56 protein-coding genes and 1 pseudogene (2 of these 57 cut by a window edge) are annotated in these 57404 nt (G+C 51.6%); 24 read left to right on the top strand and 33 right to left on the bottom strand.

The window, feature by feature from the left end; translation table 11 throughout:
- From MUU46_RS22125 to MUU46_RS22135, 3 genes are all read right to left on the bottom strand, one after another.
- On the bottom strand, positions 1-428 hold the 5' portion of the coding sequence (locus MUU46_RS22125; RefSeq protein ID WP_258966729.1) for a fimbria/pilus periplasmic chaperone. It extends 286 nt beyond the left edge of the window; only the first 428 of its 714 coding nucleotides appear in the window; its start codon is at positions 426-428; its stop codon lies beyond the left edge, outside the window.
- Positions 429-524: 96 nt separating this feature from the next.
- A complete protein-coding gene (locus MUU46_RS22130) occupies positions 525-1064 on the bottom strand; it encodes a fimbrial protein (RefSeq protein WP_258966730.1) in 540 nt (179 codons plus the stop codon).
- 462 nt (positions 1065-1526) lie between these two features.
- Positions 1527-2558 carry a fimbrial protein gene (locus MUU46_RS22135; RefSeq protein WP_258966731.1) on the bottom strand — a complete coding sequence of 344 codons (1032 nt, stop codon included), beginning with the start codon at positions 2556-2558 and terminating at the stop codon, positions 1527-1529.
- Between the two features lie 964 nt (positions 2559-3522).
- On the opposite strand from MUU46_RS22135, the gene MUU46_RS22140 reads away from it, so the two are divergent.
- Positions 3523-4926: an ISNCY family transposase gene (locus MUU46_RS22140; RefSeq protein ID WP_258966732.1), complete on the top strand. Its 1404-nt coding sequence runs from the start codon at positions 3523-3525 to the stop codon at positions 4924-4926.
- A gap of 32 nt (positions 4927-4958) precedes the next feature.
- Here MUU46_RS22140 and arsH read toward each other — a convergent pair whose 3' ends face one another.
- Positions 4959-5663 (bottom strand): arsenical resistance protein ArsH, encoded by a 705-nt coding sequence (gene arsH, locus MUU46_RS22145; RefSeq protein WP_258966733.1) that lies wholly within the window; start codon positions 5661-5663, stop codon positions 4959-4961.
- An 85-nt stretch (positions 5664-5748) separates the two neighbouring features.
- On the opposite strand from arsH, the gene MUU46_RS22150 reads away from it, so the two are divergent.
- The 3 genes from MUU46_RS22150 to arsC are packed head-to-tail and all read left to right on the top strand — an operon-like array spanning position 5749 to position 7845.
- Complete coding sequence (locus tag MUU46_RS22150) at positions 5749-6069, top strand: transcriptional regulator (RefSeq protein ID WP_032898385.1); 321 nt, start codon at positions 5749-5751, stop codon at positions 6067-6069.
- Between the two features lie 45 nt (positions 6070-6114).
- Positions 6115-7404 (top strand): arsenic transporter, encoded by a 1290-nt coding sequence (locus MUU46_RS22155; protein ID WP_258966734.1) that lies wholly within the window; start codon positions 6115-6117, stop codon positions 7402-7404.
- 12 nt (positions 7405-7416) lie between these two features.
- Entirely contained in the window at positions 7417-7845 is a 429-nt protein-coding gene (gene arsC / locus MUU46_RS22160) for a glutaredoxin-dependent arsenate reductase (protein ID WP_258966735.1), read from the top strand.
- A gap of 336 nt (positions 7846-8181) precedes the next feature.
- Here arsC and MUU46_RS22165 read toward each other — a convergent pair whose 3' ends face one another.
- The gene (locus tag MUU46_RS22165) at positions 8182-9078 is read right to left on the bottom strand and encodes a LysR substrate-binding domain-containing protein (RefSeq protein WP_159756669.1); all 897 of its coding nucleotides are present in this window, start codon (positions 9076-9078) and stop codon (positions 8182-8184) included.
- A gap of 121 nt (positions 9079-9199) precedes the next feature.
- On the opposite strand from MUU46_RS22165, the gene MUU46_RS22170 reads away from it, so the two are divergent.
- Positions 9200-9781: a nuclear transport factor 2 family protein gene (locus tag MUU46_RS22170; protein WP_258966736.1), complete on the top strand. Its 582-nt coding sequence runs from the start codon at positions 9200-9202 to the stop codon at positions 9779-9781.
- A gap of 66 nt (positions 9782-9847) precedes the next feature.
- On the opposite strand, the pseudogene MUU46_RS22175 reads toward MUU46_RS22170, so the two are convergent.
- From MUU46_RS22175 to MUU46_RS22200, 6 genes and pseudogenes are all read right to left on the bottom strand, one after another.
- Positions 9848-9919: pseudogene (locus tag MUU46_RS22175) on the bottom strand (hypothetical protein); the annotation flags it as partial.
- 6 nt (positions 9920-9925) lie between these two features.
- Positions 9926-10279, bottom strand: coding sequence for a hypothetical protein (locus MUU46_RS22180; RefSeq protein WP_258966737.1), 354 nt, complete (start codon positions 10277-10279; stop codon positions 9926-9928).
- A 28-nt stretch (positions 10280-10307) separates the two neighbouring features.
- The gene (locus MUU46_RS22185) at positions 10308-11849 is read right to left on the bottom strand and encodes an MltF family protein (protein WP_258966738.1); all 1542 of its coding nucleotides are present in this window, start codon (positions 11847-11849) and stop codon (positions 10308-10310) included.
- A gap of 123 nt (positions 11850-11972) precedes the next feature.
- A complete protein-coding gene (msrA, locus tag MUU46_RS22190) occupies positions 11973-12659 on the bottom strand; it encodes a peptide-methionine (S)-S-oxide reductase MsrA (protein ID WP_374685026.1) in 687 nt (228 codons plus the stop codon).
- A gap of 10 nt (positions 12660-12669) precedes the next feature.
- On the bottom strand, positions 12670-14424 hold the full coding sequence (locus MUU46_RS22195) for a cytochrome c biogenesis protein DipZ (protein WP_258966739.1): 1755 nt from the start codon (positions 14422-14424) through the stop codon (positions 12670-12672).
- A gap of 139 nt (positions 14425-14563) precedes the next feature.
- Positions 14564-15310, bottom strand: coding sequence for an SDR family oxidoreductase (locus MUU46_RS22200; RefSeq protein ID WP_159756654.1), 747 nt, complete (start codon positions 15308-15310; stop codon positions 14564-14566).
- Positions 15311-15431: 121 nt separating this feature from the next.
- Between MUU46_RS22200 and MUU46_RS22205 the strand changes: the two genes are divergently transcribed.
- Entirely contained in the window at positions 15432-15779 is a 348-nt protein-coding gene (locus MUU46_RS22205) for a winged helix-turn-helix transcriptional regulator (RefSeq protein WP_258966740.1), read from the top strand.
- A gap of 45 nt (positions 15780-15824) precedes the next feature.
- On the opposite strand, the gene MUU46_RS22210 is transcribed toward MUU46_RS22205, so the two are convergent.
- Positions 15825-17009 carry an aminotransferase-like domain-containing protein gene (locus MUU46_RS22210; protein ID WP_258966741.1) on the bottom strand — a complete coding sequence of 395 codons (1185 nt, stop codon included), beginning with the start codon at positions 17007-17009 and terminating at the stop codon, positions 15825-15827.
- A gap of 117 nt (positions 17010-17126) precedes the next feature.
- Positions 17127-18182 (bottom strand): YncE family protein, encoded by a 1056-nt coding sequence (locus MUU46_RS22215; RefSeq protein WP_258966742.1) that lies wholly within the window; start codon positions 18180-18182, stop codon positions 17127-17129.
- 308 nt (positions 18183-18490) lie between these two features.
- Here MUU46_RS22215 and fhuE point away from each other — a divergent pair, with 308 nt between their 5' ends.
- From fhuE to MUU46_RS22230, 3 genes are all read left to right on the top strand, one after another.
- Positions 18491-20662 carry a ferric-rhodotorulic acid/ferric-coprogen receptor FhuE gene (gene fhuE, locus MUU46_RS22220; protein WP_258966743.1) on the top strand — a complete coding sequence of 724 codons (2172 nt, stop codon included), beginning with the start codon at positions 18491-18493 and terminating at the stop codon, positions 20660-20662.
- Positions 20663-20839: 177 nt separating this feature from the next.
- On the top strand, positions 20840-22039 hold the full coding sequence (locus MUU46_RS22225; protein WP_374685027.1) for a TCR/Tet family MFS transporter: 1200 nt from the start codon (positions 20840-20842) through the stop codon (positions 22037-22039).
- Positions 22040-22053: 14 nt separating this feature from the next.
- Complete coding sequence (locus tag MUU46_RS22230) at positions 22054-22692, top strand: TetR/AcrR family transcriptional regulator (RefSeq protein WP_258966745.1); 639 nt, start codon at positions 22054-22056, stop codon at positions 22690-22692.
- Here the strand turns inward: MUU46_RS22230 and MUU46_RS22235 are convergent, their stop codons facing one another.
- Positions 22693-23130 carry an RrF2 family transcriptional regulator gene (locus MUU46_RS22235; RefSeq protein WP_159756639.1) on the bottom strand — a complete coding sequence of 146 codons (438 nt, stop codon included), beginning with the start codon at positions 23128-23130 and terminating at the stop codon, positions 22693-22695. It lies immediately after the preceding gene.
- A 118-nt stretch (positions 23131-23248) separates the two neighbouring features.
- Between MUU46_RS22235 and MUU46_RS22240 the strand changes: the two genes are divergently transcribed.
- From MUU46_RS22240 to tkt, 5 genes are all read left to right on the top strand, one after another.
- Positions 23249-23869, top strand: a complete 621-nt coding sequence (locus MUU46_RS22240) for a class I SAM-dependent methyltransferase (RefSeq protein ID WP_258966746.1) — start codon at positions 23249-23251, stop codon at positions 23867-23869.
- A 327-nt stretch (positions 23870-24196) separates the two neighbouring features.
- The gene (locus tag MUU46_RS22245) at positions 24197-25471 is read left to right on the top strand and encodes a Glu/Leu/Phe/Val family dehydrogenase (protein WP_159756633.1); all 1275 of its coding nucleotides are present in this window, start codon (positions 24197-24199) and stop codon (positions 25469-25471) included.
- Positions 25472-26109: 638 nt separating this feature from the next.
- Positions 26110-26667 (top strand): 6-phospho-3-hexuloisomerase, encoded by a 558-nt coding sequence (hxlB, locus tag MUU46_RS22250; protein ID WP_258966747.1) that lies wholly within the window; start codon positions 26110-26112, stop codon positions 26665-26667.
- Between the two features lie 44 nt (positions 26668-26711).
- The gene (gene ptsG / locus MUU46_RS22255; RefSeq protein ID WP_159756627.1) at positions 26712-28229 is read left to right on the top strand and encodes a glucose-specific PTS transporter subunit IIBC; all 1518 of its coding nucleotides are present in this window, start codon (positions 26712-26714) and stop codon (positions 28227-28229) included.
- A gap of 50 nt (positions 28230-28279) precedes the next feature.
- Positions 28280-30277 carry a transketolase gene (tkt, locus tag MUU46_RS22260; RefSeq protein ID WP_159756624.1) on the top strand — a complete coding sequence of 666 codons (1998 nt, stop codon included), beginning with the start codon at positions 28280-28282 and terminating at the stop codon, positions 30275-30277.
- Between the two features lie 47 nt (positions 30278-30324).
- Here the strand turns inward: tkt and MUU46_RS22265 are convergent, their stop codons facing one another.
- The 5 genes from MUU46_RS22265 to MUU46_RS22285 form a co-directional block, all read right to left on the bottom strand.
- A complete protein-coding gene (locus MUU46_RS22265; RefSeq protein ID WP_159756621.1) occupies positions 30325-31173 on the bottom strand; it encodes a MurR/RpiR family transcriptional regulator in 849 nt (282 codons plus the stop codon).
- Between the two features lie 313 nt (positions 31174-31486).
- The gene (locus MUU46_RS22270; protein WP_258966748.1) at positions 31487-32755 is read right to left on the bottom strand and encodes a glycerate kinase type-2 family protein; all 1269 of its coding nucleotides are present in this window, start codon (positions 32753-32755) and stop codon (positions 31487-31489) included.
- 36 nt (positions 32756-32791) lie between these two features.
- Positions 32792-33583: an alpha/beta fold hydrolase gene (locus MUU46_RS22275; protein WP_159756617.1), complete on the bottom strand. Its 792-nt coding sequence runs from the start codon at positions 33581-33583 to the stop codon at positions 32792-32794.
- A 9-nt stretch (positions 33584-33592) separates the two neighbouring features.
- The gene (locus tag MUU46_RS22280) at positions 33593-34420 is read right to left on the bottom strand and encodes a sugar phosphate isomerase/epimerase family protein (protein WP_159756615.1); all 828 of its coding nucleotides are present in this window, start codon (positions 34418-34420) and stop codon (positions 33593-33595) included.
- A complete protein-coding gene (locus MUU46_RS22285) occupies positions 34420-35496 on the bottom strand; it encodes a Gfo/Idh/MocA family protein (protein ID WP_258966749.1) in 1077 nt (358 codons plus the stop codon). Before MUU46_RS22285 ends, MUU46_RS22280 begins: the two co-directional genes overlap by 1 nt.
- Positions 35497-35695: 199 nt before the next feature.
- Between MUU46_RS22285 and MUU46_RS22290 the strand changes: the two genes are divergently transcribed.
- Both MUU46_RS22290 and tam read left to right on the top strand, forming a co-directional pair.
- Positions 35696-37384, top strand: a complete 1689-nt coding sequence (locus tag MUU46_RS22290) for an SgrR family transcriptional regulator (RefSeq protein WP_258966750.1) — start codon at positions 35696-35698, stop codon at positions 37382-37384.
- A gap of 196 nt (positions 37385-37580) precedes the next feature.
- Positions 37581-38342, top strand: coding sequence for a trans-aconitate 2-methyltransferase (gene tam / locus MUU46_RS22295; protein WP_258966751.1), 762 nt, complete (start codon positions 37581-37583; stop codon positions 38340-38342).
- Positions 38343-38498: 156 nt separating this feature from the next.
- On the opposite strand, the gene MUU46_RS22300 is transcribed toward tam, so the two are convergent.
- Both MUU46_RS22300 and MUU46_RS22305 read right to left on the bottom strand, forming a co-directional pair.
- Positions 38499-38939 carry a GNAT family N-acetyltransferase gene (locus MUU46_RS22300; protein ID WP_258966752.1) on the bottom strand — a complete coding sequence of 147 codons (441 nt, stop codon included), beginning with the start codon at positions 38937-38939 and terminating at the stop codon, positions 38499-38501.
- 11 nt (positions 38940-38950) lie between these two features.
- Positions 38951-39865, bottom strand: a complete 915-nt coding sequence (locus tag MUU46_RS22305; RefSeq protein ID WP_159756605.1) for a bestrophin family protein — start codon at positions 39863-39865, stop codon at positions 38951-38953.
- A 169-nt stretch (positions 39866-40034) separates the two neighbouring features.
- Here MUU46_RS22305 and MUU46_RS22310 point away from each other — a divergent pair, with 169 nt between their 5' ends.
- Entirely contained in the window at positions 40035-41159 is a 1125-nt protein-coding gene (locus MUU46_RS22310) for a Fic family protein (RefSeq protein WP_258966837.1), read from the top strand.
- Between the two features lie 189 nt (positions 41160-41348).
- On the opposite strand, the gene MUU46_RS22315 is transcribed toward MUU46_RS22310, so the two are convergent.
- The 6 genes from MUU46_RS22315 to sad all read right to left on the bottom strand — a co-directional run bounded on the left by MUU46_RS22315 (position 41349) and on the right by sad (position 48884).
- Entirely contained in the window at positions 41349-42800 is a 1452-nt protein-coding gene (locus MUU46_RS22315; RefSeq protein WP_258966753.1) for a tagaturonate reductase, read from the bottom strand.
- Between the two features lie 116 nt (positions 42801-42916).
- Complete coding sequence (locus tag MUU46_RS22320; RefSeq protein WP_258966754.1) at positions 42917-43444, bottom strand: GNAT family N-acetyltransferase; 528 nt, start codon at positions 43442-43444, stop codon at positions 42917-42919.
- A 160-nt stretch (positions 43445-43604) separates the two neighbouring features.
- Positions 43605-44597, bottom strand: a complete 993-nt coding sequence (locus tag MUU46_RS22325) for a sensor domain-containing diguanylate cyclase (RefSeq protein WP_258966755.1) — start codon at positions 44595-44597, stop codon at positions 43605-43607.
- A 194-nt stretch (positions 44598-44791) separates the two neighbouring features.
- Positions 44792-46228, bottom strand: coding sequence for a GGDEF domain-containing protein (locus tag MUU46_RS22330; protein ID WP_258966756.1), 1437 nt, complete (start codon positions 46226-46228; stop codon positions 44792-44794).
- A gap of 153 nt (positions 46229-46381) precedes the next feature.
- On the bottom strand, positions 46382-47308 hold the full coding sequence (gene glsB, locus MUU46_RS22335) for a glutaminase B (protein WP_258966757.1): 927 nt from the start codon (positions 47306-47308) through the stop codon (positions 46382-46384).
- Positions 47309-47495: 187 nt separating this feature from the next.
- Positions 47496-48884 (bottom strand): succinate-semialdehyde dehydrogenase, encoded by a 1389-nt coding sequence (gene sad, locus MUU46_RS22340; protein WP_258966838.1) that lies wholly within the window; start codon positions 48882-48884, stop codon positions 47496-47498.
- A gap of 103 nt (positions 48885-48987) precedes the next feature.
- Between sad and ptrR the strand changes: the two genes are divergently transcribed.
- The gene (gene ptrR / locus MUU46_RS22345) at positions 48988-49866 is read left to right on the top strand and encodes a putrescine utilization regulator PtrR (RefSeq protein WP_159756563.1); all 879 of its coding nucleotides are present in this window, start codon (positions 48988-48990) and stop codon (positions 49864-49866) included.
- On the opposite strand, the gene MUU46_RS22350 is transcribed toward ptrR, so the two are convergent.
- The 3 genes from MUU46_RS22350 to MUU46_RS22360 form a co-directional block, all read right to left on the bottom strand.
- Positions 49823-50302 (bottom strand): GNAT family N-acetyltransferase, encoded by a 480-nt coding sequence (locus tag MUU46_RS22350; protein ID WP_159756560.1) that lies wholly within the window; start codon positions 50300-50302, stop codon positions 49823-49825. The two genes, ptrR and MUU46_RS22350, sit on opposite strands and share 44 nt — an antisense overlap.
- A gap of 84 nt (positions 50303-50386) precedes the next feature.
- On the bottom strand, positions 50387-51175 hold the full coding sequence (locus MUU46_RS22355) for a PhzF family phenazine biosynthesis protein (RefSeq protein ID WP_258966758.1): 789 nt from the start codon (positions 51173-51175) through the stop codon (positions 50387-50389).
- On the bottom strand, positions 51175-51975 hold the full coding sequence (locus MUU46_RS22360; RefSeq protein ID WP_258966759.1) for a PhzF family phenazine biosynthesis protein: 801 nt from the start codon (positions 51973-51975) through the stop codon (positions 51175-51177). The genes MUU46_RS22355 and MUU46_RS22360 overlap by 1 nt, the downstream gene beginning before the upstream one ends.
- Before the next feature lie 193 nt (positions 51976-52168).
- On the opposite strand from MUU46_RS22360, the gene MUU46_RS22365 reads away from it, so the two are divergent.
- The 3 genes from MUU46_RS22365 (at position 52169) to MUU46_RS22375 (ending at position 54100) form a co-directional block, all read left to right on the top strand.
- A complete protein-coding gene (locus tag MUU46_RS22365) occupies positions 52169-52354 on the top strand; it encodes a type II toxin-antitoxin system HicA family toxin (RefSeq protein ID WP_159756551.1) in 186 nt (61 codons plus the stop codon).
- A gap of 19 nt (positions 52355-52373) precedes the next feature.
- Complete coding sequence (locus MUU46_RS22370) at positions 52374-52823, top strand: type II toxin-antitoxin system HicB family antitoxin (protein ID WP_159756548.1); 450 nt, start codon at positions 52374-52376, stop codon at positions 52821-52823.
- 80 nt (positions 52824-52903) lie between these two features.
- The gene (locus MUU46_RS22375; protein WP_258966760.1) at positions 52904-54100 is read left to right on the top strand and encodes a sugar transporter; all 1197 of its coding nucleotides are present in this window, start codon (positions 52904-52906) and stop codon (positions 54098-54100) included.
- A gap of 16 nt (positions 54101-54116) precedes the next feature.
- Here the strand turns inward: MUU46_RS22375 and MUU46_RS22380 are convergent, their stop codons facing one another.
- A complete protein-coding gene (locus MUU46_RS22380; protein ID WP_159756542.1) occupies positions 54117-54494 on the bottom strand; it encodes a tautomerase family protein in 378 nt (125 codons plus the stop codon).
- Positions 54485-54802 carry a carboxymuconolactone decarboxylase family protein gene (locus tag MUU46_RS22385; RefSeq protein ID WP_258966761.1) on the bottom strand — a complete coding sequence of 106 codons (318 nt, stop codon included), beginning with the start codon at positions 54800-54802 and terminating at the stop codon, positions 54485-54487. The genes MUU46_RS22380 and MUU46_RS22385 overlap by 10 nt, the downstream gene beginning before the upstream one ends.
- A 134-nt stretch (positions 54803-54936) precedes the next feature.
- On the opposite strand from MUU46_RS22385, the gene MUU46_RS22390 reads away from it, so the two are divergent.
- Positions 54937-55788 carry a LysR substrate-binding domain-containing protein gene (locus MUU46_RS22390; RefSeq protein ID WP_258966839.1) on the top strand — a complete coding sequence of 284 codons (852 nt, stop codon included), beginning with the start codon at positions 54937-54939 and terminating at the stop codon, positions 55786-55788.
- A 44-nt stretch (positions 55789-55832) separates the two neighbouring features.
- Here MUU46_RS22390 and MUU46_RS22395 read toward each other — a convergent pair whose 3' ends face one another.
- Entirely contained in the window at positions 55833-56501 is a 669-nt protein-coding gene (locus MUU46_RS22395) for a MarC family NAAT transporter (RefSeq protein WP_258966762.1), read from the bottom strand.
- A gap of 259 nt (positions 56502-56760) precedes the next feature.
- On the opposite strand from MUU46_RS22395, the gene marR reads away from it, so the two are divergent.
- Positions 56761-57195, top strand: a complete 435-nt coding sequence (gene marR, locus MUU46_RS22400) for a multiple antibiotic resistance transcriptional regulator MarR (protein ID WP_159756533.1) — start codon at positions 56761-56763, stop codon at positions 57193-57195.
- A gap of 23 nt (positions 57196-57218) precedes the next feature.
- Positions 57219-57404, top strand: the beginning of a protein-coding gene (marA, locus tag MUU46_RS22405) for an MDR efflux pump AcrAB transcriptional activator MarA (RefSeq protein WP_159756530.1). It continues 198 nt past the right edge of the window; only the first 186 of its 384 coding nucleotides appear in the window; it begins with the start codon at positions 57219-57221; the stop codon falls past the right edge of the window.

Below are 57404 nucleotides of genomic sequence, written 5' to 3' on the forward strand. Positions count from 1 at the left end.
ACGCTTTGGGTGGCAATCTGCAAGGTATTGCCTTTAATACTATTTTTATCGACTGAAGGAATCGCTTTGCTGTTCAGGTAGAACACGCTTTCCCGATCGCTGGGCAGTGCTGGACCGTTGTACATAATCCGCAACGTATTCTCTTTTTTCGGTTTCATGGTGAACAGCGGGGGGGTCAGTACAAAATCTGCTGATTTGCTGCCGTCAACATTGGTTATCCACGACTGAATCAGATAGACATTCCCGGTGGAGGTGTTGCTCAGTGACAGCGAGGCTTCTTTTGCTCCCTGTGGATAAATAATCCGTGTTGCACCCAGTGCAATACCGCCTGTGCTGGCACTGGCTGAGCCAACAATCGCCAATGACAACAGCCCGGCGCTAAAAAGTGCGGTTATCGCATTGCGGTGATTTATCGTGTTTTTTTTCATAAGTCGGTTCCCTTTTATACCTGTTGACCTGACTCCACGCCTTCCGTTAGCAGAGCCAAAAGCAGCCTCCGTGCACGCACGGAGGTATGCAATCAATCAGGAGTAATTGATGTTAAATGTCGCCGTCGCAGCCACACTACCGGCCGTTGCGGCATCATCAGTCGCGATATAGTCAACTTTGAACGGAATGGTCGTGTCGGCACCGTCCTGTACGGCAACAACTGAGGAGTCGCTGCCTAGCGCCAAAGTCTGGTCATCCGGGCCGTACAGCTGCAATGCAACGTGTTCTGCTGCTCCTGCGCCGGCGGTGTTCTTCAGCGCGTCAGGCAAGGTGCCGTCCGCGGTACCATTAAAAGTAATACCGACATTTTTGAGCACGGTGGCGCTGCAATTCTGCAGAGTGATGCTGAAGTCTTTTTGCTGGCCAGCCGGTTGACCTGGGTCTGTGAGCAGCGTGGTTGACACGGGATCCAGCGTGACAGTAGGGGTGCTGGCGACGGCGGAACATGCCGGGTCAACAACCTCGCCAGTAAAATCGACTGTCCCACCTTGTACGGTTATCGCGCCAGCATGGGCTGCACCCGCAGCGAATAACGCAGCAGTTAAAGTGGTGTAGGCAATGTTTTTAAACTTCATAATGCGTCCTTAAATATCAGTAGATTTAACATCCGGGTTATTATGTTAGCTGCATAAAAAATGCATCTAATAGCGGCGCGGTAACGTAGAGGGTAACAACATAAATGGCTAACTCGGCTGGAACCCACAAACGAGATACTACGAAATACGACTTAATCGATGCAAACATCAAAAAGAGCGATACAATTCAGTACGCCTAAAAACATCGTTAACCTTATGATATTAATGCAAATTCAAACTCTTTGGTTATGCAATTCAATGTTCTAAAAACAAATAACGGATAGGATTAAACTTATGGCGAAAATTCAGAGGGCCGAGCTGTAAAACCCGCGCCATGCTTCATCGGTTACATCACAAATAAATTATCCATCGTTAAGTATTTAAAATAAGTCAGTGACAATCGCATTAACTGATAACTATTTTCATTTATCACCAGGTGACGTCTATTCTGCGGCAACGTCATTAAGCAAAATCGATCCGTAAATAAGCCAGTGTGGTAAATGTCCCTACTGCAGGAGTATTGCCAGTGGTGCCCACTGGATAAGCATGTAACGTGATATTAGAACTGTTATTAGCATCCAACTGAAAAGAGATCTTGCTGGTCATATCGTTAGGTACCAATGAATGACCACTTTCATCTGTTACAATCACGCCTACATCACTGTTGTCTGATTGCAGGGCATCAGGGACAGCAACTGAAGCATTACCTTCAATACGCAACGTCAGATTTGCCGTGGCACTCATGTCATTGCAGGTGATCGGCACAGTAAAGGCTTTTGGGGTGTAGTTATCGGGTTTTTGCCCAACCGTTTTAAAATCACTACTGTAAAAATCACCTAATGAAACACTCAGCTGTGTTCCTGCGTGAATCACACAGTTTTGCGGCACAGTGACCGTGCCGGTGAAATAATATTCAGCCGTTGGTGGCGTAGAGGCATCACAGAGACCATCATTGGCTAAACAGGCATATATGGCCGCAACTTTCATCTGTGGTAAATTGATGACTCCGACCATTGATTTCTTTATTCTTAGCGAAAGGTAGCCATTGGTGCCTGATGCATTAGGCCATGTTTTGGCACCTGAGTAACATTTCATAGATGAGGCTACCAGATTTTCGAAAGGAACATCCCGACTACCAATCCCACCAATATTGGTGATAGTCAGTTTCATATCCAGGTAATCATTATAGGTATACCAGCCATCTCCGGCATCAGGGAGTAGCATAAAGGAGGTTAGTACCCAGTTGCCGTTAGCCGAACAAGCACACGAGAAGGTGGTACTGTAACCATTCCAGCTATATGCCTGGTCCATGACATAACCCGCTGTATTATTAGCAGGGTCAGTAAGTTGCCGATTGCCCGTGTCTATCGTGATTTGATTCGGCCCATTGGTATTAGTACAGTTGCCATTGGCCATTGCAGGCACTGAGACAAACATAACCCCGAGCATGGCAATTATCTTAGCTAAGGAAAATAGGATTTTTGATTTCTTCACTTTAATTTCTCATTATCTTTAGTAAGATATAAAACATTGCCATTCTGAAATTTAATGTTTTCTCTACATGTTCAGGTAACACACCTATAAATGGCTTTTTATCTGGTTCCTTCAAGTGAAGATACTATGAAATTAAACCCTGTCGATGCAAATTTGAATATGCTGATTCGCCGTTCAGTCTTTTTACGTAATTACATAATTCGATGAATTTAAAGAACTATATTTGAAGTTTTAATTTCCTGGTTATTAAATTAAACGAAATGGAAAAATGTATTAATGTGATCACGACGTGGTTTTGCGGTGTGCCCCACAGCACCTTCCGACGTGGCGGTAGGGCGAGATGTCCATGGTGAGGGAGTAGGGCGTATTGATGGAAACTGGCTGGTACTGGATAACCCGAGTTATCCCTACACATCTATGAGTGATTCGCCGTGATGACAAACCGATCTGTCATGAAACACCAATTACTACGGCATGGGTCGATGACTGTAATTCAACTCAATGATAATTTTGGGGATTAGTTGCTGACTGTTTCCCAGAATTTAAACGTGAACGGTAATGATGTTGATTGAATTGGTTCGAGTCCATCTATTCAATATTCTCTGCGTGATGCTTTTCGCGAGTTTAGTTTTGCCCCCATTTACCACATAACTGAAGAGAAGAGAGGCAAGACAAACTACGGGGTCAACTCATTCCGGTTCATCCAGATTGATTTGTCACGGAGCAGACGGATAGCATCTGAATGCAAGAAGAGTATCCGTAGGGTTGGTCGTGGTGGGTAAAGGGAGATGAACAAAAGGCATGATGTGTGGCGGTAGGCAGCGAAGACATAACGAGCAAGAGCGTCTTAAATGCCATTTAACATAATATACATTATGCGCACCAATATTGTAGTAGCAAAGTTGTAATGTCCGGTCTAGGCTAAGTTAAGATGTCCGGCGTGTATAATCAAGTAAGGATTACCATGACGGCTCTCGCAGCGGAGTTTTTCACTTTGGATGAAGTTAACAGACTCAAGATCATTCAGGACGTCATCGACCGGCGTCTGACAACACAGATGGCAGCTCAGCGGCTTGGTATCTCCGACCGTCAGTGCCGCCGTCTGCTTGCGCGTTATCGTGAAGATGGTCCGCTTGGCATGACCAGTCGCCGTCGTGGTAAATCCAGTAACAACCAGTTGCCTCAGGGACTGGCCGCATACGCGCTGAATATTATTCGCGAGCGCTATAACGATTTCGGGCCGACGCTGGCATGTGAAAAATTGTCTGAGGTTCACGGAGTTCATCTTTCTAAAGAAACCGTCCGTAAGCTGATGACGCAGGCCAGTCTTTGGGTGCCACGTAAGCAACGTGCGCCAAAAATTCAGCAGCCACGTTACCGCCGTGCCTGTGCCGGTGAACTCATACAAATCGACGGCTGCGACCACCACTGGTTTGAAAACCGGGGACCTAAGTGTACGGCACTGGTTTACGTCGATGACGCAACCAGTCGTTTAATGCAGCTTCGTTTCGTGAAATCTGAGTCTACTTTCACCTATTTTGAAGCAACCCGGGGCTATATTGAAAAACATGGCAAACCGCTGGCGCTGTACAGCGACAAAGCCAGCGTATTCAGGATCAACAATAAAAATGCAACCGGCGGCGACGGCGAAACCCAGTTTGGCCGTGCGATGCATGAACTGAACATTCAGACCATTTGTGCAGAAACCAGTGCTGCCAAAGGCCGCGTTGAACGGGCACACCTGACGCTTCAGGACCGGCTGGTCAAGGAGCTCAGGCTCCAGGGCATCAGTACAAGGGAAGCTGCGAACGCATTTGCCGAAGAATTCATGAACGATTACAACCGTCGTTTCGCAAAAGCGCCTCGCCAGGCGTTTGATGTTCATCGGGAACTGGATGTCGATGATGATCTTGATATGGTATTTAACTGGCGTGAAGCTCGTAAAGTGTCGAAATCACTCACAGTGCAATACGACAAAGTCCTTTATCTGATTGAAGACAGCGAATTCAGTCGTCGGGCGATTGGTAAATACATCGATGTCTGGCATTACCCGGATGGACATAAAGAGCTCCGGCTTAATGGCGTGTCACTTCCCTACTCCATCTATGACAAGCTTTCTGAAATCGATCAGGGGGCCATTGTGGACAACAAACGTCTGGGGCGGGCCCTGGAAATGGCGCAGCTGGTCCAGGCCGAGCGGGATAATAACCGGTCGCAGTCCGTTCCATCCGGCGACGGTCCTTCACGCAGGCGTAAAGCCCCCACGACGAAGAAATCTCAGCGCTCCCTTGATCAGGACGATATGTTCAATGCCTTGGTGAAACTTCAGTCACGCTCTGAAGAGATATTTGGAAAGAAACCGATTTAAAGCCCGGTAATCCATCCGGGCGTGTCTGGTTATCAGATTTTGGCCTGATTGACCCGTGCAGAGAGCTCCTGATGACTTTCTTTCCTTTCGCTGTAGCGGTCGGACAGGTAGGCTGTGTGCCCCTTCAGGAGTAACGTCATTTTGAACAACTCTTCGGTAACGTCGACAATCCTGTCATACCAGGGTGAGGGTTTCATGCGCCCTTCATCATCGAATTCCTGCCATGCCTTTGGCACTGACGACTGATTGGGGATGGTGAACATCCGCATCCAGCGGCCAAGTATCCGCATCTGGTTCACCGTATTAAACGACTGCGAGCCGCCGCAAACCTGCATCACGGCCAGTGTTTTTCCCTGGGACGGACGAACAGCACCTTCACTGAGGGGTATCCAGTCAATCTGGGCCTTCATCACCGAGCTCATGGCGCCATGTCTTTCCGGAGAACTCCAGACCATTCCGTCACACCACCTGACCAGCTCGCGGAGTTCAAGCACTTTGGGGTGACTTTCGGGCGCATCATCGGGTAACGGTAGACCGGATGGGTTAAAGATTTTCACCTCAGCGCCCATCTTTGCCAGCAACCGCCCGGCCTCTTCCGCTGCAAAACGACTGTAGGACCGCTCTCGTACTGAGCCATAGAGGATGAGAATACGTGGCATGGTTTCGTTGTTGCCAGTAAGTTTGCTGGCAAGCGCATCATCAAAATAAGCCGGTTCGATTGCTGGTAAGTCGGTCATAAAAATCTCCATTTCATAAGCTATGCTTTAAAAATTATCACATATGAAATATCATATGTATTGTTATTTTTTAACGAGGTTAAGCATGCTACAGCCTGTTCAGCTTTTTAAACTGCTCGCCGACGAAACCCGTTCGACCATCGTGATGCTACTCAGGGAGTCCGGTGAGATGTGCGTCTGTGACATCTGTGCGGCAACCGCAGAATCTCAGCCCAAAATATCCCGACATATGGCGCTGTTACGCGAAGCAGAACTGGTCATCGACCGCCGCGAAGGAAAATGGGTGCATTACCGACTGTCGCCACACATGCCAGCATGGGCTGCGGGTATTATTGATACTGCCTGGAACTGTGAACGAGAAAACATACGCAACAAGCTTAGTAGCGTGGCATCTGCCTCCTGCTAATGGCGATATATATATCCGAATAAACAAATGTGAATGGAGTTTCTGATGTTACTGGCAGGTGCTATCTTTTTATTCACGCTCGTCCTGGTTATCTGGCAACCCAGAGGGTTGGGAATTGGCTGGAGTGCCTCACTGGGCGCAGGTCTGGCATTGCTGACTGGCGTCGTTCATCTGGGGGATATTCCGGTGGTCTGGCAGATAGTGTGGAATGCGACCGCCACCTTTATTGCCGTGATTATCATCAGTCTTCTGCTCGATGAATCCGGCTTCTTTGAATGGGCCGCACTGCACGTTGCCCGTTGGGGGAATGGCCGAGGGCGGCTGCTCTTCACCTGGATCGTCCTGCTTGGCGCGATGGTCGCGGCACTGTTTGCCAACGACGGTGCGGCACTGATCCTGACGCCTATCGTTATCGCGATGCTGCTGGCGCTGGGGTTCAGCCGGGGAGCAACCTTAGCGTTTATCATGGCCGCAGGGTTTATCGCTGACACGGCAAGCCTGCCGCTGATTGTCTCAAATCTGGTAAACATCGTCTCGGCGGATTTCTTTAAGCTTGGTTTCTCCGAATATGCCGCCGTGATGGTCCCGGTTAACCTGGCCGCGATTGCGGCTACGCTGGTGATGCTGCATTTGTTTTTCCGTAAGGACATTCCCGCCGTTTACGACGTTTCTCTGTTGAAAGAACCGAAAGACGCTATACGTGATGTGAATACCTTTAAAACCGGCTGGCTGGTACTGGTGTTGCTTCTGGTGGGATTCTTTGGACTGGAGCCGCTGGGCGTACCAGTCAGTCTGGTCGCAGCCGCTGGTGCATTGCTTCTGTTTGCTGTTGCGAAAAAAGGGCATGCCATTAACACCGGTAAGGTGCTGCGTGGTGCGCCCTGGCAAATCGTTATCTTCTCGCTGGGGATGTACCTGGTGGTCTACGGCTTACGAAATGCCGGTCTGACCCACTATCTATCTTCCTTGCTGAATCAGCTGGCAGAGCAAGGATTGTGGGCGGCAACGCTGGGTACGGGCTTCCTGACGGCCTTCCTGTCATCGGTGATGAATAATATGCCGACCGTGCTGGTTGGAGCGCTGTCGATTGATGGCAGCACAGCAACCGGTGTTATCAAAGATGCGATGATTTACGCCAACGTCATCGGCAGTGACCTGGGGCCAAAAATTACCCCTATCGGCAGTCTGGCAACGTTACTGTGGCTGCACGTTCTGTCGCAGAAAAACATCAAAATCACCTGGGGATATTACTTCCGGGTGGGCATTGTCATGACAATCCCCGTGCTGTTTGTCACGCTTGCAGCACTGGCGCTTCGTCTGTCTTTCACTTTGTAATGAGATACTGATATGAGCAACATTACCATTTATCACAATCCGGCCTGCGGCACGTCACGCAATACCCTTGAAATGATCCGCAACAGCGGTACAGAGCCCACCGTTATTCATTATCTTGAGACCCCACCATCACGAGATGAACTGGTAAAACTCATTGCGGATATGGGGATCACAGTACGAGCGCTGCTGCGTAAGAATGTCGAACCTTATGAGCAATTAGGGTTGGCAGAAAAAGCCTTTAGTGACGACCAGTTAATTGATTTCATGTTGCAGCACCCTATTCTCATCAACCGACCAATTGTTGTGACTCCGTTAGGTACACGTTTATGCCGACCTTCTGAGGTGGTACTGGATATTTTGACTGATGAGCAACGCGGTGCATTCACTAAAGAAGATGGTGAATGCGTTGTTGATGCGCAGGGTAAACAGATCAAGAAATAAGTACTACTCAAGGGAGCACTAAGTACTCCCTTGAGTTTTCCCCTTTCTTTGTGCCGATAGTATGAATAATGTTTAGGTATTGAGTTCATATTCCTTTGGCTGCTTTGAGGACATTTGAGCTTTGCCCCACCCCGGACATTTCTACTTAGCCTTGACAAATATAGAATCAGACAGAATCCGAGGTTTTGTGGTCATCCTTGGCCTGGTTGCTGATGGCTTTTAAAAGCGCGTTCTCCAGTACTGACACCATCACTCTGGCCATCTCATGGCTTACCACCACGAATTAACGTTTCGCGTTCACTAAGTCATGTTCACCCAAGTTTGCTAAGGCTGCCATTAATCTGCTGCCAACATAGATTTTTTCCGGGTGTGGTTAATATAAGCTCGTACCGCAGCACTGGATTCATCGTTACGACTGACCATCATCAGATTCGCTGACAGCTCTTTCGAATCAAGCACTCGATAAACCACGCCCGGGATCGCCACCTGCGCTAACGGAGCGGGAACCAACGCGATCCCCAGTCCAGCGCCGGCCATGGCCAGTACGCTCAATGAACTGGAGATTCGCAAGGCTATATTTAATGAATCACCAAGCAGCGTTTGTAACTGCGAATCAAGTTCAGAATCCGCGTCATTGATGGAGTACATGATCAACGGTTCATTGGCCAGCATATCCACGGTCAGACTCTCTTTATCGGCAAGAGGATGCTCGCTGGACATCACCACTACCCTTCCCCATTTCCCTACAGACTCATAAATCAAAGCTGAGTCATGCTCCGGATAGTAATCAGGCATATAGCCGACATCCAGCGTGCCGTTCTGGATTGCATCGTTTTGTAGCTGCGGGGCCAGTTCCTGGCAAATAATCTCAGCATCCGGATATGCCTGATGAAATGAGCGCACGTCCTGCATCAGCCTGCCACTAAAGACGGCATTGCCGGCAAACCCGACCCGTACGCGACCGGTTTCACCGCGAATTGAACGTTCGACCGCAAGACGAGTATGCGCCATATGCTCCAGCGTGCGCACGGCTTCCTCCTGCAAAAGCTTACCGGCGTCGGTCAGTTCGACCCGGCGGCTGGTGCGGATCAGCAAGGGGCCGCCCAACTCAGCTTCAAGCGCTTTTATCTGCATGCTCAATGCCGGCTGAACGATGTTGAGCCGCTCTGCCGCCCGGCCAAAATGGCGTTCTTCTGCAACAGCCAGAAAGTACTTCAGGTGTCGTAAGTCCATAACGCCTCATGAATCAATATAAATGATGAATCAGTAAAATCTATATATTTGAGTTTAACTGCTTTCGGGGCCAAACTGAATCCAGTCACGTAAATACCCCTCACTAACAGGAACCTTCACCATGCAAAACCAACTTCAAGACCGCCAGCAACTCAATGACCTGATGAATGGCTGGATGCACCGCGACCTTGGCGAATGGGAGCAGTTGCGCAACATGTTTCATCCGGATGGCACCATTGAAATCACTTGGTTCGAAGGGCTGGGAAGCGACTTTGTTGATGGTTCAATGCGTATGGGGGCGTCTGACCTGCGAACTAAACATCTTATCGCTTCACCTGCGATAATCTTTAACGATGCCGGTGATAAAGCCATTCTGGAAACCAACGCGATCATCATCGCTGAGAACGTGAAACTGAATATTGGCTGCGAATGCCACAATCGTTTTTACGATCTGGCAGAAAAACGAGACGGCGAGTGGAAGTTGTTCCATCGTCAGAGTGTTTACGACATGGGTACCTTCACTTTTCCGCTGGGTCCGGTAGCCATTGATCAGGCAATTGTGACTAAGTATCCACGTGAATATGCCGCGCTGGCCTATTTACTCGAGCAAAGTGGATTCCCTCTCGGACGTATCTTTGCGACGCGCGGCAGTGAACTTGAAGCTAAAATGAAAGCTGACGGAAAACGCTGGTTAGCGGCATGATTTGTTAACGAAAGAGTCAATGTCAAAAGCTGGGTTTTCGTCACACCGATGATTGCCGCCGTGACGCTGCATCTTGGCCAAGCGCCAGGCCTCCATGGAGGACGCACCGGTGTAACGAAACTTCCCTGCTTTTACCAGACCGTTTTAGCGAGTAAACGTCAGCTCCGGCACTAAAGCATCGTCGTCTTGCATGCATTTCTTCCAGGCACTCCCTTCTGAACCATTATCCAGAATAGTTGAGGTTCGGTACTCAACGGAACGACGATGTTCTTTTCCTGTGGCATCTTTGGTCACGTAGTCTGCCGTCGTCCAGCGCGTGCGTGTTGGCGCCCCATTGGCGACCAGCGCGATGGTTTTCTCTCTGACCTCATCTGCACAGGTGTGAGCTGCCGCCAGTACGCGCTGATATTGCGCTTCCTCCGGCGTGGTGGATTTTTGGGAAGAGCAACCGGACACCATAAATCCTGCAACCGCGATGGCACAGACCATTTTTATCATTATTAATGCCTCAATTAATGCTGGCAGGTTATTCAGGTTTTTTCAGTGGGACAGGTACCGCTTTTTCCAGTGTAGCCTCACTTGTAGATTGCTCCACCGCTTTCTGTTTCCGGGCCAGTTCATCGATAACCAGTCGATAGGCAATATAGTATTTATAAATATTGCTAACGTAGGTAACGGTTTCAGCGCCAATTTTCTCGGCAGCCAGATTCTCAACGTTACCAAACCAGACATTAGGGTCGAAGCCGCGCTTTTTCGTTTCTATGCGTAAGCGCGCGATCCGAGCGGGGCCAGCGTTATACGAAGCAAACGAGAACAGCACTTTATCAAGCGGGGTCATTGGCTCATCACCGTAGTACTTGTCTATCATCCAGCGCATATATTTGACCCCGGCATTAATGTTGGGATCCAGATTGCGAATATCGCCGACGTTCAGTTCTTTCCCGGTCTTCGGCATTACCTGCATCACACCAATCGCTCCGACCGGGCTGCGTACCTTCTGATTCAGCCGGGATTCCTGATACCCTTGGGCAATCATTAGCAGCCAGTCCACATTGTAATGCTCACCGTACTTTCGAAAGATATCTATCAAGGTTAAAAACTTACGCCGTTCCTCTTTGGATGTCGCACTCTTCACGTATTTTGCATTCTTTAAGTATCGTATTAACAGTATATTTCCGAGCGTACTTCCCACTTTATTTTCTTGCACAAAGCCATTTAATACCGCCAGCAGCTGAGGATTACTCTTCCGCACGCCCCACGCAATATTACCGTGATCGCGAAGAACAATATTTTCATGTATCTCAATGTTGGGGAAAATCTTTTTCCAGAAAACTGCTTTATGCCTGTCGACTACGATCAGCGGGATCAACCCGGCATTGAGCATTTCAATCAGGTCTTCATCCTCAAGGGCTTCGGGAGCAGGTTGCAGCGTGACCGGGGGTAATAATTGTTTTGCGAAGTGTGCATTCAGCGTCTTCAGGCTTTCGTAATAACTTGATGAATAACGGACAAAAACGGTTTTTCCTGACAGCTGTTCCAGGTTGTCCACCCTCGGTGAATCCGGCCCTGACAGCAGCAGTTCTTGCACATTGGCATAAACCGGGTCAGTGAAGGAGGCAAGCTTCATGCGATCAGGGGTGATGGTCAGATTCGCGGCGACGATATCCCCTTTCCCCTCATTCAGGGCGCTAAAGAGCTGCTCGCGGGTCACCGGCACAAAGATAATGCGCACCTTCAGGTGGCGATGTTTGAGCTGTTTATCCTTCATCAACTTGTCGTTCAGATAGCGCTCGAACGCCATAAACGCATCGTGGGTCACGCCGCGTTGGGTGCCTTTGTCGATGAAGTAAAAGGTTTTGCTGTAGGTAGTCAGCACGCGGACTACCCGACGATCGTACATGCCCTGCAAATCACCGACCCAGGGCTGCTGTATGTCTTCCATACTGACGCTCAGGGCTTTATCGTGGCCATCTTTTACAGGTGTCGAAAACGCAGCGGTAACGAACAATAAAGCAGCAAGGCCAACCAGATTGGCGATGGTGAAGGGATGTGAGAATGATGCAGTCATGGAGCGGCACTCCGCGCGGTGCATCACTCTATTTTAGTCAATTCCTCGGCGACAGGCGTAAGAATAAAGGGTGAAAGCCCTGAATTACGCCTTCCGTGGCGAGAGTATTCAGTCGCCTGCACTCTACTCTTTGACCAGCACTGGCGTGGTTTGCCATAGCGTCGGGAAGTCTGCTTTCAACTGCTGGACTTTGGGAATGTCGTTAATCGCGATGTAAGGATAATCAGGGTTGTCGTTGAGAAAGTTCTGGTGATATTTTTCCGCCGGATAGAACTGGGCTTTATCTTCGACGGTGGTCACCACTGGGTCACTGAAAGTATGCGCGGCATTCATCTGGGCAATGTACGCCTTCGCCACTTTTTCCTGACTGGCATTCTGCACAAACAATGCACTGCGGTATTGCGTGCCGTAATCCGGGCCCTGTTTGTTGAGCTCAGTTGGGTCATGCGCTACTGAGAAGAAAACCTGTAACAACTGGCCGTAAGTGATTTTTTGCGGATCGAAGGTCACACTGACCGATTCTGCATGGCCGGTCATTCCGCTGCTGACCGTCGGGTAATTTGCGGTTCTGGCCTTGCCGCCCGCATACCCGGAAACGGCGCTGGTTACGCCTTTGATATGCTGGAAAACGCCCTGTACGCCCCAAAAACAGCCGCCTGCAAAAACAGCCGTTTCAAGTCCCTGACTTGATGGCGCTTCATCCTGAGCAGGTGGCGGTACGTTTATGTTTTGTGCCCAGCCTGTGCCTGACAAAAACAGCGTGGCGGTCATGGCTGCGGCGATCCGGAGATACGTAAATTTACTCATCATCTTTCCCCTCTTAGCCAAACGTAAAGGCGTATGCGGTCGCACCCGGTTGTTCAAATTCAATGCTGACCGTATGCTCACCGGTGCCATCTTTCTGCCGAATCAGCTGATACAAACGCTGATCGGTCACAGTCCCTGAGCCATCTGCAGCAATATCGCTGCCGTGCATTGCACCGGGAGGCTGCCCGTCGAGAGAGACGCTAAACCGTACGGGCTTGCCGTTTTCTGCGGGGCCAAGCACCAGATGCACGTCCCGGGCGCGGAATTTGTACACAATCCGGCCTTTCTCACCCGCCAGCGTGACGTGCTCGCCGCCGACATTCCAGCGCCCCACCAAACCCCAGGCATTAAGCGGCAGTGCCAACGGTTGACGATAATCAGCCACTTCATCGTTATTCAGACGGCCGGATGCAAAGTTCTCGGCGCGCTGATAACCCAGATAGGTTTCCGGTGAAATATCGTTCATGCCGCTGGCCGATTGCTCAACGCCCTTGCCTGCCACGTTCGCCAGCTTGTCGTTGACGTTTTGCGCGCCCGCCTGGCGTAACAGTTCCTGAATCACGCGTTCGGATTCGGCGTAATTCCCCTCACCAAAATGCATGTAGCGGATGTGACCTTTGGCATCGATGAAATAGTGCGCGGGCCAGTACTGGTTATTGAACGCCTGCCAGATACCAAAATTGTTATCGATAGCGATGGGATACGTGATGCCGAGTTTTTTGGATTCTTTAGTGACGTTATTGATGTCTCTTTCGAAAGCAAACTCTGGGGAATGCACGCCAATCACCACCAGGCCCTGGTCGCGGTATTTTTCCGCCCAGGCTTTAACGTACGGCAGCGTGCGCAGACAATTGATGCAGGAGTACGTCCAGAAATCGACCAGCACCACTTTTCCGCGTAGCGATTCAGCGGTGAGCGGCGGCGAATTCAGCCATTGCACCGCGCCGTTCAATGAAGGCATCACACCCGCATCAACCAGCGCAGGCACATCGCTGTTGGTGGCCGATGCCAGCATCGCAGAGGGTTTCACCGGGGAGAGCGCGTTTTCAGGCTTCAGCTTTTGCACTAACGTCTGCTCGATGCCACCGGTAGAAACCGTCGACAAACGCGCCAATACGCTGGTATCGAGGCCCAATGAAATCGCTGCGACGCCCAAAAGCATTGCCGCGCCAAGTCCACGGCGGATCCATTCCCCCACGCCGAGCGAACGCTTCATGGCGCTAAAAACTTTGCCGCCAATTAATAATGCCAGCGCCAGCGAGGTCACCGCCCCGGCAGCGTAGGCCAACAGAAGTAGCGTTGAACCTGCGTTCGCACCCTGCAATGCCGCACCGGTTAATACCAGTCCGAGAATTGGCCCGGCACATGGCGCCCATAACAGCCCGGTCGCCACGCCTAATAGCAATGAACTGCCCGGCCCAGCCGCGCGGCCGGAGGTGATTTTTTCAGAAAGTGTATTCCCCGCATTAACCAGCGGGTGCATCAACCGTTCACCGACCTGCGGGAACAACAAGGTGATGCCAAATACCGCCATCAGTACTAACGCTGCAATACGCCCGTACTGATTCGCCGCCACCACCCACCCGCCGCCGACCGCTGCCAGGGTGGCAAACAGCGTAAATGTCAGCGCCATGCCGAGCAGTAACGGAAGCCCCGAGCGGGTAAACGGTTGGTCTGAGCGTGCGAAAACAAACGGCAGCACCGGGAGAATACAAGGACTGGCGATGGTCAGCAGACCGCCAAGAAAAGCAAGAATAATGACCAGCATAGTTGAAGCCTCAGCAAGGACAACGTGGAGGTGATGTCCTGACTGTAGCGGGGAAAGGGTTACGAGATCCTCGCGGAATATTCACATTTTTGTGATAATTGCGGGAAGCGCCCTCCGCGAAGGAGAGCGCTGGCAGGTGTTATAGATTCCCTACGCCGCCATCGACCAGTAAATCGGTCCCAACAATATACGCAGATTCATCGGAGGCCAGAAATACCGCGGCTTTCGCCAATTCATACGAGGTGCCTAAACGCCCAATCGGCACCAGTTGACGGATACCCTCGCGCAATTTTTCCTGTGCCACGCCATTGCCCAGTTTACCCAGCGCCGGAGTTTCTGTTGGGCCAGGGCTTAAGCCGTTAACGCGGATCCCTCGGGGATGAAGCTCGCCCGACAACGTGCGTGCCAGTGATAGAATCGCCGCTTTACTGGCGGCGTAAACGCTGCTCTGCGGTAAGCCAATCCGGGCGCTCACTGACCCGCAGACAATCACCGATGACGGATTCGCCAGCATCGGTAACAGCGCCTGGATGAGGAAGAACGGCCCTTTGAGATTGACGCTCATCAGACGGTCATATGCGCGTTCATCCCACGCCTCAAGCGACTGATGCGTGACATCACCGGCGTTAGCAAAAAGGATATCCAGCTGTGGCCACTGTTCGCGTAATGCACCGGCCAACTGTTGTTGTTGGCCTAAATCGCCCGCATCACTTTTGAGAATCAGCACATTTTCACCGAGCTGTTCCCTCGCGGCCTGTAGGCCTGATTCGCTACGTCCAGTAATCGCTACCGTCGCACCTTCTGCCAGAAATTGCCTGGCGGTTTCAAGACCAATACCGCTGGTACCGCCGGTAATTAATGCGTATTTGCCATCAAGTCTGCCCATTATGTCACCTCGTATTTTGCTGGTGACGCCATTATTTGCGCTATAGTATCTTTTAGATAGTAGGCACCTTTTGGATACTAAGGCACGTCCTGGTATGCATTGACGAACGACGGGAGTTTGCATGACAAAAAATATTTTCCTTTTACCAACCGCAGGGTCGGAATGTCCGATGGTTGGTTTTGTAAACCTGATTGCCGGAAAATGGGCGATCCCGATCCTCTATCGGCTGATCCTGATTGATGAGCCGGTCCGATTCAGCGAATTACAGCGCGCAGTCGACCCTATTACTCAAAAAGAACTCACTCGCCAACTGCGCCAGTTTGAAGCTCGGGGATTAGTAACCAGACACGTATTTGCCGAAGTGCCGCCACGTGTGGAATATCAGATTACCGCGCTCGGGAAATCACTGCGCCCGACGCTGGATTCATTGGCGGAATGGATGCGGGAGAATGCCGCTGCGATGAGGTAAATATTGGCCCGGCAGCAGAGCACCACCGGGCGAAACATGCAGAAATTACAATGCAGATTTAAGTCGTTTAACGGCTTCGTACAGCTGCTCTTCGGTGGCGGTTGCGTAAGAGAAACGCAGCGTTTTCTTGTCTGCATGATCGCTAAAGAAGAACTCACCCGGCACGTAAACCACGCCTTTATCCAGCGTCTGCTTCAGCCATTTGGTGGTGTCGAAGTCATAACGGAACTGCGCCCACAGGAACATACCACCCTGCGGCTGATTAAAGGTGATGTGATCGCCGAGTTCCTCTTTCAGGAAGCGCGACAGCGCCAGGCATTTTTGCTTATAGGCGTCACGGATCAGCGCGATTTGCGGGTCAAGGCGATTCAGGGTCAGATACGCCGCCACCAGAGATTGGGTAAATGAGTTGGCGTGAAGATCGGTCGCCTGCTTTACAATCGCCACTTTCTGCTTCATCCATTCCGGCAGAATAATCCAGCCCACGCGCAGGCCCGGTGCCAGAATTTTTGAGAATGTCGAGGTGTAGACCACGCTGTCATGGTCGCCCAGTTCAGCGGCGGTCTGGAACAGGGTTTTCTGACGTTCTTCGGTAAAGCTGATTGCGCCATACGGATCGTCTTCGATTATCACGAAGTCGTGTTTGATCGCCAGTTTGACCAGTTTTTCACGACGTTCTGCGCTCAGCGTAGTCCCGCTCGGGTTACCGAAGGTCGGTACAATGTAGACAGCTTTGATGCGCGTAGTGTGCAACAGCGTTTCCAGCTCATCGACGAGCATCCCGTCAGCGTCGCTGCCGACCGACTGCACGGTGGCGTTGGTCAGACTGAGAATTTGCAGGGTCGCCAAATACGTTGGGCGCTCTACAACAAACACATCGCCCGGGTTAGCAAGCGAACGGATCAGCAAATCCAGCGCCTGCTGCGAACCCGAAGTGACCAGCAGACGGTCAACCGTGGTGTCAATTCCGCGAGATTTACACAGCCCGACCAGATGATCGCGTAATTCGACGGTCCCTTCTGTTAAACCGTACTGGAACGCCTCACCGAAGTTCTCTTCGACGACGAGTTGGGTGGCCTGGATAAGCCCTTCTTTATCGAATAACTCTCCCGACGGGATACCGCCTGCCAGCGAAATAACGCCTGGCATTTTACTGTGTTTTAACAGTTCACGAATGGCGGAAGGTTGAAGCTGTTGGATGCGGTCTGCGAGGTGATTGCTCTTGCTCATATTTTTTCTCTCGTTTTTATTCACCTAAAATATACATAGCACCCAAACGAATAAGCAATGCCTTTAACAGCCAAAAGCAAAAAACCACGCCAGGCGTGGTTTTTATGCGCAACAGGCTCAGTTCAGTGCAATACGAACCACGCTATCCGGGCCTTTGGTGGTGTTGTCTTCATTAAATTCCTGCTTGACCGTTACATACAGCGACTGTCCATCCGGCGAGATAAGCAGGCTATTTGGATGGCTGTCAAAAGACCAACTGTGTTTCACTGCATAACTGGTGGCGTCAAGCTGCAGTACTTTCTTCGACTCACGCTGGCTGATATAAATTTCGTTGCGCTTATCATTAAATTTAATCCCTAACGCGTCACCTTCAATACGTTTAAGCACCTTGCCAGTCCGTTCATCAATGACCAGCGTCACTTTGGCTTTTGAATCATCAGTCACGAACAGCCGACCGGTTTTGGCGTCTTCCGCCATGTTCAGGAACAAATACGTTTTCCCATCGCCAGGTGTCCAGCGCTGTTCTATTTTGTAGGTTTCCGGATTGATCATGAGAATTTCACCGCCCCCGTTAGCCGCATAGATACGCTGAGTGACCGGGGAATAGATAATACCAGTGACCCATTTGCCGGCATTTTCGATCCGATGTTTTAGCGTCATGGTGTTTGCGTCGACGACCGAAATAAAACCTGGGTCCGCGACGCCGCCGATAAACAGCATGCCGTTGTGCCAGAAGATTTCTCGCGCCCCCACCGGGTCGCCGTCTTTGTCTTTGCCTTCAAACATCAGTCGTTGCAGCACTTTTCCGCTTTCGGCATCCACTTTCGATACCCCGCCGTCTAGCGTGTTGGTGGTGTAAAACACCTTCCCGCCAGGATCCATCGTCATGCCGAAGTTTTTGTAATCGGTAAAGGTCTCACCGGTTTTTTTCAGCGTAGCCGGGTCAAGACGGTATAACGCCCCGCCGTTTACATCTTTAAAACCCTGTGCACTGGCGACGTACAGGGCCTTTGCTTCTGGCAAATACACCATTTCATACAGTCCATCACCCACCACCTTTTCCGACACACCCGGCACCGCAGTCTGTGCCTGAGCGTTAAAGGTCGACAAGCTGAAAGCCGCGGTTAACGCGAGGGCGAGTGTTGTTTTGTACTGCGTGAAGGGAAATAGCATCTGAAACTCCGTAAAAGGAAAGAACCCTGCCCAAAATGGGAAAATCGGTGTGGTTTTTATATTAATGAGAATCATAAGCATTTGCGTTATTTCTGTAAACCCATTGAAAAGCAGGGTTATCAGGCGACTCTGAATTCACAAATTGTTACACATGGAGTTAAACTCTTGCGCGACGACGCAAAAGCAAATAATTATTATTACCATTCTTATTAAGTCGTTCTCCGCATTTCACGCACCGGGCCATGAGAGCCTGGGCATCCATAGAAACGACAGCGCTTCACATAACAATAATTCTGACAGGAATCTTTATGTTTTTTATCTGCAAGGAAGCCAGCTGCGGCCGCCGCACGTCTGGCAAAAATTTAATGACCGTTTCACTGCTCGCGTCAGCTATCCATGCCCTGCTCTATTCACCTCAGGCGCTTTCTGCCAGTCCTGAGAGCGAACAAACGATGATCGTCGAAGGCAGCAGCGGTGCGGACAACGACGAAACGCATGATTACAATGTGAAATCGACCCATGCGGGCACCAAAATGCAGCTTGCACCGCGTGATTTGCCGCAGTCTTTCAGTGTGATCACCGAGCAACGTATGAAGGATCAGGATCTGGAAAATGTCGGCGATGTCCTGACGAACACCACCGGTATTTCTGCGCAGGTGGTGGACAGCGAGCGCTCGACCTACTTCTCACGCGGATTTGAAATCAGTAATTACACCTATGACGATATCCCCACCTCCGTTAGCGACGTATGGAACTACGGTGATGCGGCATCTGATACGGCGATTTATGACAGAATAGAAGTGGTTCGCGGTGCAACGGGCTTGATGACAGGTGCCGGAAGCCCGGCGGCGTCGGTGAATATGGTACGCAAACATGCCGACAGCAAAACATTTACCGGCAATCTGAGCGCCAGCTACGGCAGCTGGAACGATCAGCGCTACGTGGCCGATCTCTCTGCCCCGCTCAATCAGGAAGGTTCCGTGCGTGCCCGCGTGATTGCCGGTTATCAGGATCAGGACGGCTGGCTCGACAGGTACCATAAGACCAAAAAATTCTTGTACGGCGTTATTGATGCCGACGTAACCGACAGTACGCTGCTCTCATTGGGTTATGACTATCAGGAAAGCAACACCGATAACCCGACCTGGGGTGGTCTGCCAACGTGGTACAGCAACGGCAAGCGTACCGATTACGATCGCAGCCTGAACAGTGCCGCCGACTGGACGCGATATAACCTGAATTCGCGCAAAGTCTTTGCCAATCTGACTCACACCTTCGACAACGGCTGGATCTTCCGCGTGAACGGTACACACGCGGAGCAAACGTTTAACGACAAGCTGCTTTATGTGATGGGCAACCCGGACGAAATCACCGGCGAAGGGACCACCGGTTTTGGCAGTAAAGACCGCGGCGAACGCCATCTGGACTCCATTGACACCTACGCCAGCGGCCCGTTTGAACTGCTGGGTCGTCAGCATCAGCTGGTGGCTGGCGTGAGTTACAGCCGTCAGCATAATTCGACTTTCAGCGCCGATGGCCCGTTGGATAGCGAACAAATGGGTATCTTCAACAATGGCTGGACCGGCAATGTGATCGATCCGCAATGGGGTGACTGGTATCAGAACGCCGATGACATCGTAAGGCAGAAATCGGCTTACACCGCAGCCCGCCTGTCTCTCGCCGATCCGCTTTCGCTGATCGTGGGTGCGCGTTACACCCAATGGAGCACCATCGGCAGCAGCGGTGACATGAGCAAAAACAACATTACGCCGTACGGCGGTCTGGTGTATGACATCGATGACACCTGGTCGGCGTATGCCAGTTACACCTCTATCTTCCAGCCGCAAACCAAACGCGACTCAAGCGGCCAGTATCTTTCACCGATTACCGGGAAAAACTACGAAACGGGGCTCAAATCCGACTGGTTCAACGGCAGCCTGACGGCTACTTTCGCGATTTTCCGCATCGAACAAGAAAACGTCGGGCAGGAAGTGGAAGGTGAATTTGTGAATGGCGGCAGCGAGCAGGCCTACCGTCCGGCGAAAGGCGCCGTCAGCAAAGGTGCGGAATTTGAATTAAACGGCGCGCTGACGGATAACTTGCAGATGACGTTCGGCGCGACGCGGTACGTCGCGCGGGATTCGGAAGGCCGGTTTAACAGCAATATGCCGCAGACCACCTTCAAGCTGTTCACCCGTTATCAGGTGCCCACGCTTGCAGACCTGACCATCGGCGGCGGGATGACCTGGCAGAATAAAACCTTCCAGGATGCAGTCGGTCCGGACGGCGAAACGCAGCGTATTTATCAGGGAAGCTTCCCGCTGGCGAGCCTGTTTGCCCGATATCAGGTCAACAAACAGGTCGCCGTTCAGGCTAATGTTAACAACCTCTTCGACCGCAGCTATTACAGCTGGCTTGGTGACTCGGCGGTATACGGCGAACCGCGGAATGTCTCAGTGAACGTAGGGTATACATTCTGATGTTCTCGCCCCGGCGCTCGCCGGGGCTTCTTTTTGCAGTCTTAAGCCGCTCTCGCCTGTTCGATCATACTCCTTTCCGTTGGCGTCGTTGACAACTCTTCGGCGATCGCGCAGACTCAATATGTACTCGGTATACTTTTGTGTTCGGTACACTATTTTCCCTTTCAGAGAATCACGATGAATAAATCCCTGATTGTTATCTTCACAACAATCTGTCTCGATGCGGTGGGCATTGGTCTTATCTTCCCTATTCTTCCACGGCTGCTGGAAGACGTGGCGAACACCACCCACATCGCACCGTATATTGGCATCATGACGGCGCTGTATGCCGCGATGCAGTTTATTTTCGCCCCGATGCTGGGCGCGTTAAGCGATAACATTGGTCGTCGACCGGTGCTGCTCATCTCCCTTGCCGGTGCGGCTATCAACTATATCGTGATGGCGTTCGCGCCTCATCTTTGGATGCTGTTTGTTGGCCGTGCGATTGCCGGGCTGACCAGCGCTAACATTTCCGTCGCCACCGCCTACATCACCGATATTTCAAAACCTGAACAGCGCGCGCGCCGTTTTGGTCTGTTCAACGCCATGTTTGGCATCGGCTTTATTATTGGCCCGGTATTAGGCGGCGTGCTGGGAGATACCTGGATTCGCCTGCCGTTTCTGGTGGCCGCAGTACTCAACACCTGTAACCTGCTGATGGCGCTGTTTTTATTGCCAGAATCGCGCGTTCCGGCGCATCGTTCACTGAAACTTTCCGCGCTTAATCCTCTCCAACCGCTGCGTTGGGTGTTCTCAATGAAAAAGCTGATGCCGCTGGTGCTGGTCTTCTTCATTCTTAGCGCCACCGGTGAAGTGTACGGTACCTGTTGGGCGCTGTGGGGTTCAGACACTTTCGCCTGGAACGGCATGTGGATTGGCCTGTCGCTCGGCGCGTTTGGCGTATGTCAGACGCTGGTACAGGCGTTTTTACCCGGCCCGGCGACCCGTCTTTTGGGTGAACGGGGCGCGGTTCTGCTGGGCGTTGCCTGCTCCTGCTGTGCGCTGCTGATCCTGGCCTTTACCCGTGAAGGCTGGGTGGTGTTCGCGATAATGCCGCTGTTTGCGCTGGGCGGAATGGGTGCTCCGGCGTTACAGGCGCTCGCCACCCGGCAGGTCGATGCGGATCGTCAGGGTCAGTTCCAGGGCGTACTGGGATCAGCTATCAGCCTGGCGTCGATTATCGCCCCGCTCGGCTTTTCGTCATTCTATTTTGTCGTACAGCAAAGCTGGCCAGGTGCCATCTGGCTGTCTGTGGTTGTGGTGTACGCGATCGCGGTGCCGTTAATTATTCTGGGTACGCGTAAAAACGTTGCCGCTGAATCCACTGATGCTGCGTAATTAAAGGAGAAACCATGTCTGAAGTGATCGACCGTCGTGCCAGAAAGCGTCTGGAAACGCGCCGCAATATCTCTTACGCCGCGACCGGACTGTTTGCAGAAAAAGGGTTTGATAACGTCACCATTGATGAGATCGCATCGGCGGCAGACGTCGGAAGGATGACAGTGTTTAACCATTTTCCCCGCAAAGAAGATATGTTTTTTGACCGTGACGATGAGATTCGCCAAACGGTGGCCGACGCGCTGCGTCAGCGCAATGACGCTGAATCCCCCATCGAATCATTACGCCTGTTGGCCCATCGGCTGATTGCTGAAGATCGCCCTTTCTTGCAGTTTTCCGACGCCAGCCAAGGGTTCATTGCAATCATTAAAGGCAGTGACACGCTAAAAGCGCGGGCCAGAGCAATTCGGGATGAAGTGGCAAACGGCGTGGCCGCCGAGCTTGCGCACAGTGCGGGGCGTGAAGACGTAGATGCAGATGCGAGGCTTGCAGCTGCGCTACAACTGGCCTGCTGGAGCACGGCACTCATCAGTGCCCATGAGGAATTTGCGCAATCTTTAGACGCTACCCGGGCCGCAGCCACGTTTCTGGAGCTTGTTGATAAAGGTGCCTTCGGGCTCAACGCGGCGTTAGCCGGAATGCCTTACGCCTGATTAGCCTTCCGAACCCGCCGAGGCGCGTTTATCAAAGCGCTCGGCCAGGTTCGCCAGCGTGATATCTGCAAATTTCGCCAACAGTTTTTGTTCCGCTTCTGCCAACACGCTTCCCAGCTCTTCATTTACAGCGGCTTCGACCGCGCAATTCGGATGTTCATCCCCGCTGCCAATGGCAAAAAGCTGTTTTACCCCGACCCCCTGATATATATCCAGTAGTGTTATTTCATTGAGGTCTTTCGCAATACGCCAACCGCCGTGATGCCCCTTCTCGGACGCCACAAAACCCGCATCCCGCAGCCCTGCAAGCGTGCGTCTGACGACGGCGCTATTGCTTCCGAGCATATGTGCGATTTGCTCTGAGGTGAACGCGTCGTTGTATCTGGCCATGTGCAGCAGCACATGCAGCATTCGTGACAGCTTATTATCCTGACGCATTGATGACTCCGTGATAAACGATTTCATGTATCTTACAATGTTACATGAGATTGACAAGGCGATAAGTCATGTGATTTCATAAGTTACATGAAATCACATCCCTCTTCAGGAGAAAACCATGAGCTCATCACCCACGTCTTCCCAATTCTGGGACGATCGCTACGCAAACATCTCACCGGTTTCGAATGGCAAACCGGGCGCCATGCTAGTGCGCTTTACCGAAGATCTTTCCCCGGGTCGGGCCCTTGAACTAGGCTGCGGTCGGGGCGACGATTCCGTCTGGCTCGCGAAATGCGGCTGGCGGGTCACCGCCGTTGATATTGCTAAACAAGCTCTCGCCTATGCCGCCGACAATGCCCGTCGAAATAACGTTGAAGATAGCATTTGCTTCGAACAGCATGATCTATCGCTGACGTTTCCTGAAGGAGAATATGATCTGGTTACAGCGTCGTTCCTCGAATCGCCCGTCGATTTTGGTCGCCAGACGGTTTTGCAAAAGGCTGCAGCCCTTGTTGCACGCGGCGGTGTGCTGCTGATTACCTCTCACGGCTCGGCGGCTTCGTGGTCGGATCATCGGCTGTCCCCCTTCCCCACCCCTGATGAAGCCCGGGCTGAACTGCAGTTAGACGACGATGCATGGCAGTCCATTTTTGTCGGAAATATTGAACGGCTGGCGACGGGGCCAAATGGCGAAAACGGAGAAATTCTGGATACCGTGCTGGTTCTGAAGCGGTCCTGAGTACCAATACCGGCAAGATACAAAGTCAACACAGTTAATTATCATTATATTTACTTTTAGAGGCGCGTCATACTTCTGGAAAATAGATGATTTCGTTTATTATGCACTTAAAGTGAATGATTTTAGGCTTCAAAAGCCGCTATGACGCCTTTTCCATTTGGATATTTATTCAAATCTGCTGTTAAAAATTACTTCCACACTCTCTCATTCCTGCGCTTCGTCTGATGCTAAATTTTAAAAAAGTGTTAAATTTATACTCACATAGTCGGTAACGCTATGGACCACGGTTAATTAAGAACATATTACTTACAATACTTAAGGTTCATCATGGATAAGTTATCTTACGCTTCAGATAGCAACACATCTGCCTGGAATACCTACCTGCAACAAATCGAGCGCGTTGCGCCCTACCTGGGCGAGCTGACCCGTTGGGTGGATACCCTTCGTCATCCGAAACGTGCGCTGATTGTCGATATTCCAGTACAGATGGACGATGGCACCATCCGTCATTTCGAAGGTTATCGGGTGCAGCACAACCTCTCCCGCGGCCCGGGTAAAGGCGGTGTCCGCTACCACCCGGATGTGGATCTGAACGAAGTTATGGCGCTGTCTGCCTGGATGACCATCAAATGTGCGGCGCTGAACCTGCCTTACGGCGGCGCAAAAGGCGGCATTCGCGTTGACCCGTTTGCCCTGTCTGAAGGCGAACTTGAGCGTCTGACCCGTCGCTATACCAGCGAAATCGGCATTATTATCGGTCCGCAAAAAGACATTCCAGCCCCAGACGTAGGCACCAACGGCAAAGTGATGGCGTGGATGATGGATACCTACTCCATGAATCACGGCAGCACCATTACCGGCGTCGTAACCGGCAAACCGATTCACCTTGGCGGCTCTCTCGGACGTGAAAAAGCGACCGGCCGTGGCGTGTGGATCAGCGGCCGTGAAGTGGCGCGCCGGGCAAACATTCCAGTGGAAGGCGCTCGCGTTGCGGTGCAAGGTTTCGGTAACGTCGGCAGCGAAGCGGCTCGCCTGTTTGCCGTATCGGGTGCCCGCGTGGTAGCAATTCAGGACCACACTGCCACGCTGTTCAATGCGATGGGCATCGACATGAACGCCCTCACCGCCTGGCAGATTGAACACAAACAGATCGCCGGTTTCCCGGGCGCTGAAACCATCGCCAGCGAAGCATTTTGGGACGTTGAGATGGACATTCTGATCCCGGCAGCGCTGGAAGGTCAGATTACCCGTCACCGCGCGGAAGGGTTGAAATGTAAACTGATCCTCGAAGGCGCGAACGGCCCGACCTATCCGGATGCCGACGATATGCTTGCCAACCGTGGCATTATCGTGGTGCCGGACGTTATCTGTAACGCCGGTGGTGTCACCGTCAGTTACTTTGAATGGGTTCAGGACATGGCGAGTTTCTTCTGGAGCGAAGAAGAAATTAACGCGCGCATGGATAAAATCATGACCGACGCGATGGTTCACGTCTGGGAAAAGGCCGCTGAAAAATCCTGCTCCCTGCGTACCGCCGCGTACATCGTCGCCTGTGAACGCATTCTACTGGCGCGTAAAGATCGTGGTATCTATCCAGGCTAAGGCCTGATAAACGGTGAGCCGGCCGTCGGCTCACCGTCATTTCGCTTACGCAATCAGCGATACTTTTCGCAAAACTGCGCAATATCCTCGTGCTGAAAATCCTCTAAACGTTCAACAATCGTTTCCAACAGCTATGCCCACTTCTTCCAGTATCTCCGTAATGTTTGGATGAGGAAGCATGCCATCTAGCGGCGCGTTCCTTTTAGCCAGATATCACCGCAACGTAACGAAATTGTTTACGGTACATTTCCCTGATGGTGTCCAGCGCATTGCTGAGCGTCTGCGCAGCAGGTGTCGCGATGAACTGCAATGTTGACAGCATACGCGGGCGTATTTACGTCGCGTACACATAGGTGCCAGCGAGAGGGAAAAAACCGTTTACTGAAGAATAAACATGCGGCCTATAACTATTTGACTGCAAAAGCACTCTGGCTCCTCCCTGTCCATTTTGTTGCCATGAAATTTCCTTCACGCTAACACCCGCCACGCCAATCTTAATAAAATATCGATTAATCAAATAGTTATAAAATCACTGTATGTAAACTGTGAGCAAATGCACACAATTCACTCCAACAGTGGAAGGAAATAATATTTCATGGCACATTGTCATCACGAAATTTATTTCATGAGGCGTGGAAATGGAAACCAAAGCATTCATATCAAAAATAATCAATGAGTTAGATGTTGTTAAAGAGTCACTTCAGGAAGAGGATTGCGCTAAACTCATTGCTGCCGTGCAAAGCAGCAAGAAGGTGTTCTGCTATGGGCTGGGCCGCGCTGGATTTTCAATGAAAGCATTCACCATGCGCCTTATGCACATGGGGAAAGAAGTGTATTTCCTGACTGAAACCATCACTCCCAATTTTGGTGCCGGTGATTTGTTTATCGTTTCATCGGCCTCTGGCGAAACAGCCCAGTTAATCGCCCTTGCTAAAAAGGCGCGCCAGTTGGGCGGTAAGGTTGCCGTACTGACAACCAACAGACAGTCAACGATCACTGAATTTTGTGATGTGACCGTTCAGATTAATGCCCCTTCTAAAAATCAGAAACAATCATCTTTCTGCTCTTCTCAGCCGATGGCCTCTCTTTATGAACAGGCGCTACTTATTATTTCCGATGCACTGATAATGAAAATGGCATCAGAAAGTGGCTCTCCAGAGGAAGACTTATTCCGGCGTCATGCGACTCTTGAATAAAACAATATTTTCAATAATTTGCTCTGACCCTACAGGAGAGTAAAATGAGCAGCAAAATCACATCACTGTTTAATTTTAAAAAGCTTCAGAAATTTTCTTCTGCTCTGATGCTGCCTATTGCTATCTTACCCGCAGCCGGATTAATTCTTGCTATCGGTACATCATTCCATATTGAACTGCTTGCAAACTGCGGGGGTATTATCTTTGCTAACCTCCCGCTTCTGTTCTGTGTGGGTATTGTTATTGGCCTGACCGGCGACGGTTCATCGTCCCTGTCCGCTATCACCAGTTACATGATCCTGAATGCCACGATGGGCACAAAACTGGGGATCACACCTGAATCGGTGGCAGCAAGTAATGGTGATTATGCCCTGATCCTGGGTGTTCCTACGCTTCAGACCGGGGTCTTTGGCGGGCTTATTGTCGCCATCTTTGTGTACATGCTTTATAAGCGTTTTCACAACATCGAACTACCTCAGTTCCTGGGCTTCTTTGGCGGGAAACGTTTCGTACCGATTATTACGGCTGTAGCGGCCATTATTGTGGGTTATATCCTGCCATGGCTCTGGATCCCGGTACAGAAAGGGCTGGCTGAGTTATCAACGCTGGTGACGAGCGGCCACAACGCAAACTTCGCTGCGTTTATTTACGCCGTCGGCGAACGTTCCCTGATCCCATTCGGTCTGCACCATATCTGGAACGTGCCGTTTTATTACAACTTTGGTGAGTACATAACAAAGTCAGGTCAACTGGTCACTGGCGACATTCCTGTGTTCTTTGCACAGTTGCGCGATGGTGTTCCATTGACTGCGGGTCTCTTCATGACCGGTCGTTTCCCTATCATGATGTTTGCTTTACCCGCTGCCGCACTGGCGATGTATCAAGAAGCGAAACCTGAGCGTAAGGCGTTAATTAAGGGACTGCTATTATCCGCGGCGCTGACAAGTTTCGTTACAGGCATCACCGAGCCGCTGGAATACTCCTTCCTGTTTGCAGCGCCGGTTCTTTATATTATTCACATCTTCTTATATGCCACTTCATTTGTGCTGATGCACGTTCTGAACGTACACATTGGCCATCCGTTTGCCGGTGGGTTAATTGATTTCGTGCTCAATGGTGTATTACCCAACCGTACGCCATGGTTCCTGGTTATTGTTGCCGGGATGGGCTATGCGGCAATTTATTACACTGTCTTCCGCGTATTAATTCGTAAGCTGAACCTTAAAACACCAGGGCGTGAAGATGAAGAAGTCGCTATTGAACTCAATCTTAGCCGTGAAGACAGGCCTTACGAAATTGTTGCTGCAGTCGGTGGGTTCGAAAATATTGAAGATGTCGATGCCTGCGCTACCCGTCTTCGCCTGGCACTGGTGGATGATTCAAAAGTCCAGGATAAGCGCCTGAAAGAACTGGGTGCCGCCGGGCTGGTGAAACTGGGGGATGGTGGTGTTCAGGTCATCTTTGGTGGCAAGTCTCAAATTCTCCGTGACGAAATTAAAGCGGTAATGGGAAAGCCCCGCCAGACCACTGAGCCTGCGCTAACACCTGCCTGTACCAAATAATTCGTTCATACCGGGCTGGTAACAGCCCGCTATACAAAGAGAGTTAAAATATGAAACCACAATTACTGGCAAATGCCATCCGTATGCTGAGTGTTGATGCCATTCAGAAAGCGAATTCGGGTCACCCGGGTGCACCTATGGGAATGGCAGATATCGCCGAAGTTGTCTGGCGTCATCATTTACGCCATAACCCAAAAGACCCGCAATGGTTTAACCGTGACCGTTACGTTCAGTCAAACGGTCATGGCTCTATGTTGCTCTACTCCCTGCTCCATCTCACCGGCTATGACGTCACCATGGATGATATTCGTGACTTCCGCCAGCTGCACTCCCGCACACCAGGCCATCCGGAGTACGGGTATACACCTGGCGTTGAAACGACTACAGGCCCGCTGGGCCAGGGTGTGGCAAATGCCGTAGGGATGGCGATTGCAGAAAAAGCGCTTGCGGCTCAGTTCAATAAGCCCGGCTTTGACATCGTTGACCACCATACCTGGCTGTTCCTTGGGGACGGATGCCTGATGGAAGGGATTTCACACGAAGTCTGCGGTCTGGCCGGAACGCTGAAACTCGGCAACCTTATCGCCGTCTGGGATGATAACGGTATTTCTATTGATGGTCATGTTGAAGGCTGGTTCTCAGAAGATACTGCTGCTCGCTTCCGCGCCTATGGCTGGCATGTCATTGAGGGAATCGATGGTCATAATCCAGACGCTGTCGATGCAGCCGTGCGTGAAGCGAAAGCCGTTACCGATAAACCCAGCCTGTTATGCTGCAAAACCATCATTGGCTTTGGTTCACCTAATAAAGCCGATAGCCATGAATGTCATGGTTCCGCTTTAGGCGCTGATGAAGTTGCGCTGGTCCGTGAGCGTCTGGAATGGCCATATGCGCCGTTTGAAATCCCCGCTGCCATTTATGATGCGTGGGATGCAACCGCGAAAGGTTCTGCTGACCAGAAGCAGTGGGAAGAATTATTCGCAGCCTACAGTAAAGAATGGCCTGAATTAGCCAGTGAGTTTGTTCGCCGAATGAAAGGTGACCTGCCGACGGGCTGGGAAGAGGATATGAAGAAATATATTCTCAACCTTCAAGCTCATCCGGCGGCACTTGCCACACGTCAGGTCAGTCAGAAATGCCTGAATCATTTCGGTAATATGCTGCCTGAGCTGATGGGCGGTTCTGCTGACCTCTCCCCTTCAAACCTGACGCGTTTCCAGAATTCCGTCGATTTCACGGCCGAACATCCGGAGGGTAATTATATTTCCTACGGTGTGCGTGAATTCGGTATGTCAGCGATCATGAATGGCCTGGCGCTGCATGGTGGATTCATCCCTTACGGTGGCACGTTCCTGATGTTCATGGAATATGCCCGCAATGCGGTGCGTATGGCAGCGCTGATGAAAATCCGCTCAGTCTTCGTCTATACACACGACACGATTGGTCTGGGGGAAGATGGACCAACGCATCAGCCTGTTGAACAGCTGGCTTCGTTGCGCCTGACGCCAAATATGGAGACATGGCGTGGTTGTGACCAGGTCGAAGTTTCAGTTGCCTGGCAGCAGGCTGTTGAACGTAAGGACGGGCCATCAGCACTGGTGCTCACTCGTCAGCCTCTTGAGCAGCAACCTCGCACCGCAACACAGCTTGAAGAAATTGCGCGTGGCGGATATATCCTCAGCGATTGCGAAGGAAAACCAGAGCTGATCTTGATCTCTGCCGGTTCTGAGATTGAGCTGGTTGTAAGCGCCGCGAAGACTCTGCGTCAGGAAGGCCGCCAGGTGCGTGTGGTGTCAATGCCATGTACTGAGCGCTTTGATAAGCAGGATGAGGCCTGGCAGGAAACGGTTCTGCCTAAAGATGTCCGTAAGCGTCTGGCAGTTGAAGCCAGCATTGCCGGTTTCTGGCAGCGTTATACGGGTCTGGACGGTAACGTTATCGGGATGACCACGTTTGGCGAGTCTGCCCCGGCAGGGATCCTGTTTGACCACTTTGGCTTTACAAAAGACAACGTACTGGAACAGGCCAGAGCATTGCTACAGAGCTAAGATGTAGTGAATAAAAGGGATAAAAAAGGAGCGTCTGCTCCTTTTTTTTATCCTTTGAATTTTGACCCCAGAAACTCTTCTCTGCTGCGGTACAACTCATAACGCGTCTTATCCTGATGCATAAAGAGCAGGACCAGCATATCGATCATCCCCATGGCCGGTACACGAGTTGAGTCAAAAGCTTCAAAGAAAATCTTATCACTGACTGCCGTGGTTAACTGGCAGGTCGATATTTTGGATAAGGGCGATTTAATGTAGTTAGTGACGCAGACAGACTTTGCCCCGCGTTGTTTCACAACATTGAAGATATCCAGCATGAGATTCGTGCTTCCCGAGTTGGAAATACCAAACGCCACATCGCGTTTCCCCATGGCATAGGCGGCATTGAGCTGCATTTCCGGACTAATGTGAACAATAGTTTTAATCCCAAACTGCCCAAACTTATAAGCACCATAGACCGCCAGTGGGTTTGAGTTCCCCGCGCCAAAAAAGTAAAGCGTGTCGCATTCAGCAATCATTGCCAAAACGCGCTTCAGGATTTTTTCATCAAAGAACTGAGCTGACTGAATAAGATCTTCCGCCTGCTTCTTGAGCAGGAATGTCGCCAGTGACGCGATGTCAGAAACATCCGTCTCTGAAGGATAGCCATCGTCGGGGTTAATCACCTCTTTTGCCAGGGCAATTTTCAGATGGTAGTAACCCTGATAACCTATTTTTTTACAGGTACGAACGATGGTGGCTTCACTGGCTTTACTCTTATCGGAGAGCTCCGATACGCTGTAGTTCACAATAGCGTCGGAGTGATTAAGAATGTAGTCCGCCACTTTTTTTTCAGCGGAGTGAAGAGTCGGGTAGTTACTCTGTATCAGACTTTTAACTGAAATATTGTCATTCATCTCGTGAACACGCTGTTGTTATTAATGTGTTGCATTATAACACAACTGTTCTCTAAGGTAATATACATTGGAAGTCGGCGCGAAAATGCCAGAAGATTACAGAACGATTACAATCCCCGAGGTTTTATTTTCGCGCCTTATACAGGTTTTTATCTATGTGGCAAAGCCATGTAAACATTAATGCTGAAGGGTTAATTATTGCTATTTATCTGAGTGCGGTTGATCCCGAACTGAAATATCATCGCTTTTTTCGCTATGTACAAAGTTCTTCATAATTAAGAACCACCTTAATTGCCACCGGTTGTTTATATGATCATAGGATCAACAGACATCTGAAATCGTTAACATTGGTGCGAGTGGGGCCTGTAATAATAGAATCCCCTATTGCTTCAAAAAATCCATGACCATCATTATTGTCTAGAGCCTGTCGAGCATTCAATCCTGCCTGCTCGGCTCGCGTCAACGTGTCCGGGGAAATCCATGCACCGGCTATTTCCTCCTGACCATCGACGCCATCTGTATCTCCTGCAAGGGCGTAAACATCAGGCTGGCCATTGAGCTGCAGCCCCATCGAAAGAAGAAATTCTACATTACGACCACCGCGCCCGTTTCCTCTGACCGTAACCGTTGTTTCCCCGCCTGAAAGAATGACACACGGTCTGCTGAACGGCTGGTTATGAAGCGCAACCTGGCGAGCAATACCAGCCATCACTTTTCCGACATCACGCGACTCGCCTTCCAGGCTGTCTCCGAGAATATAAGCCGACAGACCCTGCTTTATTGCCAAGTCGGCAGCGGTTTCCAGGGCAAGTTGAGGTGTGGATATCAGATATGCCTCGCTGTTTTTCAGACACCTATCACCAGGCTTAATACTTTCCGTGTCGCCAGCGATAAGAAAATCCGTGACATAATCAGGCAACTTGATGTTGTATCGGTTAATAATATCCAGTGCATCCGCGCACGTAGAGGAATCGGCAACCGTTGGCCCGGAAGCAATATCACGGGGATCATCACCTGGCACATCCGAAATCATCAACGTGATCAGCTTTGCCGGAAAACAGGCTGCGGCAAGACGGCCACCTTTTATGGCAGAAAGGTGGCGGCGAACACAGTTCATCTCGCCTATCGTTGCACCTGATTTCAACAACTTCCGATTGATAGCCTGTTTTTCATCAAGACTGATACCCTCGAACGGCAAAGTCAGTAAAGACGAGCCACCACCAGAAATCAGGCACAGTACCGTATCCTGCTCACTGAGATCGCTGACCAGGGAAAGAAGGCGTTTTGATGCGCTTAGCCCCGCTTCATCCGGGACCGGATGAGCCGCTTCTACAATTTCAATATGCTCACAGGGAACCGAATATCCGTATCGGGTGATAACCAGTCCACTGAGTTCACCTTCCCAGTTATCTTCCACAGCTTTTGCCATGGCAGCCGAAGCTTTTCCTGCTCCAATGACAATCAGCTTTCCCTTTCTGTCTTTTGGGAGGTACTTCGGAATACTGTGATGAGGCTGTGCTGACTCTATGGCCGCCAGGAACATACTTTCCAGCAAAGAACCTGGGTTTATTTTATTGTTCATGAATAACCTCATGAGACATATATTTTCAGTGATGGTTTAGACAATATTACTTTTAATGACTTCGGTAATATCTTCGTTATAGCGTTTTCTATTTAGCATTTTGGGATAGGCTATATCTACGCACTCAATTCCTAATGCTTCGCAAATTCTCTCCGCTTTGGACATCGGATGAATAACATCGTAGAACGTACCCACCACACGGAATGGAATGCCTGACTTCCTGATAAGCTCTGCATCAAAACAGGTGTCGCATGTCGTCATCCTTCTAAGCAGTGGAATAACCTGCTCTGGATCCATGGTGAACATACTGACTAATGAATTGACATTATCAGGAGACTGGAGAGACAGCTCCTCAAAAATCTCAGTATTCCTGAATTTCTCCAGGCCTTTATCCGCGCCATAAATCTCAATGTAGTTCGCCACGACACTGTGGACTTGTTGGCTGTCCGGCATGCCCTTCGTAAAGAATGCAGGACGAACCAAGGTGACTGATTTAATTCTATCCGGATAACGCGCCGCAAGTGCGGCGCTCATTGCTGCTCCAAGAGAAATTCCTGCCACCGATACGCTTTCCAGTTTCAGATGATCCACCAGTGCCATAACGTCATCTGCAAAAGTACTGATGTTCAGCTCTGAAACAGGTCCCAGGTCAGAACCGCCATGTCCACGACAATTCAGTGTGATAAGACGGCAATGCTCATCAATGAAAGTGGAACGTGTCTGGCCGTGATCCCCTGTCAGTCCGTGCTGAAACACGATAACTGGCCCATCGGCCTGGTTGTCGTAGTAATTAAAATTCAACCCGTGATGCTGGAAGGTATGTAGCATGGTTCCCCCTTAGGCCGGTTGCAGGTAGGTATCAAGCATGACGGAGACTTCGCCAGCTTCGTCTGCTGCCAGACCATGAGTCACAACACAACCGTCAAAACCTGTATTACGCAGATGTGTCAGATAAAAATCGTAATCCAGCACACCGCGACCGGCGGTGGTGAATGAACCATCCGGAGTCCTGTCTTTGGCATGAGCAATCGCGATATCATTACTCAGCAAGCCCAGAGCATCACTAATAATCTGGTGTTGTTCCGCAAGCGTGGCCTCTTCAAACAGGTTCGCCGGATCGAATATCACTCGCAGCAACGGACTCCCCATTTCATCTATCAGCTGGCGAGCTTTTGCGGCTGAGTTCACCACATTTGCCAGTTCAGGTTCGATACCCAGCGCCACGCCGTATTTCGCAGCGATAGCGAGTGCTGTACGCATGGAGGTCACCAGACTTGCCCAGGCCTCAGGATTGTTATTATCTGGATGAAAACGCCACTGGTCTTCCGGGTCCATCGTGCCGGTGCAGAGCGTGACCAATGGACATTCCAGCATTTCTGCTGCTGCACAAATTGCATCCAGGCAGCGCATCCCGTGCTCAATCACCGCAGGATCCGGGTGCGTCATGTTAAATGTCGCTGATATCGCTTCCAGTTGAACATTGTGTTTCTTTGCCGCCTGACGGATTTGCTCAACAACCTCAAGCGGGACGTTATCCGGCAGAGCTTTAAGCCCTGCGCTGGCAAAATTAAACTGTGTTGCCTGATACCCAAGCTGGCTTATCAATGCAAAATTTTGATCCACACTGGTGGTATCGAAAGTTTTTGAAAAGATGCCTTTATTCATTACACAGACCCTCTTGCATCAGCAACACGTACAGATTTACCGGTTCGTGTTGATTCCTGGATAGCCACCATGGTTCTCACTGTACGCAACCCTTCTTCCAGGGTCGCTGCGCGGATGATTGGCGTTTCGTTCAAAATCGAGTCTGCAAAGGCTTCGAGTTGGCGGCGGTAGAACTGACCATCAGCTGCCAGAGGACGGGTGAAGTTCCCGGTCGCTTTGCTGAAGATTTCTACGTCGCTGGATTTATAGAACCATGGGTTATAGGTTTTGCCGACAACACTGCCATTTTCCCCATAAATCTGGAAACCTTCATGCCAGTCCATATGAACACCCAGCGTCAAATCGAGCTGACCCAGGGTACCGTCAGCAAAGGCAACACTCATTAACCAGCATTGATGACCTGCGCGTTTGAGGTAATGGGATTCAATTTCGGTAATATCACCCGCCAGGTGCATCGCCGTATCCAGCAAGTGGCTGCCATGTGACAACAGATTGTATTGCTGAAGATCGGCCTTTGGCGCGATTTTCGGTTTACGTTTAGAGTCGCTCAGAATCACTTGCGGCTGAACGGCATTAATGGTCAGGTAGCGCTGGCTGTTATCGCAGTACCAGCCTTTATAAGCGACCAGTTGCCCCATTTCCGTCTGGATAAAATCACGCGCAGCCTGGATTCCACCGTCAAAGCGTTTCATGTGCTCAAGCTGGAAGAGTCGGTCGGTTTTATTGACCACCTCAACCAATTCTTCACATTCGTCAATGGTAATACCGAGCGGTTTTTCACACAGGACATGTTTACCTGCGTTAATCGCCATCATCGCCAGTTGAATATGGAAGGCGTCTGCGGTTGCAATAATGACGGCATCGACGTTCTCGTCATCCAGCATTTGCTGATAGTCAGCATAAGCGACCGTCGGCTGCCAGATTGCCTGCATACGGCTACGCAACTCATCCGCGCTGTCGCAGATAGCGTAAAGCTCTGCGTTACTGGCTTTTGAACAGGCTTCAAAATGCCCTGCCTGAGAGATTGGACCGCAGCCCAGAACACCTACGCGTAATTTTTTCTGTTCAACTGTCATTTCGCTTACCTCAATAAAGTGACCATTTTCAGATACCCCATACTGGTCGTATCCGGATGCACCTATTATTGGCTTGCCATAAATAAGGAAAACTGAAAAAATCATTCCGGTATGCTTCCTCCTTTATTTCAGAAAGTGGCTTTAATGTGATTCGCATCACAAAAAGTCCTTATGAACAGCAAATAAACCCGGAAATTTCATGTCAATTAAATCATCCAGACTGAACGACCTCTACATTCGCCTACAACGGAGGTTCCATCCTGAAAAAGATGTCTTTGTGAAGGTGTCTGATATCGCTGAGGTTCTGGGCTGTACATCGCGCAATGTCAGACTGGTATTGACGGAAATGGCAGATCACGGCTGGATTCAGTGGTTACCGGCCTCTGGACGTGGCAAGCAGTCCCGGCTTGTTTTTCTGCGTTCATCTGAGCAAATCTCACAGAGCGAGATCAGGGAAATGCTTGAAAGCGGCAGACTGGCTGAAATGCTGACCCTTGTCGAAGGGGATACCGCCGAGCTGGAAAATCAGATTTATCAACATCTGGGAACGGTGATTGAGGGGGAGTGTAAAATTGTTCGCGTCCCCTGGTACCGGAGTCTGGACAGACTTGAGCCCTGGAAGCCCCAACGACGAACTGAGCGGCATTTGATGAGACAATGTTTCTCAGGGCTTACTCGTTATGACGATGAGTTAAAGAGAGTTGTTCCTGATCTGGCGCATCACTGGATCAAGAATGACACTGCGACACAATGGGACTTCTATTTGAGGTCAGGACTGAAATTCTCTGATGGTTCACCTCTACAGGCATCAGACATTGAGAAATGCCTCAATGCTATGTGCCGGTCACCCGTGTTTTCACGTATTTATTCCGGGATAGTAAAGATACAGACGATTGATAAACAAAGACTTAGATTTACCCTGAAAAGCCCGGATGTCCATTTTGCAGATTTGCTTTCACATACCTCAGCTTTGATTTACGGGATGACTAAAGGGAAAGTTATGTTTTCAGGACACTGGATGGTTAAAAGTCATGATGATTTTAATCTGGTCATGAAGGTCAATCCCTGGTATCACGGCCTCAGGCCAGTTATCGATGAAGTCAACATTATGCGCATTGAGTCTGACATTCTCGATATGGGTCGAATTCAGGTCTTCTATCAAGGAATGAGCAGCAGGGAAACAGAATTTTCAGAAGCAAGAATTGAGCGTGGTTCGTGCTTTCTGGTCGTTGACGGGAACGGACGATTTGCTGAGGAAGAAGACCGGGTCTTTCTTAATCATGTCCTTCAACCAGTGGATATTCTCAAAAATTCGTCACATCGTAAAAAAATGAATCTTGCCCTCTCCGTGGCGCAAGGGCTTATACCTGGCTGGTATCACCGTATCCTGGATATCGTCCCGCCGATCCGTCATAAAATGTACCGCGAGCTGACGCTTGCCACGTTCGAACAACCTGAACTGGCAAAACACGCGGAAGGGATCGTTAGCATTCTTGAGCGCTACGGAATTAAATGCCGGGTTGTCACTCGTTCGTTTCAGGCGTTCTTTAGCTCGCCGCCAGCGAATATTGATTTATGGCTAACCAATTTTGTTCTGGATGATGCCAACGATTGTTCACTGAACAACTGGCTTCAGTCTGATCCTATTCTGGAACGATGCGGAAACGGCTGGAATAAAGAAAAAAACCAGGTGGCAAAGGAAATACGCAACGGTGATATCTCTTGTGAGAAAGCGCTAGAACAGTTGGTGCGTCAGTTCACCTTTTCACGCTGGTTTATTCCGTTGGTTTACCATCGTGTTGACCATGAACAAATTCGCCATAACTCTGCTTTCAGTAACGAATTAGGATGGGTCAACTTTAGCGATGCGTGGTTTGATATACGATGAATATGATAAAAATGAAGTTTATAAACTGAGATTTGAGATGACAACTATGTGGCTCAGGGCATAGCGAATCTGACTGGCAGATGTGTGACAGACCTTTGCGCTTAATTGTTATAACGAAAAATGGCTGGCGCTTTCGGTTTAATCACACGGCCTGCGCTATGCTGTAAGCCTTTGAAACCACGCTAAGGAATCATACATGGCTGACTGGAACCCGTCGTTGTATTTGCAGTTTGCGTCAGAGCGTACCCGCCCTGCGGCAGAGCTTCTCGCCCGCATTGCCAAACCTTCAGCAAAATACATTGCCGATTTGGGCTGCGGTCCGGGTAACAGCACCGAGCTGCTACGTGCCGCGTGGCCAGATGCCGCAATTACCGGCGTGGATAATTCCCCGGCAATGCTGGATAAAGCGCAAAAAACGCTGCCGGATTGTCAGTTTGTGAATGCCGATATTGGCGCATGGCAGCCCGAACAACCGCTGGACGTGCTGTATGCTAACGCGTCGCTGCAATGGGTGTCCGGACATTCAGCGCTGTTTCCGCATTTGGCCTCGTTGCTGGCAAAAGATGGCGTATTAGCGGTGCAAATGCCAGACAACTGGCAGGAGCCGTCACATGCCTCAATGCGCCAGGTCGCCGCCGAGCTTGGGCATCCGACGCACGGACGCATTCCGCTTGAAAGCGTGCAGAGTTATTACGATTTATTGAGCGGTAGCGGTTGTGAAGTGGATATCTGGCGAACGACTTATTTCCATCCAATGGCGTCGCATCAAGCTATCGTTGAATGGCTGAGCGCCACCGGCTTGCGCCCTTTCTTGCAGGATCAGGATAGCGTCAGCCAGCAGGCGTTTCTGAGTCGTTATCTGCAATTACTGGAAGTGCATTACCCACGCCAGCAAAACGGACAAATCCTGCTGGCGTTCCCACGTCTTTTTATTATTACTCGCCGCGTTACCAGCTGAAGTCGCGGAATAAAGAGAGATCCCAGGCCGTCGCGAACAAGGAAACAAAAATAATAATGTTCACGGCGGTCTCAATTTTCTTTTCCATGATGATTCTCCTGTTGGCTCGATGGCCATGTTTCTGGGAAAATCTTAATGATTTCTTACCCTCTACGGTTACAGATTCATCCGATAAAGTACAAATCCTTCCACATCGGTGAACTCGTCATACAGTTTACGGGCCGGATTATCGGTAGCAGTGTGCCAGTAAAGGCGCGACCAGTTCTTCTTTTTACCTTCATCAACCAACGCCTGAATCAGTTGGCGGGCAATGCCGTGACCACGCATTTCTGGTGCCACAAAAAGGTCCTCCAAATAGCAAACGTTGGATAATTCCCACGTCCCTTCATGCAAAACGCTGTGCGTGAAACCCACAACGTCACCGTTAACGATCGCAACGCGCCCGTAAATCGGAGATTGTTCGTTCATCATCCGCTGCCAGGTTTTCTCCGTTACGGATTCACGGACGTTTGACTGGTAAAAGGCGTTATAGCCATTCCACAGGGTGCGCCACTGGGCTTTGTCCTGGGGTTGAATGTCACGAATCAAAACGTCCATTGCGGATTTCCTTAGGTGAGTTGATAGCACTTATCGGGGAGCATTTTTGCTGGCACGTCTTTTTCATCGTTCATTTGCAGCAGATCGATCTCGATCGCATTGCTGATGGCGTCCAACGGCAGGTCATTATTTTCCACCCCGAACGGTTCTTCAAGCTCTTCCGCCAAAACATCCAGGGAAATAAAGGTATAAGAAATCAGCATCGAAATGAACGGCGTCATGTAATGCAAGTCACTCACCAGTGCAAATGGCAGCATAATACAGAACATGTAGACCGTTCGGTGCAGGATCAACGAATAAGCGAATGGCACCGGCGTGCCCGCAATGCGCTCGCAGCCTGCCAGCACTCCCGACATATCATTGAGTCGATTATTGAGGCTGTGGAACATAATGTCCGATAGCGCACCTTGCTGTCGATGTACTGCCAGCCAGTTGCCCATCAGCAGCAAAATTCGGTTCGCGGGAGACTGTACCGCTAAAACCTGTGCGAGCTGTTCTGGCGCCAGGTATTTCTCCAGCGTTTTTTCCTGCGGTAAACGACGTAGCTGCATACGCAGCGAGTGCGCAAACGCGATTTGCAGACGCACAAACGCCGTCACATCCGTTTCCGGCGGCAGCGTGTTTTTGACTTCACGCAGCAGCGAGCGTGAGGCAATCATCAACTGGCCCCAGAGTTGGCGCGCTTCGACGTAACGTGAATAACAGGCGTTATTACGAAAACCAAGGAAAATGGCGATGGCGACGCCAAGAATACTGAACGGCGCGACGGTGAGCTTCACGCCTAGCGAGGTATACCAGGGCAGCAGAATGATAACCGCCACTGACAACAGAAAATTGAGAAACAGTCGGGAGAAAATCTTGGGTAACACCGCGCCGTGCCAGACAAAAATGCGGGGCAGCCAGTGTTCAGTCGGTCTGAGGATCATGAGTCACTATCAGTAAGAAAGGAAGTCTGCGTTATTTAACGTGATCCAAATCACTCTTTCAAGTTTAATGCGATATTTCGCTACAAAACGATAACACGTGGTGGTTTTACTTTTCGCTCTATTCGGCTCATAATGTGAGCCAATTATGATGTTATTCGGCTCAGAGGTCATCATGACACAATGGATCTGGCAACAACCGGAGTGGCCTGCTTTTCACTGGCGGGATGAAACCGTTTTGCCGCTGCTGCGCCAGCTGCAGCGTAAATCCGGCGTGCTGATCGGCCGCAGTGAAATGCAAGATGAAGACCGGCAAACACTGGATGCGCTGCTGTCGAATGTACTCGCGTCTTCAGCCATTGAAGACGAGCGGCTCAATGCCCAATCGGTCCGCTCGTCCCTCGCCCGCCGTCTTGGCGTCGATGAAGAAACACCTTTCCCGGTCTCCGAGCGCTCTGAGGGCGTGGCGTCGATCATGCTTGATGCCATCGACAATCGCCATGAACCGCTGTCTATGGTCCGTTTGAATCAGTGGCACCACTGGCTTTTCCCACATGACCCTTGGTCCATGCACGCCGTTCACGCGGGAGAATTGCGCGGCGGCGAACCGATGCAGGTCGTCTCTGGCCGTATGGATAAACCGGTGGTGCATTTCGAAGCGCCGCCGCGCGAAGGACTCGACACCCGTCTGGACGCCTTTATTGCATGGTTCAATCAGAGCAAGGATGACCCACTTTCAGACCCGATACTGCGAGCGGCCGTGGCGCATTTGTGGTTCGTTACGCTGCATCCGTACGATGACGGCAACGGGCGATTAACACGTGCGCTGACGGATCTGGCACTGGCTCAGGCAGATAACCAGAGCATCAGGCTGTATGCGATGTCGGTGTCGATTCTTGAACGGCGGAATCACTACTATCGCATCCTCGAGCAGACGCAAAAAGGCGGCCTGGACGTGACCGAGTGGGTGTTGTGGTTTTTGCAAACGCTCGATGTGACGCTGGATACGGCACTGGCCAGAATCGACAGCACGCTGGCGAAAAGCCGGTACTGGAAACACAACGATTCAGTGCGTCAGACGCTCACTGTGGAACAGCTGAAAGTAATCAATCGCCTGCTTGACGGAGGTGAATCAGGCTTTGCCGACGGAATCAGCGCCAGCCAGTATCAAAAAGTCGCCAAAGTCAGTAAAGCCACCGCCACGCGTCATCTGGCGTATTTGCTTGAACAGGGTTTGCTGGAAAAGCTGCCCGGCGGCGGGCGCAACACACGTTATCAAATCACCCAACCTTCGTGAGCCGATAAATAGGGGTAATTCGGCTCACCATAAGAGCCGAATATTCGCGACATTTGGCTCATTCATCCCCTGAAAGACAAAAATCGCAGAGGTGTTAAAGGTATCGTTATTAAAATCGGAATTATGTATGTTGTAACTAATTAGATTTATTAACAACCCGGCACGCTGGCCGGGTCAGATTTCAGGCAATCAGCAAAGCGGTTTAACGGCTTCGCGCATACCCTTCGTCAGTATGGTATCAAGGTCGTGCGTCACCAGCTCAACCAGCCCTTTAACTTCCGTCAGATCCTGCTCCCAATGCTCTTTCACCGACAGCACGGACTCAACCAGCGACGTGGTGCTGATTTGCTTATCGTGATGCAGCGACCAAAGCTGTTGATAGCGTTCAATCCAGTGCGCATCGTCCTGCACCGGATAGCTTTCACCGTTACGTTCAGCACGATAAAACGCAATCAGTGCCGCCAGGGAAAACGTCAGTCGTTGAGGCAGTTTCCCAGTCGATGCCTGCCCTGCCAGCAGCTGTGGCAGAATACGGGTGCGGAATTTAGTCATTCCGTTTAGCGAAATAGACAGCAGCTGATGCTTGATGTACGGGTTGCGGAAACGCCCGGTCACCGCACTGGAAAATGACTCTAGCTCATCGCGCGGTAAATCGAGAACCGGAATGATTTCCTGATGAATCGCTTTCTCAACAAACGCGCAAACGTCAGCATCGTTCATTGATTCACCAACGGTATCCAGCCCGGCCTGATACGCAACCGGCACCAGCGAGGTGTGCGCGCCGTTGAGGATCGCCACTTTACGTTCTTTATACGGTTTGATGTCGTCGACAATCAGCACATTGAGCGAAAGTTGGTCGAGACGCAGCTCGCGGGCCAGTGTTTTTGGCCCCTGAATCACGAACAGGTAGAAGTGCTCGGCAGTATCGAGGAATCCGTCTTTATAACCGAGCTCAGCTTCGAGATTTGCCGCTTCATCTCGCGGATAACCGGTCACGATGCGGTCAACCAACGTGGAACAGAATGCATTGGCGGTATTTAGCCATGCCAAAAATTCTGCCGGTAACGCCCATTCCTGTGCATAGCGCAGGACCAGTTCACGCAAGGCGTCGCCATTATAATCAATCAGCTCACACGGAATGATGACCCAGCCTTTATCCATAGCGCCATTGAAGTGGCTATAGCGTTCGAACAGCAGACGCGTCAATTTCGCCGGATAGCTCACCGCTGGCGCATCTTCAAATTTGTCGCCCGCGTGATAGCAGATGCCCGCTTCGGTGGTGTTGGAGAACACAAAGCGCATGTCAGGATTGTGCGCCAGTTTCAGGAATTCCTGATAATCGGCGTAGGCGCTGATTTCACGGTTAACGGAACGAATCAGACGCGCGTCGCTGACGGCTTCGCCCTGCTCGTTCAGGCCACGAATGATGGTGGTGTAGAGGCCATCCTGAGTGCTAAGTGACGGCGGAAAATCGCTGTCGATTGGGCGCACAATCACCACGCCGGAATTGAGGTCGGTGTGTTCGTTCAGGAGATCAATTTGCCAGTCGACAAAAGCCCGAAGAAAGTTACCTTCTCCGAACTGAATGATGCGTTCAGGGTACTGAGCGCCGGGAAAATCGCGGCGGTTTAATGTTTTCACAATGGGTTTCCCTTATTGATTGGTCATACAGCCTGCGTTATTGGTCTAATAACTTATCAGACTTTAAAACCAGGAAACCCTGTTTTGATCAAACCGGACGCTGCTTTTTACGCGGTTTATACAAATTTGTAATACACCGACGTTGCCGTCATTTCACCGTCAGGCATCAGCGCATAGCGTGGGATCTCTCCGGCCTTTTGCCAGCCGCACTGCTGATAGAAGCCTTCTGCGCCGCTACCCGTTGCGGTGTCGAGTACCAGAACCGATTTACCCTGAGCGACAGCTTCCCGTTCCAGGACGGACATTAACCGTCGCGCGATACCCTGATGGCGGCCACGAGAGTGGACTAACAACTTCGCCACTTCCGCGCGATGTGGTTGGTTTTCCGGCAAATCAGTGATCAGCTGGACCGTTCCGACCAAAGTACCGTCGGCCAGCTCTGCTGCAAGAACGACACGCTCATTCGCCGCCACGCTGTGGGCGACTTTTTGCCAGAATGCCACCGCTTTATCGGGGTGAAATGGCAGCATAAAACTGACAGACGCCCCGCCGTTCACGCTGTCGACCAGAATGTCGCTCAGTTCAGGCAGGCGTTGCAGAATATCGTGATGGGAAAGCGGAAAAATGCGCAGTGGCGAGGTCATGTTGGTCTCCCTGGAAAAATGATATCACTATCCACTTAACAAATTCGCAACACAACAAATCGGCCATAGGCTTTACTTATTCAAGCGATGATCTTGTGGATGCTCCAGCACGACTCCTCATGGAGATTGATTAACAGCTTAGCGATGATACCGAGAACCGTTAGTGCGCGAAGATTTGGTTTTTACCGCGTCGTTTCGCCTCGTATAACGCGTCATCCGCGGCTTTAAGCCAGGCCGCGGCGTCTTCCATTTCCGGGCTCGCGCAGGCGACACCAATACTGAGTGTCAACGCCAGTTCGCTGTCGGGCTGCGTGGTGATAACTGCGGTCGCTTCCAGGATACGATGGGCGATCAGCACCGCTTCCTGTTGTGAGGTGTCGGGCAATAAAATCACGAACTCATCGCCGCCCAAACGCGCAGGCGTGTCGGTGCTGCGGGTGGCGACGTGCAGAATTTGCGAGACAGTTTCTAACATTGCATCGCCCACTTTGTGGCCGTAACGGTCATTAACGTCTTTGAAATTATCGAGATCGATAAACACCAGCGCCGAGTCGCCGCAGGAATTTTGCAAACGACTAAGTTCCCAGGCGATACGTTTTTCCAGCAGACGGCGGTTTGCGATATCCAGCAGCGGATCTTTCATCGCTATCCGCTCCAGTTCGTGGCTTTTGTGGCGCATTTTGACCACCAGGATATCGGTCAGCAAACACAGCGCCAGCAGATAAATAGCAATCAGCGGCAGCGTGGCCAACATAGTGCGTTGCGAGACGCCAAATTCTACTTCCATTCCCATGCACAGCCAGGTGACGGCGAAGACGCATATCATCATTGTTGCCGCTTTGCGCATTAGCGCAATGCCGCCTGCTGCCAGATGATCGGCCAAAAGAATAGTGGCGATAACCACCGACGGCAAAGGATTGAGCGCCATCATGGCTATCCAAAAACCCCCCGCGCCTGCATCAATCACCAAATTTTGATGTTCAGCCACCCGCGGTACGCGCGCGCTTCGGGCGCGCAGATACGCCCCCCCTGGCCACACAAAGGCGTTTAGAGCCAGCAGGCCGCGCAGCCACAGGGAGCGGTCGAATTCGTCGAGTACCGACAGGATGGGGAAAAAACAGAGAAAAGTGCCGAGCATGCGCATTAGAAACATACGGCGAACGAATCGTATGCCCGGAACCTTATCATTCGTTTTTTGTTGGTCAAAACCGTTCATTAAATGCAATTTTTCCGATGCATGGCCGCAAGCATCGTATTTTTTTTAACGTGCTCCCGCAAGCTATCAATAAAGATAGTTGAATGTTTCTGCATAATAATCCACCAAAAATGTGACACTGTCACCTTTGGTTATGACACAACCGTAGTGAAGACACCTTCTTCAGCCAGTGATTTTGCGCAGGTTTTATTGCGCCCGGCCTTTTTAGCGCGGTAAAGATACTCGTCGGCTTCCACCAGCAGTTCATTGAAGACATTAATCTTTTCTTTGCCGCCGAGCGTTCCGCTTCCGGTCCCAATACTGACCGTAACCCGCAGCGGCTGCTGTCGCCACTGGAACACATTGGCTTCGACACGCTGACGAATGTTCTCAGCCAGATGATAACCGTCCAGCGGATTACGCGTTTTCGCAGCAACCACAAACTCTTCGCCGCCCATTCGCGCTACCAGCCCCTGCTCGCCCACCGTGTCATACACCTGACGCGCAAACGCTGCCAGCACATAATCGCCACATTCATGGCCGTAGTTATCATTCACGCTTTTAAAGAAATCGATATCCAACAGCATCACCGTCAGATGCTGACTGGTATTGGCGGGTTGCTTTTTGAGAGCTTCATAGAGGCCAGAGCGCGAATAAACGCGGGTCAGGAAATCGAAATCGGCACGCAGCGAAACCTGACGAACAAGATTATTGATGGCCGCCACAGTGGTAGAAACAATCACCGGACTGATAGCCAGCGACGCAATCCCCAGACGCGTGGAGAAAAGCTGTGCGGTTTGCAGTGGCCCGCTCACGGCTAGATTGATAATCCCATTAGCCACCAGAATGATTTCACTGGTACCCGTCATCAGCGTCAGCGCAGAAGTGACCGGCAGCGGGTAACGAAGGGCGCACCAGATAAGCGCGGGCAATGGAAATGCGAGACTCCCTGCGCCGCCAATAGCGATCGCCGCCAGCATAGAGAGCACCAGCGTCAGCACCGGCAGCAGCTGTTGCCATCGGATCCGGTTTATTTCATGTGGCAGCGTCAGGGTCATTACACACGGTAAAATCAACACGCCGGTAGAAAACTGTTCGCTAAACCAGTCCGCCAACAGCGGCATGAACGATTGTCTGTCGATCCCGACAGATCCAATCGCACCCAGTAGCGCGCAGAAAATCGCGGAAATAAGACAGTAATAGAATAACCGCAGAGCGTTAATTGGCTCGGGTTCACTCCCCGCCTGACGTTTGTCGCGCATGACCAGTTGCGCCACCATCACGATAAACACCATATTCGAGGCGTTGATTATCAGCGACGCAAAGCCCCACTGGGTCGTCATTACGTCAAAAAGCAACATTGCACCGTAGCAAATCGCATAATAATGCAGTCGATTAAGCCAGACGTAGCGGGCAAATATTGCAGCCATCACCGCATTCAGCGGCCAGAAGAGTGAAAGCTCCTGCACAAGGCGCAGCATGGCGCCCATCGCATAAAACAGCGTGGTAATAACAAACAGGAAAAATACATTACGCAGAACGTGCGCTTCACTGAATAGGGTAAATCGGGGAACACAAATAGAACGCATTAATTATCTTTCCATATAATCGCAAGTAGCAATTATTTCGGCAATTACAGGGTAATGATCGGTAATACAGATACTATTGATCACAATCTGCGTATTAACAATTATCCGTGTTAGTTATTTGTTGGCCATTTGCAACGTGAAGCGATGACGTCATCAATAGACCGAACGCCCCAACCGCTGGGTCAGTTTTTCCAGAACCGCAGTCCCCGCCAGCGAGTTACCCGCGTCATCGAGCTGTGGACTCCAGACGGCAATCACCATTTCGTGCGGCACAATCGCCACGATCCCCCCGCCCACGCCAGATTTCGCCGGAAGCCCCACGCGCCAGGCAAATTCCCCGGCATTCTGATACATCCCGCTGGTCGCCATTAACGCATTCACTTGCCGTGCCTGTAACGGCGTGATGATGGTCTGGCCGCGCTGTGGGAAATGCCCCTGATTCGCCAGAAACAGGAAGGTTTGCGCCAGTTCGGCACAGCTCATTTTAAGGGCACAATAATGGAAGTAGTTTTGCAGCACCGTCGCCACATCATTATGGAAGTTGCCGAAGGACTTCATCAACCAGGCAATGGCGGCATTACGGGCAGAATGGTCGAGTTCGGATCGCGCCACCAGCGTGTCGTAGGCAATATCCTCGACGCCGGACAGCTTGCGCACAATCTCCAGCATGCGCTGACGTGGCGCACTGAGACGACTTTGCAGCATGTCGCAGACCACCAGCGCACCGGCATTAATAAACGGATTACGCGGAATACCCTGCTCGATTTCCAGCTGCAGCAGTGAGTTAAACGGCTGTCCGGACGGATCTTTCCCCACCCGCTGCCAGATTTCCTCTTCGGCGTAGTGATTCATCGCCACCACCAGACTCAGCACTTTGGAAATCGACTGAATGGAAAAACGCTCCTGCGCATCGCCGGCAAAAAAATGCTGGCCATCAACGGTACTGATGGCAATCCCCAGCTTTGCGCCATCCACACAGGCCAGTGCCGGAATGTAGTCCGCCACTTTGCCTTGCCCTATCAGCGGTTTTACCTCTGCCAGAACAGATTCCAGCATGCTGTTATCGATGACCGTTGCCACTCTTGCTCCTTGCCCACAGGCCGATTTCGGGCTGCGAGTATACCAGCGTCAAGCGGGCAGACAAAAGCGCATTACCGTCTGCGTCAGCTGTTGCACTCGGGTTTCAAGGCTCGGGTTTCAAGGTGCCGTGAAGAAGAAGCCGTCGAGGTGTGGAGGCCCGGCAAGCTTGCGCCGCCGGGTAATGAAATCAGTGCCGGTCTTTCCAGACCGTCTGCACGTTACAGAACTCATGCAGGCCGAAGTGTGACAGCTCGCGACCAAAGCCGCTTTTCTTCACACCACCAAATGCCACCCGGGCATCGGAGGCACTGTAGCCGTTGATAAACACGCCGCCGCATTCCAGTTCATCGGCGAAACGCTGAGCCTGAGTGTTATCTGCGGTATACACCGTAGCAGACAGACCGAAATCGCTGTCATTCGCCAGAGCGAGTGCATGATCGGCATCACGCGCGACGGTGATCGCCGCCACCGGGCCAAACATCTCCTGTCGAAAAGCGGTCATGTTAGGCTTGACGTTGCCCAGCACCGTCGCGGCATAGTAGTTACCGTTGCCGGAAATTTTCTCGCCACCGAGCAGCAGCGTGGCGCCCTCTTCCAGCGTCGCCGTTACCTGGTCATGCAGCTCGTCGCGCAGATCGTAACGCGCCATCGGCCCGAGGTCGTTTTGTTCATCTTGCGGATTACCCATTTTCAGTCTGGACGCCGCGGCGACAAACTTCTCGGTAAACGTATCGGCAATTGCCGCTTCCACGATAAAGCGTTTCGCCGCCGCACATACCTGCCCGGTATTCTGGTAGCGACCCATCACCGCCGCTTTCACCGCGTCATCAATATCCGCATCGTTAAGCACGATAAACGGATCGGAACCCCCCAGCTCCAGCACGCATTTTTTCAGCGCCGCACCCGCCTGAGCACCAATAGCCTTCCCGGCGCGCATACTGCCAGTTAAAGTCACCGCCGCGATACGCGGGTCGTTAATCATCTGCGATACGCCATCATTCGTGGCATTCACCCAGCCAAACACCCCCGCCGGAATACCCGCTTCTGTGAAAATATCGCCAATCAGCTTCGCACTGCCCATGACGTTTGGAGCATGTTTCAGCAGATAGCTATTGCCCGCCAGCAGAATCGGCACCGCACCGCGCAGAACCTGCCACAGCGGGAAGTTCCACGGCATCACCGCCATGATTGGGCCAAGCGGACGGTACTCAATCACCGCCTTATTATTTTCCACCTGCGTCGCCTCGGTAGAGAGCATCGCCGGGCCGTGTTCGGCATACCAATCACAAAGGTTCGCCGACTTCGTCACTTCGCCACGAGCCTGAATAATCGGCTTGCCGATTTCACGGCTGATCATCTGCGCCATTTCTTCGGCGTGTTGACGCAGCACGTTGCCGACTTTACGCAGCGCATCAGCGCGCTCGGCAACGGCGGTTTTCTTCCACTGGCGATAACCGGCATCAGCCAGCGCCACTGCCTGATTGACGTCATCGGCCGTGGCCCAGGCCAGCGTGGATAGTGTTTCGCCGGTGGCCGGGTTGAGGGAAATGGCGTGAGTTGCAGGTGATGTCATGATTTTCTTCTCTCTGTTCGATGAGGCTGTTGATTAATACTGGACCACTCTGCTATTTATGGAAAATGAATAATATTAACCACTCCATTCACGATACGAGAACGTTATGGACTTAACTCAGCTTGAGATGTTCAACGCCGTCGCCCAGACCGGCAGCATTACCCAGGCCGCGCAAAAGGTGCATCGCGTGCCCTCTAACCTGACAACCCGCATTCGTCAGCTGGAAGCGGATTTGGGCGTCGAGCTGTTCATTCGTGAAAACCAGCGCCTGCGATTGTCCCCGGCAGGGCACAGTTTTCTACGCTACAGCCAGCAAATTCTGGCGCTGGTCGATGAAGCACGAATGGTAGTGGCGGGCGATGAGCCGCAGGGTTTGTTTTCATTAGGTTCGCTGGAAAGCACCGCGGCGGTGCGCATTCCTACCACGCTGGCGCTATATAACCAGCGCTACCCGAAAATTCAGTTCGATTTGGCGACGGGTCCGTCGGGTACCATGCTTGACGGCGTGACCGAAGGCCGTCTGAGCGCAGCGTTCGTCGATGGGCCAGTAATGCATCCGAATCTGGAAGGCGTGCCGGTGTATCAGGAAGAGATGATGATTGTTACGCCGAAGGGCCATGCACCGGTCAAACGCGCCAGCGATGTAAACGGCACCAGCATTTATGCGTTTCGTGCCAACTGTTCATACCGCCGTCATTTCGAAAGCTGGTTTCATGCCGATCGCGCCACCCCGGGCCGCATTCACGAAATGGAGTCTTATCATGGGATGCTGGCTTGCGTGATTGCTGGTGCGGGCCTGGCGATGATCCCGCGCAGTATGCTGGAAAGCATGCCCGGACATTATCAGGTTGATGCCTGGCCGTTGGCCGAAAAATGGCGCTGGCTGACGACTTGGCTAGTGTGGCGTCGGGGAGCGATGACCCGTCAGCTGGAAGCGTTTATCACATTGCTTGACGAAGGTCCGCAACCAGCAGTTTCTCCATAAAAATGCTCAGCGGGTCCGGCAAATAGGGCGCAAACGCCTCGCGCTGGAAATACCCGCTGCGCGCATAGAGCTTCACCGCCGCATGTTGATGAATCCCGGTTTCGAGGCGCAGCGTGTCGCAACCGCGCTGCAACGCTTCAGTTTCCAGTGCCGTTAACAGTGATTCACCCAGCCGTTGCCCACGGTGCGTAGGGTCGATATACACCCGCTTCATTTCCCCACTGCCGTCACCGTTCAACACCACCGCGCCGCAGCCAACGGGTTGTTGCTGTGCATCACGAATAATCAGCATCAGTCGCTGTGATTCCGGCAGCTGCGTTAAATCCAGGAGATGATTACTTTCCGCCGGATACAGCGTCTGCTGATAGCGGTCGAGGGCGTCAATCAACGCCACGATATCGGGTTGGTCAGGGGAACATGGCGTAATGGTATACATATCAATCTCCTTGCGCGTTTCCCCTGACTGTAAACCGAAACGGACGCCCCGGTTCATAGCATTAACTTATGCCGCCTGACGGCCTTAGCGCAGCAGGATTTTCCCCTGCATCCACGTCACCGCCGTGCCGCCCATTAGCACGCGATTGCCCTGCAACTCACAGCGCACATCCCCGCCACGCGCAGAAACCTGACGGGCCAGCATCTGCCTTTTACCGAGTTTTTCACTCCAGTAAGGAATAAGCATGGTGTGCGCCGAACCGGTAACCGGATCTTCCCATACGGCTTCTCCCGGAGAAAAGAAACGGCTGACAAAATCGTAATCCCCCGTACCACGCGCGGTGAGCGTCACTTTATGTTCAACCAGTGTCATCGCCGCAATATTCGGGGTGACCGCCTCAACCTGCTCACGGCTTGCCAGTTCTATCAGCCACGCGCGCCCTTTACGGGCAGCTACGTAATCCGTAATACTCAGCGCGGCCAGCATTTCAGCCGGTGGCGTTTGCTCAGTGGTTTGCCCGGCGGGGAAATCCAGGGTCAGCCATTCGCCTTCGCGACTGACCGTTAACCGGCCGGACGCCGTATCAAAGTGAATTCGTGCGTCCGGGTAATCCAGATGATTGAAAATCACGTGGGCAGTCGCCAGGGTCGCGTGCCCACACAAATTGACCTCATTGCGGGTCGTAAACCAACGCAGTTCAAAGCCACCTTTCGCCGGAATAAAGAAGGCCGTTTCCGACTGATTATGCTGTTTCGCGATTTGCAGCAGTTGTTCATCAGGAAGCCAGCTATCCAGCGCACACACCGCCGCCGGATTGCCGCCAAAATTATGTCGGCTGAACGCATCAACCAACCAGACAGGAAGGGTTTTCATCAGAATGCTCCTTCGTGCAGATAGATGCTGCCGATGATATAGGTCGTGGCCTGGCCACTGATCAGTACCCGTTCGCCCTGCCATTCACAGCGTAACTCGCCCCCACGAGCAGACACCTGACGCGCCTGCATCTGCGTTTTTCGCAATTTATCGCCCCAGTATGGGATCAACATACTGTGCGCCGAACCGGTGACCGGATCTTCCGCCACGGATTCGCCCGGACAGAAAAAGCGGCTGACAAAGTCGTCCGTATCGCCCGGGGCCGTGACGCACACCATTTTGTCGAGCGGCAGCATGGCGTGAATATCCGGCGTCAGCTCTTCAACCTGTTGCTGATTTTTCAGCACCACCAGATAATCACGCGCGACGCGCACCTCTTCATATTCATTAATGCCGAGCGCATTGAGCAGCAGCGCCGGAGGCTCAACGGCCTCGGTTTTCCACGCCGGGAAATTCAGCGTCAGCCAGTCACCGCTGCGGGACACCGTCAGTTCACCGACAAAGCGCGTCGAAAAACGGATTTCGGTGTGCGGGTAATCGAGGAATTCGAAAATGACGTGAGCGCTGGCGAGCGTGGCGTGCCCGCAGAGATTGATTTCCCCTTGGGTGGTGAACCAGCGCAATTCAAACCCGTCGTCGGTGCGCACGAAGAATGCGGTTTCGGACTGGTTGTGCTCCTGCGCCATTTTCAGCAGCGTGTCGTCAGGCAACCATTCGATAAGCGGACACACCGCCGCCGCATTCCCGCCAAACGTGCGGTCGCTGAAGGCATCAACCATATAAAACGGAATTTCCTGCATAGCCAGTATCCTTTTGTTTTTATAACCACTTAGTAACATTAATACCGTCTTTGCCCACGAATTACGAGCCTCCTTCCAGATTACGATGCAGCTTTTTTCTTCCTGCCGAATACACCGTAAAGTTGTACGTAAAGAGATAAACATAGATGTTGTGTTTTTAATCAATAATGGTAACGTCGTTGAGGGAGTAACGGTGAAATATTCAGAGTTTAAGCGCTGGCTGTTACGTCATGGCGCGGAGCTAACGAAAGCGCCAGGCGGCGGGAGCCATTTTAAGGTTCTGTGTCGCGGTAAACGTTCCGTATTTCCCGACCATGGGGCGAAAGAAATGCCAGAACCGCTTCGCCGGGCAATCCTGAAGGACCTGGATTTGAACTAACGCGCAGGAGATAACCATTATGTATACCTACCCTGTATCACTGACTCACGACGCAGACACCGGCAGCTGGATTGCATCCTGTCGTGACCTCCCGTTAATGCACTCCGTAGGCGACAGCATTGAAGACGCATTGTCCGAAGCGGCCTTCGGGCTGGTTACCGCTCTGGCAATTGAAGTTGATGAACGTCGCCCCATTCCAACGGGCAGTACACCGCTTGACGGGGAACACCTGGTCAGCGTGCCGTTGTTGGTTGCCATGAAAGCGGCATTGCATAACGCGATGATTGAAACCGGCACTCGTAAGGCAGAGCTTGCCCGAAAACTGGAGCAAAAACCGCCGCAGATCGACCGTTTGCTCGACGTAGAGCACTCTTCACGCATCGAAACGGTAGAATTGGCCCTGCGTAAACTGAACCGCAGCGTAACGCTGACCATCACTGCGTCATCACCTTCTGATATGAGATCTTAGTCACAAAACGGTTGTGTTTTGCACAATGATAGTTTTAAGATCGACCTCTCTTCTTCCCGTTATCCATCCAGAAAACTGATATGACAACTAACACCGTCTCGCGCAAGGTTGCGTGGCTGCGGGTGGTCACTCTGGCCATCGCCGCTTTTATCTTCAATACTACGGAATTTGTGCCAGTGGGACTGCTGTCTGATATCGCCCACAGTTTCTCGATGGAAACGGCGCAGGTAGGGATCATGTTGACGATCTACGCCTGGGTTGTGGCGCTGATGTCGCTGCCGTTTATGCTGCTTACCAGTCAGATGGAGCGGCGCAAACTGTTGATCGGTCTGTTTGTGGTGTTCATCGCCAGCCACGTGCTCTCGTTCCTTGCCTGGAACTTTACCGTGCTGGTCATTAGCCGCATTGGCATCGCCTTCGCCCACGCCGTATTCTGGTCGATTACCGCTTCACTGGCGATTCGTCTCGCCCCGGCGGGGAAACGCGCCCAGGCCCTGAGCCTGATTGCGACCGGTACCGCCCTGGCAATGGTGCTCGGTCTGCCGATTGGTCGCGTCGTCGGCCAGTATTTCGGCTGGCGCACCACTTTCTTCATCATCGGCCTCGGCGCGCTTATCACGCTTGTGGCGCTGATGAAACTGCTGCCTAAGATTCCAAGCGAACATTCCGGCTCGCTGAAAAGCCTGCCGCTGCTGTTCCGCCGTCCGGCACTCATGAGCCTGTATCTGCTTACCGTGGTCGTCGTGACCGCCCATTACACCGCATACAGCTACATCGAACCGTTTGTCATTAACGTCGCCGGGTTTGACGCCAACTTCGCTACGCTATTGTTGTTAGCCCTGGGTGGGGCCGGGATCATCGGTTCGGTGATTTTCGGTAAGCTCGGCAACCATCACGCCTCAACGTTAGTCAGCGGGGCCATCGCTTTGCTCACTGCGTGTCTGGCATTGCTGATATTAGCGGCTGAAAGTGAAATTAATCTCACCGTTCTGAGCATCATCTGGGGTGTGGCAATCATGATTATCGGCCTGGGAATGCAGGTGAAAGTGCTGGCGATTGCCCCGGACGCCACCGACGTAGCGATGGCGCTGTTTTCCGGCATCTTTAATCTCGGTATTGGTGCCGGCGCGCTGGTCGGAAATCAGGTCAGCCTGCATTTTTCGATGGCCAACATCGGTTACGTCGGTGCGGTTCCGGCGCTGGCGGCACTTGTCTGGTCAGTGGTTATTTTCCGCCGCTGGCCGGTGACGCTCGAAGAGCCGGTTCAACAGCCCTGAACCGGCCAACGACTGCTTAGATAAATTGTTCGCCCCGGCTGAAGCTCCAGTCTTCAGCCTGGTTGAACTGAATCGTCACCATCACATCCTCTGGGCTGATGCCCCCCTTTTCGGAAAGCCCCGCACTCAACGCCTGATAAAATCGCCGTTTCTGCTCTGCACTGCGTAGCTTTCCGGCGGTGATCAGCACCAGGATAAAGTCGTCACTGCGCCCTCCGCTCAGATAGTGCCTGTCGTAAACGCGCTGACTGGCGGGGAGCCGCTCGAAAATCTGAAACTTATCCTGCGCTGGGACAGCGAATTCACGCACCAGACAGTCATGCAGTGTGTCCGAGATAATGGCTAACGCTTCTTCACTGAGGGTGTCGCGACATACGATTCGGGTTAACGGCATTCGCTTTCCTCCGCGGCCAGGCAGCTAAGTGCGCTAACGGCGGCGGGCCATCCGGCATAGAAGGCCAGGTGGGTGAACAGCTCGGTGATTTCTGTCTCGCTCAGCCCATTTTGCCGCGCGAACTGCAGGTGCCATGGGATTTGTTGGACGCGCCCTTGCGCAGCCAGCACCGATAAGGTGACCAGACTGCGATCACGCGCAGAGAGTTCCGGGCGTTGCCAGATATCATCAAACAGTATCTCCTGACTGAGTGCTGCCAATTTAGGGGCATATCGGGCCAGGCTTTCGCGGTCGAGTGAGGGATTCATTGTGTTTCTCCAGGTTGACAGTCACGCCATCCTCACGCAATAGTTCCATCCTGAAAATCAAATTATTCGGCATTAATCATCCCGAAAATCAGGAGTGATGACGTGAAAACCCTTCGACGTTAGATCTCGATGCCCTGCGCAGTTTTGTCATCGGCATTGAATCAGGCAGCTTTGCCCACGCCGCACTTAAGCTCGCCCGTTCAACCTCTGCCGTCAGCGCTCAGTTGAAAAAACTCGAGTTACAGTGTCACGCCGATCTGGTGGTAAAACAGGGCCGACATGTGCGACTCACGCCGCAGGGGGAAATGCTGATGGGCTACGCTAGACGGCTGCTGGCGTTGAATGATGAAACGCTGCGTGCGCTACGCGGCGAACTACTGAAAGGCGAAATCCGCATCGGGATGCAGGAAGATTTTGGGGAGTCGTTGATGCCGGGCATTCTCGGTAAATTCAGCAGATTACACCCGGAGTTACGCATCCACGCCCGCGTCGACAGGAACGCTCCGCTGATCGCCGCGCTGACAGAAAACAGTCTCGACATCGCGCTAATGTGGCAGCCACCCAATTCCCGAGAACAAGGTGAACTGCTGACGCGCTGCCCGCTGGAATGGATTTACCATCAGGATGTAGGCCTTGAAGCCCTGCTTGCTAACGGAAAGCCGCTGCCGCTGGTGATGTTCGACAGCCCTTGTTTGATGCGCTCGAGAGCGATTGAATGTCTCGATAACGCGGGGATCCCGTGGCAAATCACTTTCGTCAGTCACAGCCTCTGCGGTGTCTGGGCAGCCGTTCAGGCAGGACTGGGGCTGACGCTAAGAACGCATTTTGGCCTGCCCGAAAACCTGTTAACGGCGGGTTCGCGACTGCCTGCTCCGGGAAATCTGGGGATAACCCTGGTCCAAAACGCGTCATCCTCTGAAGACAGTCAGGTGCAGGCGGTGTTTGCGGAGCTTATAAAAGACGCGGTGGCGGGACAAAACGGATAAAAAATAAAGGCGACAATATGCCGCCCTTTTGCATGACGAAAGCATTACGCGTGGTAGGTGGTGATAATTTCCAGCACGCCATTGATAATAAACTGCACACCCATGCAGACCAGTAAAAAGCCCATCAGACGGGAAATGGCTTCGATGCCACCTTTCCCGACCAGGCGCATAATCGCCCCAGAGCTACGCAAACAGCCCCACAGGATAATCGCCACGCTGATGAAAATCAGCGGCGGCGCAACCAGCACCACCCAGTCAGGAAAATTCACGCCGTGCTTCACGGTAGAAGCCGAGCTGATAATCATCGCGATAGTACCCGGGCCGGCGGTGCTCGGCATTGCCAGCGGCACGAAGGCAATATTGGCAGTTGGCTCTTCTTTCAGTTCCTCAGATTTGTGCCGAGCTTCCAGTGAATCATGCGCCTTCTGCTGCGGGAACAGCATCCTGAACCCAATAAAGGCGACGATCAGCCCCCCGGCAATACGTAACCCGGGAATCGAAATCCCGAAGGTGTTCATTACCACCTGGCCTGCGTAATACGCCACCATCATGATGATAAAGACGTAGACAGACGCCATCAGCGACTGGCGATTACGCTCGGCGTTGTTCATGTTCCCGGAAAGGCCAAGGAACAACGCCACAGTTGTCAGGGGGTTTGCCAACGGCAAAAGCACCACCAGCCCAAGGCCAATGGCTTTAAAAAGTTCCAGCATTCTTCAACACTCCTGTGATAGCAGTCACTTGCTGGCTGAGTATAAGAGCATTCTCGTTGCCGTGACTATGGCTAATTCATGACGAAATTTTACCCTTGCGTGACCATAACAACAGGTTATCCATCAGCAGCTTGAAGCACGAAAAGTGTGTCGTGAAGCGTTTTAGCAATTCGTGTCATAAGCTTATTCATTCAGTTGACTTATGGTTGCCTAGGCAATAATATCCCTCGCAACTAAACTACTTGCCAGGGCAACCTTTGTGAAAAGCACCAGTGATCTGTTTAACGAAATCATCCCACTCGGTCGCTTGATCCACATGGTCAACCAGAAAAAAGATCGTCTTCTGAACGATTATCTGTCGCCAATGGATATCACCGCATCGCAGTTCAAAACCCTGTGTTCGATTCGCTGTGCAGTGTGCATTACCCCTGTTGAGCTGAAAAAAGCGTTGTCGGTCGATCTCGGTGCCTTGACCCGAATGCTCGACCGCCTGACCTGTAAAGGTTGGATTGAGCGTCTGCCAAACCCGAATGATAAGCGTGGCGTACTGGTGCAATTGACACCGGACGGCGCGGCAATATGTGAGCAATGCCACCAGCTGGTGGGACAGAACCTGCATCAGGAATTAACAAAAAACTTAACGGTGGATGAGGTCGCAGCCCTTGAGCTTCTGCTCAAGAAAATCCTGCCGTAAACAGAACAAAGAGGTAAGTCGCGATGTCCAGACGTAACACTGACGCTATCACTATTCATAGCATTTTGGACTGGATCGAGAGCAATCTGGAATCACCGTTGTCGCTTGAGAAAGTGTCGGAACGTTCCGGTTACTCCAAATGGCACCTGCAACGGATGTTCAAGAAAGAAACCGGACATTCACTGGGTCAATATATTAGAAGCCGTAAG

This window comes from Scandinavium tedordense (assembly GCF_024764965.1).
GTDB lineage: Bacteria > Pseudomonadota > Gammaproteobacteria > Enterobacterales > Enterobacteriaceae > Scandinavium > Scandinavium tedordense.

Excerpts from the sequence above, each read along its gene's own strand:
- MUU46_RS22130 (WP_258966730.1), bottom strand. The coding sequence starts at position 1,064 with ATGAAGTTTAAAAACATTGCCTACACCACTTTAACTGCTGCGTTATTC.
- MUU46_RS22140 (WP_258966732.1), top strand. The coding sequence starts at position 3,523 with ATGACGGCTCTCGCAGCGGAGTTTTTCACTTTGGATGAAGTTAACAGA.
- arsH (WP_258966733.1), bottom strand. The coding sequence starts at position 5,663 with ATGACCGACTTACCAGCAATCGAACCGGCTTATTTTGATGATGCGCTT.
- MUU46_RS22150 (WP_032898385.1), top strand. The coding sequence starts at position 5,749 with ATGCTACAGCCTGTTCAGCTTTTTAAACTGCTCGCCGACGAAACCCGT.
- MUU46_RS22155 (WP_258966734.1), top strand. The coding sequence starts at position 6,115 with ATGTTACTGGCAGGTGCTATCTTTTTATTCACGCTCGTCCTGGTTATC.
- arsC (WP_258966735.1), top strand. The coding sequence starts at position 7,417 with ATGAGCAACATTACCATTTATCACAATCCGGCCTGCGGCACGTCACGC.
- MUU46_RS22165 (WP_159756669.1), bottom strand. The coding sequence starts at position 9,078 with ATGGACTTACGACACCTGAAGTACTTTCTGGCTGTTGCAGAAGAACGC.
- MUU46_RS22170 (WP_258966736.1), top strand. The coding sequence starts at position 9,200 with ATGCAAAACCAACTTCAAGACCGCCAGCAACTCAATGACCTGATGAAT.
- MUU46_RS22180 (WP_258966737.1), bottom strand. The coding sequence starts at position 10,279 with ATGATAAAAATGGTCTGTGCCATCGCGGTTGCAGGATTTATGGTGTCC.
- MUU46_RS22185 (WP_258966738.1), bottom strand. The coding sequence starts at position 11,849 with ATGACTGCATCATTCTCACATCCCTTCACCATCGCCAATCTGGTTGGC.
- msrA (WP_374685026.1), bottom strand. The coding sequence starts at position 12,659 with ATGATGAGTAAATTTACGTATCTCCGGATCGCCGCAGCCATGACCGCC.
- MUU46_RS22195 (WP_258966739.1), bottom strand. The coding sequence starts at position 14,424 with ATGCTGGTCATTATTCTTGCTTTTCTTGGCGGTCTGCTGACCATCGCC.
- MUU46_RS22200 (WP_159756654.1), bottom strand. The coding sequence starts at position 15,310 with ATGGGCAGACTTGATGGCAAATACGCATTAATTACCGGCGGTACCAGC.
- MUU46_RS22205 (WP_258966740.1), top strand. The coding sequence starts at position 15,432 with ATGACAAAAAATATTTTCCTTTTACCAACCGCAGGGTCGGAATGTCCG.
- MUU46_RS22210 (WP_258966741.1), bottom strand. The coding sequence starts at position 17,009 with ATGAGCAAGAGCAATCACCTCGCAGACCGCATCCAACAGCTTCAACCT.
- MUU46_RS22215 (WP_258966742.1), bottom strand. The coding sequence starts at position 18,182 with ATGCTATTTCCCTTCACGCAGTACAAAACAACACTCGCCCTCGCGTTA.
- fhuE (WP_258966743.1), top strand. The coding sequence starts at position 18,491 with ATGTTTTTTATCTGCAAGGAAGCCAGCTGCGGCCGCCGCACGTCTGGC.
- MUU46_RS22225 (WP_374685027.1), top strand. The coding sequence starts at position 20,840 with ATGAATAAATCCCTGATTGTTATCTTCACAACAATCTGTCTCGATGCG.
- MUU46_RS22230 (WP_258966745.1), top strand. The coding sequence starts at position 22,054 with ATGTCTGAAGTGATCGACCGTCGTGCCAGAAAGCGTCTGGAAACGCGC.
- MUU46_RS22235 (WP_159756639.1), bottom strand. The coding sequence starts at position 23,130 with ATGCGTCAGGATAATAAGCTGTCACGAATGCTGCATGTGCTGCTGCAC.
- MUU46_RS22240 (WP_258966746.1), top strand. The coding sequence starts at position 23,249 with ATGAGCTCATCACCCACGTCTTCCCAATTCTGGGACGATCGCTACGCA.
- MUU46_RS22245 (WP_159756633.1), top strand. The coding sequence starts at position 24,197 with ATGGATAAGTTATCTTACGCTTCAGATAGCAACACATCTGCCTGGAAT.
- hxlB (WP_258966747.1), top strand. The coding sequence starts at position 26,110 with ATGGAAACCAAAGCATTCATATCAAAAATAATCAATGAGTTAGATGTT.
- ptsG (WP_159756627.1), top strand. The coding sequence starts at position 26,712 with ATGAGCAGCAAAATCACATCACTGTTTAATTTTAAAAAGCTTCAGAAA.
- tkt (WP_159756624.1), top strand. The coding sequence starts at position 28,280 with ATGAAACCACAATTACTGGCAAATGCCATCCGTATGCTGAGTGTTGAT.
- MUU46_RS22265 (WP_159756621.1), bottom strand. The coding sequence starts at position 31,173 with ATGAATGACAATATTTCAGTTAAAAGTCTGATACAGAGTAACTACCCG.
- MUU46_RS22270 (WP_258966748.1), bottom strand. The coding sequence starts at position 32,755 with ATGAACAATAAAATAAACCCAGGTTCTTTGCTGGAAAGTATGTTCCTG.
- MUU46_RS22275 (WP_159756617.1), bottom strand. The coding sequence starts at position 33,583 with ATGCTACATACCTTCCAGCATCACGGGTTGAATTTTAATTACTACGAC.
- MUU46_RS22280 (WP_159756615.1), bottom strand. The coding sequence starts at position 34,420 with ATGAATAAAGGCATCTTTTCAAAAACTTTCGATACCACCAGTGTGGAT.
- MUU46_RS22285 (WP_258966749.1), bottom strand. The coding sequence starts at position 35,496 with ATGACAGTTGAACAGAAAAAATTACGCGTAGGTGTTCTGGGCTGCGGT.
- MUU46_RS22290 (WP_258966750.1), top strand. The coding sequence starts at position 35,696 with ATGTCAATTAAATCATCCAGACTGAACGACCTCTACATTCGCCTACAA.
- tam (WP_258966751.1), top strand. The coding sequence starts at position 37,581 with ATGGCTGACTGGAACCCGTCGTTGTATTTGCAGTTTGCGTCAGAGCGT.
- MUU46_RS22300 (WP_258966752.1), bottom strand. The coding sequence starts at position 38,939 with ATGGACGTTTTGATTCGTGACATTCAACCCCAGGACAAAGCCCAGTGG.
- MUU46_RS22305 (WP_159756605.1), bottom strand. The coding sequence starts at position 39,865 with ATGATCCTCAGACCGACTGAACACTGGCTGCCCCGCATTTTTGTCTGG.
- MUU46_RS22320 (WP_258966754.1), bottom strand. The coding sequence starts at position 43,444 with ATGACCTCGCCACTGCGCATTTTTCCGCTTTCCCATCACGATATTCTG.
- MUU46_RS22325 (WP_258966755.1), bottom strand. The coding sequence starts at position 44,597 with ATGTTTCTAATGCGCATGCTCGGCACTTTTCTCTGTTTTTTCCCCATC.
- MUU46_RS22330 (WP_258966756.1), bottom strand. The coding sequence starts at position 46,228 with ATGCGTTCTATTTGTGTTCCCCGATTTACCCTATTCAGTGAAGCGCAC.
- ptrR (WP_159756563.1), top strand. The coding sequence starts at position 48,988 with ATGGACTTAACTCAGCTTGAGATGTTCAACGCCGTCGCCCAGACCGGC.
- MUU46_RS22350 (WP_159756560.1), bottom strand. The coding sequence starts at position 50,302 with ATGTATACCATTACGCCATGTTCCCCTGACCAACCCGATATCGTGGCG.
- MUU46_RS22355 (WP_258966758.1), bottom strand. The coding sequence starts at position 51,175 with ATGAAAACCCTTCCTGTCTGGTTGGTTGATGCGTTCAGCCGACATAAT.
- MUU46_RS22360 (WP_258966759.1), bottom strand. The coding sequence starts at position 51,975 with ATGCAGGAAATTCCGTTTTATATGGTTGATGCCTTCAGCGACCGCACG.
- MUU46_RS22370 (WP_159756548.1), top strand. The coding sequence starts at position 52,374 with ATGTATACCTACCCTGTATCACTGACTCACGACGCAGACACCGGCAGC.
- MUU46_RS22375 (WP_258966760.1), top strand. The coding sequence starts at position 52,904 with ATGACAACTAACACCGTCTCGCGCAAGGTTGCGTGGCTGCGGGTGGTC.
- MUU46_RS22380 (WP_159756542.1), bottom strand. The coding sequence starts at position 54,494 with ATGCCGTTAACCCGAATCGTATGTCGCGACACCCTCAGTGAAGAAGCG.
- MUU46_RS22385 (WP_258966761.1), bottom strand. The coding sequence starts at position 54,802 with ATGAATCCCTCACTCGACCGCGAAAGCCTGGCCCGATATGCCCCTAAA.
- MUU46_RS22395 (WP_258966762.1), bottom strand. The coding sequence starts at position 56,501 with ATGCTGGAACTTTTTAAAGCCATTGGCCTTGGGCTGGTGGTGCTTTTG.